The 57671-nt window shown below is 52.9% G+C and carries 55 protein-coding genes and 1 pseudogene (2 of these 56 running past the window's edge); 36 read left to right on the forward strand and 20 right to left on the reverse strand.

The window, feature by feature from the left end; genetic code table 11:
* Nucleotides 1-12: the 5' end (the start) of a MocR-like pyridoxine biosynthesis transcription factor PdxR gene (gene pdxR, locus BLP53_RS11130; protein WP_091472235.1), read on the reverse strand. The gene continues 1452 nt to the left of window position 1, outside the view; 12 of the gene's 1464 nt are visible here — the first part of the coding sequence; the start codon lies at nt 10-12; its stop codon lies beyond the left edge, outside the window.
* 192 nt (nt 13-204) lie between these two features.
* Between pdxR and BLP53_RS11135 the strand changes: the two genes are divergently transcribed.
* From BLP53_RS11135 to BLP53_RS11160, 6 genes are read left to right on the forward strand one after another with little or no spacing between them, the layout of a single operon-like run.
* Nucleotides 205-1254 (forward strand): AAA family ATPase, encoded by a 1050-nt coding sequence (locus BLP53_RS11135; RefSeq protein ID WP_091472236.1) that lies wholly within the window; start codon nt 205-207, stop codon nt 1252-1254.
* Nucleotides 1255-1266: 12 nt separating this feature from the next.
* Nucleotides 1267-2193, forward strand: coding sequence for a DUF58 domain-containing protein (locus tag BLP53_RS11140; protein WP_091472373.1), 927 nt, complete (start codon nt 1267-1269; stop codon nt 2191-2193).
* Nucleotides 2194-2224: 31 nt separating this feature from the next.
* The gene (locus tag BLP53_RS11145; RefSeq protein ID WP_091472237.1) at nt 2225-3202 is read left to right on the forward strand and encodes a hypothetical protein; all 978 of its coding nucleotides are present in this window, start codon (nt 2225-2227) and stop codon (nt 3200-3202) included.
* Nucleotides 3199-4164: a vWA domain-containing protein gene (locus BLP53_RS11150; RefSeq protein ID WP_091472238.1), complete on the forward strand. Its 966-nt coding sequence runs from the start codon at nt 3199-3201 to the stop codon at nt 4162-4164. The genes BLP53_RS11145 and BLP53_RS11150 overlap by 4 nt, the downstream gene beginning before the upstream one ends.
* A complete protein-coding gene (locus tag BLP53_RS11155; RefSeq protein WP_091472239.1) occupies nt 4161-4724 on the forward strand; it encodes a hypothetical protein in 564 nt (187 codons plus the stop codon). Before BLP53_RS11150 ends, BLP53_RS11155 begins: the two co-directional genes overlap by 4 nt.
* Nucleotides 4721-5686 (forward strand): vWA domain-containing protein, encoded by a 966-nt coding sequence (locus BLP53_RS11160; RefSeq protein ID WP_091472240.1) that lies wholly within the window; start codon nt 4721-4723, stop codon nt 5684-5686. The genes BLP53_RS11155 and BLP53_RS11160 overlap by 4 nt, the downstream gene beginning before the upstream one ends.
* Before the next feature lie 30 nt (nt 5687-5716).
* Here BLP53_RS11160 and BLP53_RS11165 read toward each other — a convergent pair whose 3' ends face one another.
* The 5 genes from BLP53_RS11165 to BLP53_RS11170 all read right to left on the reverse strand — a co-directional run bounded on the left by BLP53_RS11165 (nt 5717) and on the right by BLP53_RS11170 (nt 8562).
* Nucleotides 5717-6841, reverse strand: a complete 1125-nt coding sequence (locus tag BLP53_RS11165) for a catalase family protein (RefSeq protein ID WP_091472374.1) — start codon at nt 6839-6841, stop codon at nt 5717-5719.
* Nucleotides 6842-6925: 84 nt separating this feature from the next.
* A complete protein-coding gene (locus BLP53_RS13690) occupies nt 6926-7081 on the reverse strand; it encodes a hypothetical protein (RefSeq protein ID WP_176755277.1) in 156 nt (51 codons plus the stop codon).
* Between the two features lie 211 nt (nt 7082-7292).
* The gene (locus BLP53_RS13695) at nt 7293-7451 is read right to left on the reverse strand and encodes a hypothetical protein (protein WP_176755278.1); all 159 of its coding nucleotides are present in this window, start codon (nt 7449-7451) and stop codon (nt 7293-7295) included.
* Between the two features lie 17 nt (nt 7452-7468).
* Entirely contained in the window at nt 7469-7666 is a 198-nt protein-coding gene (locus BLP53_RS13945; RefSeq protein WP_143001371.1) for a DUF2218 domain-containing protein, read from the reverse strand.
* A 35-nt stretch (nt 7667-7701) separates the two neighbouring features.
* Nucleotides 7702-8562: a pirin family protein gene (locus tag BLP53_RS11170; protein WP_091472375.1), complete on the reverse strand. Its 861-nt coding sequence runs from the start codon at nt 8560-8562 to the stop codon at nt 7702-7704.
* Between the two features lie 109 nt (nt 8563-8671).
* Between BLP53_RS11170 and BLP53_RS11175 the strand changes: the two genes are divergently transcribed.
* Nucleotides 8672-9571 carry a LysR family transcriptional regulator gene (locus tag BLP53_RS11175; RefSeq protein WP_091472241.1) on the forward strand — a complete coding sequence of 300 codons (900 nt, stop codon included), beginning with the start codon at nt 8672-8674 and terminating at the stop codon, nt 9569-9571.
* 233 nt (nt 9572-9804) lie between these two features.
* Complete coding sequence (locus BLP53_RS11180) at nt 9805-11835, forward strand: putative bifunctional diguanylate cyclase/phosphodiesterase (RefSeq protein ID WP_245652813.1); 2031 nt, start codon at nt 9805-9807, stop codon at nt 11833-11835.
* 1 nt (nt 11836) lies between these two features.
* On the opposite strand, the gene recG is transcribed toward BLP53_RS11180, so the two are convergent.
* The 6 genes from recG to BLP53_RS11210 form a co-directional block, all read right to left on the reverse strand.
* Nucleotides 11837-13888 (reverse strand): ATP-dependent DNA helicase RecG, encoded by a 2052-nt coding sequence (gene recG, locus BLP53_RS11185; RefSeq protein ID WP_091472242.1) that lies wholly within the window; start codon nt 13886-13888, stop codon nt 11837-11839.
* A gap of 21 nt (nt 13889-13909) precedes the next feature.
* Nucleotides 13910-16120, reverse strand: a complete 2211-nt coding sequence (locus tag BLP53_RS11190; protein ID WP_091472243.1) for a RelA/SpoT family protein — start codon at nt 16118-16120, stop codon at nt 13910-13912.
* A 6-nt stretch (nt 16121-16126) separates the two neighbouring features.
* Nucleotides 16127-16342 carry a DNA-directed RNA polymerase subunit omega gene (rpoZ, locus tag BLP53_RS11195; RefSeq protein WP_091472244.1) on the reverse strand — a complete coding sequence of 72 codons (216 nt, stop codon included), beginning with the start codon at nt 16340-16342 and terminating at the stop codon, nt 16127-16129.
* Nucleotides 16343-16389: 47 nt separating this feature from the next.
* Nucleotides 16390-17001: a guanylate kinase gene (gmk, locus tag BLP53_RS11200; protein WP_091472245.1), complete on the reverse strand. Its 612-nt coding sequence runs from the start codon at nt 16999-17001 to the stop codon at nt 16390-16392.
* A 210-nt stretch (nt 17002-17211) separates the two neighbouring features.
* Nucleotides 17212-17682, reverse strand: coding sequence for a hypothetical protein (locus tag BLP53_RS11205; protein WP_143001372.1), 471 nt, complete (start codon nt 17680-17682; stop codon nt 17212-17214).
* A gap of 152 nt (nt 17683-17834) precedes the next feature.
* On the reverse strand, nt 17835-18725 hold the full coding sequence (locus BLP53_RS11210) for a YicC/YloC family endoribonuclease (protein WP_091472247.1): 891 nt from the start codon (nt 18723-18725) through the stop codon (nt 17835-17837).
* Nucleotides 18726-18878: 153 nt separating this feature from the next.
* Between BLP53_RS11210 and BLP53_RS11215 the strand changes: the two genes are divergently transcribed.
* The 9 genes from BLP53_RS11215 to BLP53_RS11255 all read left to right on the forward strand — a co-directional run bounded on the left by BLP53_RS11215 (nt 18879) and on the right by BLP53_RS11255 (nt 26211).
* Nucleotides 18879-19814: a serine/threonine protein kinase gene (locus tag BLP53_RS11215; protein ID WP_091472248.1), complete on the forward strand. Its 936-nt coding sequence runs from the start codon at nt 18879-18881 to the stop codon at nt 19812-19814.
* Nucleotides 19815-19844: 30 nt separating this feature from the next.
* A complete protein-coding gene (locus BLP53_RS11220) occupies nt 19845-20753 on the forward strand; it encodes a PP2C family protein-serine/threonine phosphatase (protein ID WP_091472249.1) in 909 nt (302 codons plus the stop codon).
* Between the two features lie 5 nt (nt 20754-20758).
* A complete protein-coding gene (gene rph / locus BLP53_RS11225; RefSeq protein ID WP_091472250.1) occupies nt 20759-21478 on the forward strand; it encodes a ribonuclease PH in 720 nt (239 codons plus the stop codon).
* A gap of 2 nt (nt 21479-21480) precedes the next feature.
* Nucleotides 21481-22098: an RdgB/HAM1 family non-canonical purine NTP pyrophosphatase gene (gene rdgB / locus BLP53_RS11230; protein WP_091472251.1), complete on the forward strand. Its 618-nt coding sequence runs from the start codon at nt 21481-21483 to the stop codon at nt 22096-22098.
* 33 nt (nt 22099-22131) lie between these two features.
* Nucleotides 22132-22347: a hypothetical protein gene (locus BLP53_RS11235; RefSeq protein WP_091472252.1), complete on the forward strand. Its 216-nt coding sequence runs from the start codon at nt 22132-22134 to the stop codon at nt 22345-22347.
* A 39-nt stretch (nt 22348-22386) separates the two neighbouring features.
* Nucleotides 22387-24213: a DNA helicase RecQ gene (gene recQ, locus BLP53_RS11240; RefSeq protein WP_091472253.1), complete on the forward strand. Its 1827-nt coding sequence runs from the start codon at nt 22387-22389 to the stop codon at nt 24211-24213.
* 86 nt (nt 24214-24299) lie between these two features.
* Entirely contained in the window at nt 24300-24548 is a 249-nt protein-coding gene (locus BLP53_RS11245) for an AbrB/MazE/SpoVT family DNA-binding domain-containing protein (RefSeq protein ID WP_176755279.1), read from the forward strand.
* 2 nt (nt 24549-24550) lie between these two features.
* Nucleotides 24551-24970: a type II toxin-antitoxin system VapC family toxin gene (locus tag BLP53_RS11250; RefSeq protein ID WP_091472255.1), complete on the forward strand. Its 420-nt coding sequence runs from the start codon at nt 24551-24553 to the stop codon at nt 24968-24970.
* A 56-nt stretch (nt 24971-25026) separates the two neighbouring features.
* Nucleotides 25027-26211: a hypothetical protein gene (locus tag BLP53_RS11255; RefSeq protein ID WP_091472256.1), complete on the forward strand. Its 1185-nt coding sequence runs from the start codon at nt 25027-25029 to the stop codon at nt 26209-26211.
* A gap of 26 nt (nt 26212-26237) precedes the next feature.
* Here BLP53_RS11255 and BLP53_RS11260 read toward each other — a convergent pair whose 3' ends face one another.
* Nucleotides 26238-26834: an arylesterase gene (locus BLP53_RS11260; protein WP_245652814.1), complete on the reverse strand. Its 597-nt coding sequence runs from the start codon at nt 26832-26834 to the stop codon at nt 26238-26240.
* Between the two features lie 32 nt (nt 26835-26866).
* Here BLP53_RS11260 and BLP53_RS11265 point away from each other — a divergent pair, with 32 nt between their 5' ends.
* From BLP53_RS11265 to hemW, 3 genes are read left to right on the forward strand one after another with little or no spacing between them, the layout of a single operon-like run.
* Complete coding sequence (locus BLP53_RS11265; RefSeq protein ID WP_091472257.1) at nt 26867-27586, forward strand: ABC transporter ATP-binding protein; 720 nt, start codon at nt 26867-26869, stop codon at nt 27584-27586.
* Nucleotides 27586-30099: an ABC transporter permease gene (locus BLP53_RS11270; RefSeq protein WP_091472258.1), complete on the forward strand. Its 2514-nt coding sequence runs from the start codon at nt 27586-27588 to the stop codon at nt 30097-30099. The genes BLP53_RS11265 and BLP53_RS11270 overlap by 1 nt, the downstream gene beginning before the upstream one ends.
* A gap of 37 nt (nt 30100-30136) precedes the next feature.
* Nucleotides 30137-31348, forward strand: a complete 1212-nt coding sequence (gene hemW, locus BLP53_RS11275) for a radical SAM family heme chaperone HemW (RefSeq protein WP_091472259.1) — start codon at nt 30137-30139, stop codon at nt 31346-31348.
* Nucleotides 31349-31458: 110 nt separating this feature from the next.
* Here the strand turns inward: hemW and BLP53_RS11280 are convergent, their stop codons facing one another.
* Together BLP53_RS11280 and argH are read right to left on the reverse strand one after the other, a co-directional pair.
* Complete coding sequence (locus tag BLP53_RS11280) at nt 31459-32112, reverse strand: hypothetical protein (RefSeq protein ID WP_091472260.1); 654 nt, start codon at nt 32110-32112, stop codon at nt 31459-31461.
* Between the two features lie 80 nt (nt 32113-32192).
* Nucleotides 32193-33611, reverse strand: coding sequence for an argininosuccinate lyase (gene argH / locus BLP53_RS11285; protein ID WP_091472261.1), 1419 nt, complete (start codon nt 33609-33611; stop codon nt 32193-32195).
* Nucleotides 33612-33713: 102 nt separating this feature from the next.
* Between argH and BLP53_RS11290 the strand changes: the two genes are divergently transcribed.
* A complete protein-coding gene (locus BLP53_RS11290) occupies nt 33714-34733 on the forward strand; it encodes a sensor histidine kinase (protein ID WP_091472262.1) in 1020 nt (339 codons plus the stop codon).
* Nucleotides 34726-35469 carry a LytR/AlgR family response regulator transcription factor gene (locus BLP53_RS11295; RefSeq protein ID WP_091472263.1) on the forward strand — a complete coding sequence of 248 codons (744 nt, stop codon included), beginning with the start codon at nt 34726-34728 and terminating at the stop codon, nt 35467-35469. Before BLP53_RS11290 ends, BLP53_RS11295 begins: the two co-directional genes overlap by 8 nt.
* A gap of 33 nt (nt 35470-35502) precedes the next feature.
* Here BLP53_RS11295 and BLP53_RS11300 read toward each other — a convergent pair whose 3' ends face one another.
* On the reverse strand, nt 35503-36177 hold the full coding sequence (locus BLP53_RS11300; RefSeq protein WP_091472264.1) for a mechanosensitive ion channel family protein: 675 nt from the start codon (nt 36175-36177) through the stop codon (nt 35503-35505).
* Nucleotides 36178-36346: 169 nt separating this feature from the next.
* On the opposite strand from BLP53_RS11300, the gene hemC reads away from it, so the two are divergent.
* From hemC to BLP53_RS11365, 13 genes and pseudogenes are all read left to right on the forward strand, one after another.
* On the forward strand, nt 36347-37291 hold the full coding sequence (gene hemC / locus BLP53_RS11305; protein WP_091472265.1) for a hydroxymethylbilane synthase: 945 nt from the start codon (nt 36347-36349) through the stop codon (nt 37289-37291).
* Entirely contained in the window at nt 37288-38052 is a 765-nt protein-coding gene (locus BLP53_RS11310) for a uroporphyrinogen-III synthase (protein WP_091472266.1), read from the forward strand. The genes hemC and BLP53_RS11310 overlap by 4 nt, the downstream gene beginning before the upstream one ends.
* Nucleotides 38053-38120: 68 nt before the next feature.
* A pseudogene (aas, locus tag BLP53_RS11315) lies at nt 38121-40249 on the forward strand (bifunctional acyl-ACP--phospholipid O-acyltransferase/long-chain-fatty-acid--ACP ligase).
* Nucleotides 40246-41574 carry an MFS transporter gene (locus tag BLP53_RS11320; RefSeq protein WP_091472267.1) on the forward strand — a complete coding sequence of 443 codons (1329 nt, stop codon included), beginning with the start codon at nt 40246-40248 and terminating at the stop codon, nt 41572-41574. The pseudogene aas and the gene BLP53_RS11320 overlap by 4 nt, the downstream one beginning before the upstream one ends.
* Nucleotides 41537-43195 (forward strand): hypothetical protein, encoded by a 1659-nt coding sequence (locus tag BLP53_RS11325; RefSeq protein WP_143001373.1) that lies wholly within the window; start codon nt 41537-41539, stop codon nt 43193-43195. The genes BLP53_RS11320 and BLP53_RS11325 overlap by 38 nt, the downstream gene beginning before the upstream one ends.
* A gap of 170 nt (nt 43196-43365) precedes the next feature.
* Nucleotides 43366-43743 (forward strand): hypothetical protein, encoded by a 378-nt coding sequence (locus tag BLP53_RS11330; RefSeq protein WP_091472269.1) that lies wholly within the window; start codon nt 43366-43368, stop codon nt 43741-43743.
* A gap of 201 nt (nt 43744-43944) precedes the next feature.
* Nucleotides 43945-44313 carry a hypothetical protein gene (locus BLP53_RS11335; protein ID WP_091472270.1) on the forward strand — a complete coding sequence of 123 codons (369 nt, stop codon included), beginning with the start codon at nt 43945-43947 and terminating at the stop codon, nt 44311-44313.
* A gap of 95 nt (nt 44314-44408) precedes the next feature.
* Complete coding sequence (locus tag BLP53_RS11340; protein ID WP_091472271.1) at nt 44409-46397, forward strand: LTA synthase family protein; 1989 nt, start codon at nt 44409-44411, stop codon at nt 46395-46397.
* A 9-nt stretch (nt 46398-46406) separates the two neighbouring features.
* Nucleotides 46407-48647 carry a lipopolysaccharide kinase InaA family protein gene (locus BLP53_RS11345; RefSeq protein ID WP_342670216.1) on the forward strand — a complete coding sequence of 747 codons (2241 nt, stop codon included), beginning with the start codon at nt 46407-46409 and terminating at the stop codon, nt 48645-48647.
* Nucleotides 48648-48787: 140 nt separating this feature from the next.
* Nucleotides 48788-48859: a pyrroloquinoline quinone precursor peptide PqqA gene (gene pqqA, locus BLP53_RS11350; RefSeq protein WP_081624291.1), complete on the forward strand. Its 72-nt coding sequence runs from the start codon at nt 48788-48790 to the stop codon at nt 48857-48859.
* A gap of 303 nt (nt 48860-49162) precedes the next feature.
* A complete protein-coding gene (locus BLP53_RS11355) occupies nt 49163-51571 on the forward strand; it encodes a bifunctional diguanylate cyclase/phosphodiesterase (protein WP_091472273.1) in 2409 nt (802 codons plus the stop codon).
* Nucleotides 51572-51831: 260 nt separating this feature from the next.
* Entirely contained in the window at nt 51832-52284 is a 453-nt protein-coding gene (locus tag BLP53_RS11360; protein WP_091472274.1) for a MarR family winged helix-turn-helix transcriptional regulator, read from the forward strand.
* 109 nt (nt 52285-52393) lie between these two features.
* Nucleotides 52394-53386 (forward strand): catalase family peroxidase, encoded by a 993-nt coding sequence (locus BLP53_RS11365; RefSeq protein ID WP_091472275.1) that lies wholly within the window; start codon nt 52394-52396, stop codon nt 53384-53386.
* Nucleotides 53387-53441: 55 nt separating this feature from the next.
* Here the strand turns inward: BLP53_RS11365 and msrB are convergent, their stop codons facing one another.
* Nucleotides 53442-53891, reverse strand: coding sequence for a peptide-methionine (R)-S-oxide reductase MsrB (gene msrB / locus BLP53_RS11370; protein ID WP_245652815.1), 450 nt, complete (start codon nt 53889-53891; stop codon nt 53442-53444).
* Nucleotides 53892-54038: 147 nt separating this feature from the next.
* Here msrB and BLP53_RS11375 point away from each other — a divergent pair, with 147 nt between their 5' ends.
* Nucleotides 54039-54962: a bestrophin family protein gene (locus tag BLP53_RS11375; protein ID WP_176755280.1), complete on the forward strand. Its 924-nt coding sequence runs from the start codon at nt 54039-54041 to the stop codon at nt 54960-54962.
* A gap of 17 nt (nt 54963-54979) precedes the next feature.
* Here BLP53_RS11375 and BLP53_RS11380 read toward each other — a convergent pair whose 3' ends face one another.
* The 3 genes in view from BLP53_RS11380 to BLP53_RS11390 are tightly spaced (at most 14 nt apart) and all read right to left on the reverse strand, a layout consistent with a single transcriptional unit that may run on beyond the window.
* The gene (locus BLP53_RS11380; protein ID WP_091472277.1) at nt 54980-56317 is read right to left on the reverse strand and encodes a di-heme oxidoreductase family protein; all 1338 of its coding nucleotides are present in this window, start codon (nt 56315-56317) and stop codon (nt 54980-54982) included.
* 10 nt (nt 56318-56327) lie between these two features.
* Nucleotides 56328-57620, reverse strand: coding sequence for an ABC transporter substrate-binding protein (locus tag BLP53_RS11385; RefSeq protein WP_091472278.1), 1293 nt, complete (start codon nt 57618-57620; stop codon nt 56328-56330).
* 14 nt (nt 57621-57634) lie between these two features.
* Nucleotides 57635-57671, reverse strand: partial view of a TonB-dependent receptor plug domain-containing protein gene (locus tag BLP53_RS11390; protein WP_091472279.1) — the final stretch only. Its footprint extends 2129 nt past the window's final position; 37 of the gene's 2166 nt are visible here — the last part of the coding sequence; the start codon falls outside the window, past its right edge — the gene reads right to left on this strand; the stop codon is at nt 57635-57637.

A 57671-nucleotide genomic window follows, 5' to 3' on the forward strand; every position in this document is an offset into this window, starting at 1 on the left:
CGAACGTAGCATTTTTCAACTTTCCTCATTCAAAGCCAGTCACTCACAGCGGGAAAAATTCCCTTTTCTTTTCGATAATTCTGGACTACCAATATCTCACTATAACGCATTATTAACTGGACCAGCAATGTTCTCAAAACTGGAGGATTGTGGACTAGTTACATTCTGTTACATTTTTGAAACATCTTGATAAAGGAATCTTTCATGTCACCTCCATTAGATATTCAACTGACAGATTGGCGTCAGCATGCACTGGAACTTGAAAAACAAGTGAACCAGGTAATTGTGGGCCAGAGCAAAGCCATTCGCCTGATGAACATTGCGATTTTTGCCCGTGGTCATGTGTTACTGGATGGGGGTGTGGGCGTGGGTAAAACCACGTTGTTGCAATCGATCGCACGGGGTATCGGCGGTGCGTATGAGCGTATCGAAGGCACGGTGGATTTGATGCCGAACGACCTGATTTACCACACGTTCCTGGGCCCGGATGGCAGGCCGCAAATTGATGAAGGCCCGTTGCTGCGTGCCGGTGAAGAGTTGTCCGTATTTTTCTTTAACGAAATCAACCGTGCCCGGCCACAGGTGCACGCCTTGATGTTGCGCGTGATGGCCGAGCGCCATATCAGCGCGTTCAAAAAAGAATACCGCATGCCGCACATGATTGTGTTTGCTGACCGTAACCAGGTGGAAAAGAACGAGACGTTTGAAATCCCCTCGGCAGCGCGTGACCGTTTCATGATGGAGATCCCGATTGAGATTCCTTCAGACCGTGAGCTGAAAAAGTCGCTGGTGTTCAATACCAAATTCCAGCATGCGGAGAAGCTCACGCAACAGGTGGATAGCAGCATCCTGAAATTTGACCAGTTGAACGCGTTTTCTGACCAGCTGCAAAACCATATCCAGTCCAGCGATGTGCTGGAGGAGTACACCATGGATTTGTGGGATGCGACGCAGCACCCTGAAAAATTTGGCGTGACCATGGAGAGTGTGGATATCAGCCGCCTGATACAGACCGGTGCCAGCCCGCGCGGCATGGGCATGCTGATGAAAGCGGCGCGTGTGAATGCCTGGCTGAATGGCCGTGACAGCCTATATCCGGAAGATATCCATGCCGTGTTCCACGAGGTGATTTCACACCGCCTGGTATTTAATTCTGCTTATGAAAACCGCAGGACAGCACTGGCACGTGAACTGACCGATAACATTATCCGTACCGTGGCTGTGCCCAGTTTGTCATTCAGCAAAGTCGCTTAGTGATTCATCATGCTGCTTTCAATGACTAAGAGGTTTGGGCAAAAAACGGGCAATAAAGCCGTCAAACATGCGCGCGAACAGGATGAGTCCAGCTATGCATTGCCCTTTGAGTATGTGATTGGCTGGAAATCCGACAGTATCCAGTTGGGCGATCACCCAGGTACGCAACGCGGTATCGGCTTTGATTACCGTGGCAACGTCAACCTGGCGGATTACCCGGATGCCAGGCGCATGGATTTACGGCAGACCATACGCGACCCGTTCGAACAGGTGCAGGTGCGGCAGTTCAACCAGGACAGCACCACGCCTATCTATGCCGTGTGTGATCTATCCAGCTCCATGCAGTTCAGGGGTCGCCAGCGCAAGCTGGATAAAGCGATTGAAATTGCCATCGCGGTCGCCAATTCGGCCCACCGTGCCGGTGATTTGTTCGGCTTTATTGGTTACAACCAGCAGGTGCTCGAAGACTACACCTTGCCGTTGAGCCGTAATCTGCATCAAAGCAAAGAAGCGATTGGCTTGCTGCATGATTACCAGCAAATGCAGGTGGGTGCCGATGGCATGCCCGATGTGCCCAATTTTCTCGGGCAGACGCGTGGGCTGGTGTTCTGGATTTCCGACTTCCACATACCACTGAATGTGATCGAAAAAACGCTGATGGCGATGTCGGCCCATCAAGTTGTACCGATTGTGCTATGGGACGATGAGGAATACAAAAAACTGCCCAAGTTCGGATTTGGCACCATGATAGACCTGGAAAACGGCCGTAACCGTACGCTGTTTTTCCGTGCTGAAGTCAAAGCCAAATTCGTGGCGGCCTTTAATGAACGCCGCCATGCGCTGGAGGCCTTATTCTGGCGCTTTGATAGCCCGGCGCTGTTTATGCACGGCGACTACAAGCCAGACATCATGACGCATTATTTTGAACAGACGATGTGACCATCCATTTAAATACGCGAAATAGACCATCATGTTAAAACGAATTTCAAATATAGCAGCCCCCAGGGCGTTGCAAAGCCTGTTGCTGGCTACCTGTCTGCTGTTGGCGGTGGCTACTGCAACGGCTGAGGAAGCCGCACCAATCGCTGAAAAGGCCGTTGTTCAACCAGCATTAAAAGTGAGCAATCCAGCGTCACCTATTGGTGTGCATATTGGGGATGTCCTGACCAGAACGGTCATTGTCGATGCACCAGAATCCTACAAGCTTGCGGAAAATGCCTTGCCTAAAAAAGGCAGCAAGCATGAAGGCATTGAGCTGGTGGATGTGAGTTTGCAAAGTGAAACACATGCCAAACAGGCCCATTATATTTTGCAATTACGCTACCAGGTATTTGCGAACAGCACATATCCTGCCGTGCTGCATTTGCCGGCAGAAACACTGGCGTTGAGCGATGCTGCCGGCAATGCCACGCTGGAGATACCGGCCTGGGGCTTCTGGTTTTCACCGCTGGTGACTGGCGGCACACTCACGGCCAAAAAGAATCTCCTGCCTGAAGCCAGGACGCCATTGATTGATAGCCGTCATGACCAGCAATTACTGGCTGCGTTTCTGGCCATTGCGGTCGCCAGCCTGCTGGCCCTGTTATATATCAATGCCGATGGTCACTGGTTACCGTTTATGGGCGGCGCATTTGCGCGGGCGCATCGGCAACTGAAGCGCCTGGCCAAGTCCTCCAGGCCCAAAACCGCTGCTGAAGAGAAAAAGGCATTGGTGTATTTGCACCAGGCATTTAACCAGCATTACGGCGCGAATATTTTTGCGCGGGATGTGCAGGACTTTGTGACCTTGCGTCCTGGCTTTAAAGGGTTACAGCAGGAAATCACGCAATTCTTTGAGGCATCCAACCAATCGCTGTATGACGTTAAAGGCCGCGATAGCAGCCAGGTGATTGCACAACTGGTGCAGTTCAGCAAGCAATTGCGCGATTGTGAGCGGGGCGTTGCATGATGATCCTGAATCCATGGGCATTTGCCTTATTGCCCATCACGCTGCTGCCATTCTGGCTGAAAGGGCACCAGGGCAAGTTCTATAGCTGGCTGGAGATCATGCCGGAAGATGCCTTGTCTGACCGGCTGAATCTAGCTGTGAAAATCATTACCGCATTACTTTTGCTGAGTATCGTCATTGCACTCGCCGCCCCCAGGGGCTCGGATGAGCAAGTGCAAAGGGCAGGCAAGGGTGCGCAGACGGTGATGGTGATAGACCGCAGTGTCAGCATGGACCACCCGTTTGCCGGTGATAGTTCCGGGCATGTAGCCGAGATTAAGTCCGCGGCGGCGCGGCGCATTATTACCAGGTTTATTGATTCACGCCCGAATGACATGATGGGCGTGGTCGGGTTCACCAACTCGGCGCTATATGGCATCAAAATTACCACCAACCGCGATGCGATTCATGCCGCGATTGTGGCAGCGACCAGCCCCTCACTCAACCAGACCAATATCGGGGCAGGGCTCACTGAAGCCGTTGGCCTGTTCGACAATATCCAGAGTTCGGGCTCAAGAGCGGTGATTTTGCTATCGGATGGCGCAGGCAAATTAAGTCCACGCGTGAAATACCTGCTGAGCGAACGCCTCAAGAGCCGCAAGCTGGGCATCTACTGGATCATGTTGCGTGAACCGGGCGAAGCAAGCATTTTCTCCAAAGAGGAATACGAAGAAGGCCGCACGCCCAATTCAATTGTGCTGCATAAGTATTTCCAGTCACTGGGGCTGAAATACAAGGCCTATGAAGCGGATGATTCAGAAAGCCTGCAGTCGGCCATTAACGACATTGATTCACGCGAGAAAAAAGCCATTAAATATTACGAGACCATTGCCGGCTATGACTATTCCAGGGTGTTTATGATCATTGCACTGGTATTGGCGCTGTTACTGCTGGGCATTAAAAATTTGAGGGTGTATGAATGAAAAACCATTTAACGCGCAAAAACCAGGTGCTGGGAGCGCTGCTTATCGTCGGCGTACTGGGCAGCGGTTATGAAGGCTACCAGGTAAACAAAATCGCTACGGCCAATGCTACATTGCAACGCGGTGAAGTGCTGGAAGGTGATGCATTCCCATTTCACCAGAAGTTTGCCGATGCCTACCAGCAAGGCAAAACCGATAACTACAAGCATGCCGTACAAAATTTCAGCCAGTTGCTGGAAGCGCCTAAAAAGCATGATGAACAGGTGTTTGAACCTGACCAGCATCTGAAATCGCAGATTCATTTCAATATTGGTAACCACCTGTTCCACGCCGGGTTGCAACGGATGGTTGAACCCGATGGTGCACTGCAGGAGCAGGCCAAATTTGATTATCTGCAGGCAAGGACGGCTTACGAGCAGGCGCTTAAACTTGACCCTGCTAACCAGGCTGCCAAATTCAATTTGAGTCTGTTGCATGGCGTCATCCCCAAACATATTAAAACCGTGCCGCAGGACCCTTCCGGCATGGAAATCAGCAATTTGCCACAGGGATTGCCATGAACGCGATAGTGAATGTATTAAAAAATAACTACGAGACCGTTTTGCTGACGGGCGCGGCGATATTCCTGCTGCTGGCGCTGGTAAAACCGGATATTCAACTCAAGCAGAATGTGCATAATTATTTGCTGCTGGCCGATGTGTCGCAAAGCATGAATGCGGAAGACATGAAAATCGACAACAAGCCGGCCAGCCGGCTGGCGTATACCCAGCATCTGATGCAGCAGGTCGTGAAAACTTCGCCGTGCGGCACGTATGTCAGCGTCGGCGTGTTTGCTGCGGAAAACGTGGCTCTGCTGTTTATGCCGCTGGAAGTGTGCGCTAACTTCGACATTATCAATGACAGTATCAACCACCTGGAATGGCGGATGGCCTGGAGTGGCAACAGCCGCATGACGTTTGGCGTGAAGGCGGCTGAGGCGACATTTGATTACCTGAATATTCCGGCGCAAATGCTGTTCTTCACCGATGGCGATGAAGCGCCGAAAGCCAACGGTATTAACAAGCTTGATATCACTGATGTGCGCATAGGCAAACATGTGATCTTTGTCGGCGTGGGTGGCACCGAGCCTTCGCCGATCAAACGCTTTAACGCCAATAACCAGTTTGTCGGTTATTGGGGGACGGATGCGGCCGCGGAAAGTGCGGGGGGCGGTGTGAATTATAACGATGCCAGTAAGGATGACCCGGACCCACCAGTCGCGTATGCCGAATTTGACCGTTATTTATCCAGTCAGGATGTCGAGCATCTGAAAGAACTGGCGACCGAAATCAAAGGCCAGTATATCGCAGGTAAAGATGAGCCGGCATTTTACGAGTTTGTACAATCGCAGGCACCGGTGGCCAGATTTGTCACCCGCTATTCAGTCAAATGGATATTCCTGACACTGGCCGCACTGATGGTGATTGCCACTTACCTGCCGGATATCTGGTCAAGACGGTGGCGTATGCGTCAGGCTGCCTGACCGCAGCGGGCAGGATGTGTGCTCACCGGTTTATTCACATAAATCATCCAGATTGGTAGGTTCGCACGCCTTCGGTTCTTCGGGGGCGCTGCGCTGCTTTCTGGACAATTCATAGGTCATTTTCCGCAGGCGCATGACTGAGCCCAGCGGGCGGTGGGACTGGATGCCGTGCCAGGGGGAGAACATCATGCCTTCATCCACGATGTGCGAGCGGTAAGGACTCCAGGCGATTTGCGGTTTGGCCGTGATTCTGGCCACGGGAATATAGGGCGACAGGTCAGGTGACCAGATCACGGAAGCATCTTCAATCGGCATTTGGTCAATATCGGTGCAGAGCTGTACCCGTAACTCCCATTCGGCGGTATGCGAGATAAAAAAATCCACCACCGATTTCCGCAAACTGTCCGCTGCGAACGTCAGGTCTATCGGTTTGTTGGTGAGCGCGATCAGTGCCGGTGCAACCGGTACTAGCGCAAACTTGGCCATGAAATCACCATAGAGGGCCGGGTCCTGGCTGAAATAGGTTTCCCCCAGGAGATGCGTTTCTGTTGACCCTTGTGCGGGGTGGTCAGGCGTCTTGATGATGGCCTGGTAACCGCTAAGCGACTCAATCAGCTTTGAAGTGGCCTGCAGGATTCTGGACAGGAATTGCCTGAACTCGGAGGTGCTGTCCGCGGTGGAGGAGAGGGATTTCAGGTTGGATAAGAATTGCTGTACGCTGCAAGACAGGAAACTGGAGCCATTCACAAACAGGAAATCCTGGGTGGTGGCTTCTTCACTGCCGCTGAGCCGTTCCCCTTCCACACCTATGATTTTGATCGCCAGGCTGCGGGGCGTGCAGGCTTTGTCTTTGAGGATATCTCCCGGCACGGTGGAAAAGCGCATGACCAGGGGCAGTTTCCTGGCCTGTTTGAAGATGCCCTGTGCCAGGTTTTCTGGCAGGTCGGCGTAGATATCCATCTCGGCATAAATCAACCCGTGGCTTTTGCCATGTACGCTGCGCGTGGTAAAGGTGGATTGGCGGTAAGTGGTCTCGGAGATTTTCCGCAAGGTCTCCTGCAGGTTTTCGTCGCGTTTGACCCTGTTCTCATCCAGCACCTCATAGGCGGGATGGTATTTGAGTGGCGAGGTTCCACTATGTGCAGGTTGTTGCATAGATATCCTCACTTTCATCGGGCTTGTGGCAAGCCCGGGTTGCTCATGATCCAGGATCAGCTAAACGCCAGACGCAGGGGGTGTTTAGTGGTTTTTGGTTTCTCCGGCCTGCTTTCTTTGCTTGTTGACAATACGGGCCGCTACTTCTTCTTCCCTCCCCGGGTAGCGGTGTTCCTGCTGGAATTTGTCCTTGAGGTGTTCGTATTCATGTTCGCGTTTTGGACTGGCACCACGTGGCATGTGAGACCTCCTTTGAAAGGGTTATAAAAGCGTTGAGCAGAAACGGCAGCGCTCGGCTGCCGTAGTTGTCTGTGATGGAATGAATTCAGCACTCAGTTCCAAACAAGACAATGCCAGATTACGCCTTAATAAAAATTTACTTTATAGGATTTTTCCTTATTGCCCTGTAGGAATTGCTTTATCGCTTCGATGTCAGGCTGAATCCCTGAATTCACCAGGCCAAAGTAACTAGGCCCAAGGTAGCACTCGGTGCCTGCCAGATCACAGTCATGGCCGCCCGCCGGGGAAACAGGGCAATATGTTCATTGAGCACATATTGCAATTGCTTTAGGTTTTCATCCGACATGGCATGCAGGGCATTCAAATCCAAGTGCACCTGCTTGTGCCTTAAGTACGCAATCCCCCCAGGGGGAAGTGAGTCAGGCCCTGCAAGTCATTGTACTCCACATTAATTTTACGACGGAAATGATTACATAGACCCCCTAAATAGCGACTTGGTTCCTGGGTGGCAACTGCCTGGTGTCGATGGGGCGTTTCAGAAGAGTGGCAGGCCGGCAGCGTACGCATATAGAAAAAAGAGGCCATGAAATGGCCTCTTGATAGCGTTTGCTGAATATTCCTTATGGTGTCGCAAACCGTCCCAGGTTGTAGTCATTAATCGCCTGGTCAATTTCTTGCCAGGTATTCATGACAAATGGACCGTGACCTACCACCGGCTCGTTCAGCGGCTCACCATTCAGTAACAGCAACACGGTGTCCTGCTGCGCCTGTAATACCAGCTCAGACCCTTCGCGCTGCATCACCGCCAGTTCGGATGGCCGGATAGTGTGCACGCTGCCGGTTTTCACCGCGCCATGCAGCACAAAAATGGCGGTGGTGTGACCTTCTGGCAAATGGAAGGTGGTGCGTGTCCCGGCGTTCAGGCGCACATCCCACACATTCATCGGGCTGAATGTCTTGGCGGGGCCCGTTTGCCCGGCGTATTCACCGGCAATTACCCGTACTCTCCCTGCTGCATCGGGCAATACCACTTCGGGAATTTCGGCTTTGGTAATGCCCTGGTAACCGGGTTTGGTCATTTTGTCCCTGGCTGGCAGGTTGACCCACAACTGGATCATTTCGAACGGGCCACCGGTGCGGGCATAGTCATCGCCATGATATTCCTCATGGATAATGCCTGCCCCTGCCGTCATCCACTGCACGTCACCCGGGCCAATCGTGCCGCCGGTATTGGTGGAGTCGTGGTGGGATACCTGGCCGTCATAGACAATGGTCACGGTTTCAAAGCCACGGTGCGGGTGCTGCCCCACGCCACGGCGCTGTGTGGTCGGCTCGAAACGGGCAGGGCCGGCATAATCCATCAGCAGGAAGGGCGACATTTCTTCTGCAATATCACGATAGGAAAAAATGCTCTGCACCGGAAAGCCGTCACCTACCCAGTGGTTGCCGTTGCTGCGTTTGATAAAAGCCAGTTTTTTCATGATGCGCTCCTCGTGCATATGATGTTGCGATGGCTCCCACTATATCCGGGTGACTTTCATGACACTAGATGGTTAAATGTGAAATCACTTTTTATTTAATTGAACAATAATGGATTTCAACGAAACAGCAGTGTTCGTCAAAGTGGTGCAAGCGGGTAGCTTCAGTGCGGCGGCCCGGCAATTGGGAGTACCTACTTCTACCATCAGTACGCGTGTGGCAAGGCTGGAACAGCGGCTGGGTGTCACCTTGTTGCAGCGCACCACACGCCGCCTGCATTTAACCGAGGCCGGTACCTTGTATTACGAACAGGCGGCACCGGGGCTGGACTATTTGCTGCAGGCGGAAGCCGCACTGGATGAGGCCAGGCAATTGCCTGCCGGTAAACTGAAAGTGACAGCGCCGGCGGATATGGGTGATCTTTTGCTGGCGGGCTTGGTCAGGCGTGTGCAGGCCACGTTTCCGGCGCTGGCAGTTGAAATGGTATTGACCGACCGTTACGTTGACCTGGTGGCAGAAGGGGTGGATGTGGCGATCCGCATGGGGGAACTGCGCGATTCCAGCCTGGTGGCAAAATCACTGGGCACCATTCACTGGGCATTATTTGCCAGTGCGGCCTATCTGCAACATGCGCCCTCATTGGCGACGCCTGCTGATTTGCATGTGCATCCCTGTGTGCAATTCAGCCCCATGGGCCGGGAGCAATGGGTGTTGCGGCAGGGGCAGACTGAGATGCGGGTTCCGCTGAGCGGCCATACACTGGTGAATAGTATCGGTGTAGTCAGGGCCATGGCGGAAAACGGACAGGGCATTGCCTTGTTGCCCACGTTTATTTGCCAGTCGCCGCAGGTACGTGACCGATTGGTCAAGGTGTTACCTGCCTGGCAGGGGCATGCAGATGCCGTCCACCTGGTATACCCGCAGCAGCGGTTTATGCCGCCCAAGTTACGTGCCTTTATTGACCTAGCACTGGATGAATTAAAACCACAACTGAGGGAAACGGTGGCCTGAACGGGGAATGGCATGACAGCGTAAAGCCCTGCCTGTTCGGCATGAAGCGCGGGATGGCATCAGCGGATGGTACAAAACGATGACATTGCTGAAAAAATACATTTATTTGGTCAAGCATGCGTAAAATGGCGTTAAGCCATGTGCTTTTCTGCTTTTTTGGTGCAAGATATTCCTTAAAGGGTTAACCCCGAATCACCATTGAATATTGTATAAACAATATAAGGGCATACGCGTTGAGTACTGCATCGGAATCCGTGGCATTGAACGCAGAAATTGTGGAAATGCTCTATGCCAATAACCGCAGGTCATTGATGGCTGCCATCGTGACCATGTTTGCGTTATTGCTGGCGCAATATGCGTTTATCGACCGCGTCATTCTCGTGCTCTGGACCGTGGTTTTTCTGCTGGCTTACGGCAGCCGTTATTACCTTACCTACCTCTATTCCCAGGATCCGCAACCCGAATTGCATAGCCGGCAGTGGCTGCAATGGTTTCGTGCCAGTGCCGCGTTTTGCGGCTTCACCTGGGGCCTGGCCGGGGCCTTGCTGTTCCCGGCCGCGGAACCTGCCAACCAGGCGTTCCTGATTTTTGCGCTGGCCGGCGTGTCAGGTGCCGGTATCATTATTTATTCTGTGGATAGCCTGACCACCAATCTGTTCACCGGCGGCATCATGCTGTTTATCGTTCCGCGTTTCCTCACGCAGGGTACTTCGGTGTCCGTCGCACTAGCGGTGCTGTTTATAGTCTATGTCGCGTATGTCAGTGTGACCGGTCATGGGTTAGCCCGGAGTTTGCGCGAAAATATCCGCTTGCGGATTGCGGCCAATCTCGACAATCAGAAAGTCCACCAGCTGGCCTATTATGACTTTTTAACCAAGCTGCCCAATCGCCGCTTGCTGACTGACCGGTTACAACAGGCGTTCGCACGCTGCGCACGCCACCAGGGATATGGCGCGGTACTGTCGCTGGACCTGAATAATTTTAAAGGCCTGAATGACAGCAAAGGCCATCAGGCTGGCGATGAGCTGTTGCAGCAGGTGGCCGAACGCCTGCTGCAATGTTTGCGCAAAAACGACACCATAGCCCGTACCGGTGGCGATGAATTTATTGCAGTACTGGATGAACTGGGCAGCGACAAGGCGGAAGCCGTCAGGGCTGCCCAGGTGGCGGCTGAAAAAATGATGGCAGTGTTTACCGAACCGTTCCAGCTGAGCAACACCCGTTACTGCACCACGACCAGTATCGGGATCTGCCTGTTTCACGGCGATCGGTACACAGAAGCCGAAGTATTGCGGCGGGCGGATATCGCCATGTACGAAGCCAAAAAGTCGGATAGCCTGAACGGCATACAGTTATACGATGAAGTGCTGCATCCGGCGATTGAGAGGCGGGCGACGCTGGAGAACGACCTGGCCTTTGCCTTGCAGGGTAACCAGTTGCTGCTGCATTTCCAGGTACAGGTGGACGAGGCCCACCAGCCCATAGGGGCGGAAGTGCTGCTGCGCTGGCAACACCCGCTACTGGGCATGATTCCGCCAGACCAGTTTATCCCGATTGCCGAAGAAAGTGGCCAGATTGTCCCCATCGGGCAATGGGTGCTGATGCAGGCCTGCCAGCAACTCAAGACATGGGCCGCCACGCCAATGACCAGTACGCTGAAACTGTCGGTCAATGTCAGTGCCGTGCAGTTCAATCAACCGGACTTTGTGCAGATGGTCACGGAAACCGTTTTGCAAAGTGGCTGTGATCCGCGCTTGTTGCGGCTGGAACTGACCGAAAGCCTGATCGTAAAAAATGTGGAAGAAATTATCGGCAAAATCCAGGCCCTGAAGTCGCTGGGCATGACGTTCTCCCTCGATGATTTTGGGACCGGCCAGTCTTCATTATCGGTATTGAAGCGTTTACCGCTGGATGAACTGAAAATTGATAAAAGCTTTATCAAGGATATCTTGCACAATACCTATGACAGTTTCATCGTGGAAACCATCATCAATATGGCAAAAAACCTGGGACACAGCGTGATTGCCGAAGGGGTTGAAATGCAGCAGCAGAAAACCCTGTTACAGCGCATGGGCTGTTATCGTTTCCAGGGGTATTTGTTCAGCAAACCATTGCCCTTGCATGCGCTTGAAGCCGGATTGCAAACCCGGCAACTGGTGCCGTCAGCAGCAGGTGAGCCGGTGGCCAGCCCAGGGCAGCCTAAAGCCAAATCCCGGCCCAGCAGGTCTAGATCCAGGCCCAGACCAAAACCAGCTGCGACCTGAGTTAAACTTTCATCCATTCTTCACCCTGGCTGAGCCAGCGCTGCAAATGTGCTTTTATGGCGGCTGGTTCCCGCCGCAATAACTGGTCGGCGACCTGTTTGGCTTGCAGCAATAATGCACTATCACGTTCCAGGTCGGCGATTTTGAGCATGGGCACGCCGCTCTGGCGTGTGCCGAGCAATTCACCCGGCCCACGGATATGCAGGTCAGCCTGCGCAATCTGGAAGCCATCGCTGCTCTCGTAAATCACCTTCAGGCGCGCGCGGCCCAGCTGTGAGCATTGCTGTTTGCTATAGAGCAGGATGCAGGTACTTTTGGCCGCGCCGCGCCCCACGCGTCCGCGCAACTGGTGCAGCTGGCTCAGGCCCATGCGTTCGGCATGCTCAATCACCATTAAACTGGCATTCGGCACATCGACACCCACCTCAATGACTGTGGTTGCGACCAGTAACTGGATGTCATTGGCGGCAAACGCCTGCATCACGGCCTGTTTCTCTGCCGCTTTCATGCGGCCATGCACCAGCCCGACCTGCAATTCCGGGAAAGCCGCTTGCATGTAGGCATAAGTGTCGTTGGCCGTTTGCAATTGCAGGGTTTCCGATTCCTCGATCAGCGGGCATACCCAGTAAGCCTGGTGGCCCTGGGCGCAGGCGTCACGTACCCGCTCCAGGATTTCTTCACGCCTGTCATCCGCGACCAGTTTGGTGGCCACGGGGGTGCGGCCAGGCGGTAATTCATCAATGACCGACACATCCAGGTCGGCGTAATAACTCATGGACAGGGTACGTGGAATGGGCGTGGCCGACATCATGAGTTGGTGCGGTTCCAGGCTGGTCAACTGGCCTTTTTTACGCAAGGCCAGCCGTTGTTCGACCCCGAAACGATGCTGTTCGTCCACAACCGCCAGGCCCAGTTTGTGAAATACTACCTCCTCCTGAAACAAGGCATGCGTCCCTACTGCCAGCATGGCTTCACCACTGGCAATACGTGATAGTGATTGCCTACGTTCCTTTTTGTTCTGGCCGCCGGTCAGCCAGGCGATATCTATGCCCAGCGGTTGCAGCCAGCCGCTGAGTTTTTTGTAATGCTGTTCGGCCAGGATTTCAGTCGGCGCCATCATGGCAACCTGCCAGCCGTGTTCTATCATCTGCAGGGCTGCCAGGCAGGCCACAATGGTTTTTCCACTGCCGACATCGCCGAGTAACAAGCGCTGCATGGGGTGAGGCTGCTGCAGGTCGTGGCTGATTTCAGCCACGACTTTCTGCTGCGCGGCTGTTAATGCAAACGGCAGATTGCCCAGCAGCCTGGCGGCCAGTGCTTGCGAGGGTGGCGTGGCGGGCGCGCGTGCCTGTTTGCGTCGCGCATAGTGCTGGCGCATGGATAATTGCTGTGCCAGTAACTCGTCATACGCCAGGCGTTGCCAGGCGGGATGGCTGCGGTCTTCCAGGGCAGGCAAGGCTACGTCCGGGTCAGGCTGGTGCAACAGGCGCAGGCTGCTGGCGAAGTCGGGTAGCTGTAACGAGGCATAAACCCAGCCAGGCAAGGTTTCCTGCAAATGGTCAGGCGTCAGCACCAGGTTCACGGCTTTGCGGATGTTATTCTGGCTTAAGCCCGCGGTGGTTGGGTAAACAGGTGTGAGTGCGGTATTGACTGGCGTGTCTTCAGTGACTTTGCGCTGTTGCGGGTGCACCATTTCGTAGCCGAAAAATCCGGGGCGCACTTCCCCAAACACGCGCAGGCGGGTGCCGGTTTGCATGGCCGCAATCTGGCTGGGGTAAAAATGCAGGAAGCGCAGGTTGATGATGCCGGAGGCATCCTGCACCCGCACATTCAGCATTTTGCGCGGTTTGTAACTGACTTCATGGTGGACAACCACGCCTTCAATCTGGGCTTGTTCACCCAGCCGTAAATCGCGGATGGGCGTGATCTGGGTTTCATCCAGGTAGCGCAGTGGCAAATGCAGTAATAAAGCCTGTGGCGAGTGTATGCCCAGCTTTGCCAACTGGCTGCACAGGGCCGGGGTGAATCCGCGAAGTTCGCTCAAAGGGCGCATGTCGGCGACTCACCTGGCTGCTTACTGGATGCGTTGTTCCAGCTGGTTGCCTTTGACCCGGTTGATGCGCACAATCTGCTGGATTTTGCGCAGGTTGCGGATCAGGGTGGCCAGGTGGACGCGGTGATGCACTTGCACGGTAAAGTCCACGTTGGAATACTGGCTACCGTCACTGGCTTCAACGCTGACGTTATCAATATTGGCATCGGCATTGGAAATGGTGGCTGCAATCTTGGCCAGCATGCCACGCTCGTCCACCACGGTGATGCGCAGGTTGACGCTGAACAGCTTCTTGGGATCGGCATCCCATTCCACATCCAGCCATTTTTCCGGGTCCAGCTTGAATTTGCGGATGGCCGGGCAATCGTGGGTATGGATGACCAGGCCTTTGTCTTTATTGATAAAGCCCAGGATAGGATCGCCTGGAATCGGCCGGCAGCATTGCGCAAACTGTACCGCCATGCCTTCCGAACCGCGGATGGTAATGGTGTCCAGCGTTTTGGCGGTTTTGTCTTCCGGTTCGGCCGGATGCGCCAGCAACTGGTGCGCCACCATCAGGCTGTTGCGTTTGCCCAGGCCGATATCGGTCAGGATAGTCTGGCGGGTTTTGGCGCCGTAATCATTCATGACTTTCTGCCATTGCTTATCGGTAATTTCTACCGGATCAATGTGCATGGCGCGCAATGCCACATTCAGCATGCGTTCGCCGAGCTGGGCCGATTCTTCCACCTTGACCGTTTTCAGGTAATGGCGGATATGCGAACGGGCCTTACCGGTCACCACATAGTTAAGCCAGGCCGGATTGGGTTTGGCCAGGGGCGCAGTGATGATTTCCACATGGTCGCCGTTATGCATTTCGGTCCGCAGAGGGGCCAGTTCGCTGTTGATTTTCACAGCCACGCAACTGTTGCCTACGTCTGAGTGCACGGCATACGCGAAGTCCACGGCGGTAGAACCGCGCGGCAGGGCCATGATATTGCCTTTGGGCGTGAAGACGTACACTTCGTCGGGGAACAAATCGACCTTGAAGTTTTCGAGGAACTCGTGGCTGTCGTCGCTCTCGGTCTGGATTTCAACCAGGCGTTGCAGCCACTGGTGGGTTTGCTGTTGCAGTGAAGTCAGGTGCGCATCGGTGGTTTTGTACAACCAGTGCGCGGCAACGCCGGCATCGGCAATATTATGCATTTCCTGGCTGCGGATCTGCACTTCAATCGGTGTCCCAAACGGGCCAAACAAGGTGGTGTGCAAAGACTGGTAGCCATTGGCCTTGGGAATGGCAATATAGTCCTTGAAGCGGCCGGGAATGGGTTTGTATAGGGCGTGTAACGCGCCTAAGGCCAGGTAACAGGCCGCGGTATCCTTAACGATGACACGAAAACCGTAAATATCGCCAATTTGCGATAGCTTCATCGATTTTTCGGTCATTTTCCTGTAAATACTGTACAAGTGTTTTTCGCGGCCCTGTACATCAAACTCAATCTGGTACTGGGTCAGCTGGTTCTGGATGGCTTCCAGGATCTTGCTGATCACTTCTTTACGGTTGCCGCGCGCGGTACGGATGGCTTTATCGATTACGTGGTAGCGATTGGGGTAAAGGTACTTGAAGCTCAGGTCTTCCAGTTCGCGGTAGATGGGATTCAAGCCGAGCCGGTTGGCGATAGGGGCGTAAATTTCCACCGTTTCGCGCGCGATGCGTTTCTGCTTTTCCGGACGCATGGCATCCATGGTCTGCATGTTGTGCAGGCGGTCGGCCAGTTTGACCAGGATGACACGTACATCCTGGCTCATGGCCAGCAGCATTTTGCGGAAATTTTCCGCCTGGGCCTGGGCGGCTGTTTGCAGTTCGACCTTGTCCAGCTTGGTCAGGCCATCGACCAGGTCGGCCACCTGTTTGCCAAAACGTTCGGCAATGGCGGCGCTGTCGATTTCGGTATCTTCCACCACGTCATGCAGCAATGCAGCCAGCAGGGTGGGTAAATCCAGGTGTAGCCTGGCCAGGATGCAGGCGACAGAGACAGGATGGGTAATATAGGGTTCACCGGTCTTGCGGGTCTGACCGGCATGGGCCTGGTCGGCATAACGATATGCCTCCCAGACCATGATGATTTCTTCTTCGGTGAGATACTTGCGAATCAGCTGCGTGAGGCGGGAATCCTCACGGTCTGCCGGCAGCAAGTCGGCTTCGTCTAACCTGGACTTGCGATGGGCATGTTCACCTTGGGCATGCGGCATAACTGCTTATGCCTGCCCTTTCTTTTCCAGTAATTCCACACCTATTTTGCCGGCGGCAATTTCACGCAATGCCAGTACAGTAGCCTTGTCCTTGCTGGAGTAGCCATTGACCAGCGGATCGGAACCATTGGCCAGTTGCCTTGCGCGATACGCCGCGACCAGGGTGAGTTGAAAACGGTTAGGGATGTTGTCCAAGCAATCATCGACAGTAATACGAGCCATAAAAACCTCTTCAGTATTGAGTAACAGAGCAGCGCGGTTGCGCCGGTTCAGGTGAGTGATTGAATCAATGACGCGTGGCAGGCCACCTGGCGATCAAGCTGCAAACGCTTGGAACGCACAATGGCGATTAAATCCTGCAATGCCACGTCAAAGTTATCGTTAATTGTAACATAATCAAACTCATGCACGTGGCGCATCTCCTCGCGGGCAGCGGCCAGCCGGCGCGCGATGACGGCTTCGCTGTCCTGGCCGCGGTTATTCAGGCGGTGCGCCAGTGCATCAATCGAAGGTGGCAGAATAAAAATCGAAGTGGAGTGCGGATACAGCCGGCGGATCTGTTGCGCGCCTTGCCAGTCAATTTCCAGAATCACATCACAGCCTGCGGCGAGCGCACCGTCGACTTCCTGCTTGGAGGTGCCATAACGGGCACCATGCACATGCGCGCTTTCCAGGAATCCGGCCTGCCCCAGTACTTCCAGGAAAGTGGCTTCGGACACAAAGTGGTAGTGAATGCCATCTTCTTCACCCGGCCTGGGCGCACGCGTGGTGTGTGATACGGATAATTTAAGCTGCTGGTCTTGCGCCAGCATGGCGCGTACCAGGCTGGTTTTACCGGCACCGGAGGCGGCAGAAATCACAAATAAATGCCCGCGGCTCATGCGTCGCTCCAGTCAGGGCGCGGCAGAGCAGGCAGCACGTTTTTAAAGCCTAATGCGACCTGTCGCGGGCGACAAGTGCTGTTCAAGATACCTACATATGTCATAACACGTTTGGAAAAAAGGGCAGAATCGTTAAAGCAACATGATACCACGCACCGTTTGTGCTTAAGCTGTCGCCAATGTGTAGTCAGCGGGCGCTGGGAAAGAGGGTTACTGATAATGGAAAGATTGCTCGAATTTTTCCAGCGTACCCAGGTCCTGGGCAGAAGGATTGGCCACGAAGACGTGCAGGTTGGCCCATTTGTTACGGTAGGCAAACAGGAAATGCCAGTGCTTTTGCGTGATGCTTTTACCCTGAAAACTGTTTTCAAGGTCGTAGCTGAGTTTGCAATATTGGCTGTTGCAGCTTTTTTGCACGCTGGCCTGGTTAATCAGCGGCTCTTTGCCAGTTTTGGACCAGAAGCAGGTCAGCACATTTTCGTGCGTATCCGCGCCATCACAGGCCGGCGTGTCCACATACAGCGCGACTGTAAACAGATTGGCGTTGCCATAATACATGTAATGATCGTTGGAATCGGCTTCCCGCACCGGCCGGAGTGGCGGCGCATCAAACGTCACGCCCCAGCCCTGGTCGGGAATCGTCAGCGTGGTCATTTCCGCCATGGATGGCACAGGCAGCACGCACCCCACCAGCAGGAGGCAGCGTATAAGAACATGACGGGGAAGATGCATAGTCTTGACCCTATGATGAGATGACCTGACTATACCACTATGCCCGCAATCAGCCGCCGTTTCCTGGCGCTGAAGTCCTGAAATTATACAAATTGTTGTATTTATTCAATATTCTGGATTTGCTCGCGCATTTGTTCAATCAGCACCTTGAGCTGCATGGAGACACGGGTGGTTTCTATGGCCACTGATTTTGAGCCTAGTGTATTGGCTTCGCGGTTCATTTCCTGCATCAGGAAATCCAGCTTCTTGCCGACGGCACCGCCTGCGGCCAGGATACGGTCCATCTCGGTGATATGTGAATTCAGGCGCGCCAGTTCTTCGTCCACATCAATGCGCTGGGCATACAGCACCATTTCCTGGCGTACGCGGTCGTCCTCTGCTTGCAGGGCTTCACGCAGTTTGGCCGTGAGTTTGTCCTGGTACTGCTGTATCAATTGCGGTAACAGCGGTTTCACGATGCTGATTTGCTCGCGCACGCCTTGCAGGCGGTCGAGTAACACTTGCTTGAGTTTTTCGCCTTCGCGCTGACGGGCGGCAATCAGTTCGTCAATCGCGTGTACCAAACCGCTTTGCACGCTTTGCGCCAGGGCATCGCCATCCACCGCTTCGGTTTGCAGGACGCCAGGCAGCTTGAAAATATCGACCAGGTTGACCGGTTGCGCCTGCGGAAAATGCTGTTGCAGGTCTTTCAGGGTTTGCGCAATCTGCGTCACCATGGCCGGGTTAAGCGCCAGCGTAGAGGTGATGGTATCGCTTTTCAGGCTCAGCCTGCACTCCACCTTGCCGCGGCCCAGCCGGCGTTGCAGCAGTTCACGCACCTGCGGTTCGAACTGGCGTAGGCTGTCCTCGATTTTAACGTTCAACTCCAGGTAGCGATGGTTGACCGCGCGCAGCTCTATCAGTAGCAGGCCTGCCGGAAAACGGCTTTCACTGGCGGCAAAGCCGGTCATGCTGAAGATAGGGTGGTGGTCTGTGTTTGGTTTGGCAGTCATGGGTATCGTCACTTTGTGGGAGTTACTTGGGCTTCAAGTCGTGCGGGGATTGTATCAAATGCAGTATTGATATGCGAAAATGCGGTCACAAATAAACACGGCCCAGCTTGTGTTGCCCTTAATAAAGCCATGATCCAGTACGTTATAGGTTAAGTGAAACTCGCCCATAAAATCGATATTGCCTTACCGGTAGGCACCGTGTTGCAGGATTACACCATCACCCGCGTGTTAAGCCTGGGCGGCTTCAGCTTCGTCTACCTGGCGCAGGATAAACAGAAAAATACCGTTGCCATCAAGGAATACATGCCGGTATCGCTGGCCGAGCGCGATGGACAGACACATATCCGCTCCAACGGCAAAAACGAAGCCGCCTACAAACATGGCATGAAATGCTTTTTTGAAGAAGGGCTGGCGCTGGCCAATATCGAGCACAAGAATATCGTGCGCGTCAAAAACTTCTTCCGTGCCAATAACACCGTGTACATGGTGATGAAGTATGAGCGTGGGAAATCGCTGCAGGATTACATCATGGCCTTGTCGCAACCGGTGCCGGAAAATTTCCTGATCCGCATGTTTGTCGAACTGCTCAACGGCTTGCGCGAAGTGCATACGCGCAAGTTGCTGCACCTGGATATCAAGCCGGCCAATATCTATATCCGCCTGGATGGCTCACCGGTATTGCTGGATTTCGGTTCTGCGCGCGAAGCGCTTTCCGAAGTGACACTGGCGCCGACCTATACGCCGGGATTTGCGCCACCAGAGCAATATATAGACCGCCAGCACCTGGGGCCCTGGAGTGATATCTACAGCATAGGTGCCAGTATGTACGCCTGCCTGCAACGGTCATCGCCGCTCGCTGCCAATCTGCGCCTGAAGGACGATACGCTGGTATCGGCGGTGACGCTGGGTAAACAGGTATATTCAGACAAGCTGCTGGCGATTATCGACGAATGCATGCAACTGGATTACCTGTCGCGTCCGCAAAGCGTGTTTTCCCTGCAGAAAAAAATGATAGAAGTACGTATCAGCGATGATCCACGCAGTTCACTGGTCGATAAAATCATTAAAGTGCTGACCAAACCCTTATGAGTGTTTCACTACCATTAGATTTTCCATACCATGAAATTTTCCATTGCGCAGGGTAGCCGCCAGGGGCCGCGTCCCTATAACCAGGACCGGCTGGCGTATTCCTATCACCGGCATGCGATCCTGATGGTGCTGGCCGATGGTATGGGCGGCCACCAGCATGGCGATATCGCTGCGGAAGTTGCAGTAAAAACCATGGTGGAAGCTTTTCAGCGCGAGTCCCAACCCTCGATTCTCCATCCACTGGAGTTTTTGCGTGAACAGATTGTCCAGGTGCACACAGTGATTGAACACGTGCGCGCCCGCAAGAAACTGGTGGAATCGCCACGCACCACCATTGTCGTGGCCTTGATCCAGGGCAATAAACTGTTCTGCGCCCATGTCGGGGATTCGCGCCTGTACCTTTACCGTAACGGCCTGAAAGAATTCCAGACCCAGGATCATTCGGTGGTGCAGTCACTGTTGCGCGAGGGTAGAATTACCGAAACGCAAATGGAACACCACCCGCACCGCAACAAAATTTATAATTGCCTGGGTGGCGACAAGCCGCCCAAAGTGGACCTGGCAGACCCTATCCTGCTGAAAGAAGGCGATGTGATGCTGCTATGCTCGGATGGGGTCTGGAACAAGGTACCGGAGATCGCCATGGCGCAACATATGCTGGCGGCCAATATCCAGGATAGCATCACGCGTGTACTCGACGATGCCGATGCTGCCAGTGCGACCGTCGGCGATAATATGAGTGCAATTGCCATGCAGTGGGGCGAGCGTGTCACGGCACCATTGACCGTATCAACGCTGGATTTACCCACCGAGATGACCACCACCATCATGAACCAGCCACATGGGCTGGACTTGACCGATGATGAAATTGAAAAAGCGATTGCCGAAATACAGGAAGCCCTGCGCAGAAGCAAAGAACATGTTAAAAAACAGGAATGACAAGTATGAATAGACCTAGCCAGCGCGCCAACGACCAGTTGCGCAAGATTGAAATGATCCGCCACTACACCAAGCATGCCGAAGGCTCGGTGCTAGTGAAATTTGGTGACACGCATGTGATCTGCACTGCCAGTGTGGAAGAAAAAGTACCAGGTTTTCTCAAAGGCAAAGGCCAGGGCTGGGTCACGGCGGAATATGGCATGTTGCCGCGCTCCACTGGTTCACGCATGGACCGTGAAGCCGCCAGAGGCAAGCAAACCGGACGTACACAGGAAATTCAAAGACTGATTGGCCGCAGCCTGCGTGCCGTGATCGACCTGCAAAAACTGGGTGAACGCACCATCCATTTTGACTGTGACGTGATCCAGGCCGATGGCGGCACCCGTACGGCCAGCATCACCGGTGCCTATGTGGCCATGGTCGATGCCGTCGCGACTTTGCTGCAAAAAGGCTTGCTGGCCGAAACGCCGATCAAGGATTCAGTCGGCGCCATTTCGGTGGGTGTTTACCAGGGTGTGCCGGTGCTGGATCTGGATTACATCGAAGACTCCGATTGCGATACCGACATGAACGTCGTGATGACCGGCAACGGCGGATTTGTGGAGATTCAGGGCACCGCTGAAGGCGAGCCATTTGCACGTGAGACCATGAACCAGATGCTGGACCTGGCAGCCAAAGGCATCAGTGAAATTTCCATTATCCAACAACAGGCATTGGCAGCTTAACCATGGCATTGCCATTCAATAAACTGGTCATTGCCTCCGGCAATAAAGGCAAAATACGCGAAATCGCACATGTGCTGGCACCCTTGAATATCGAGATCGTGTCGCAATCTGAGTTCAATGTGCCGGAATGCCCGGAGCCTTACGGTACCTTTATTGAAAACGCGTTAGCCAAGGCGCGGCATGCCAGTGAGCACACCGGTTTGCCGGCACTGGCGGATGATTCCGGTTTATGCGTCAATGCCTTGCAAGGTGCACCGGGTGTGATTTCTGCGCGCTATGCCGGGCCGCAACCATCTGGTAGTTTGCTGACGCAGGATGAACGCAACAACGATAAATTACTCACAGTCATGTCACGCGAAAGTGACCGTCGTGCGTATTTTTACAGTGTGCTGGTGCTGGTGCGGTCACCAAACGACCCGCAACCGATTATTGCCGATGGCCTATGGCACGGTGAAATTTTGCGCGAGTTCCGCGGGTCTGAAGGGTTTGGCTATGATCCATTATTTATGGACCTGGAAACCCGCAAAACAGTCGCTGAATTACCGCTGGAAACCAAAAGCAAAATGAGCCATCGCGGCCAGGCGCTGGTAAAATTGCTGCAGGCTTTGGAAAAGAGCTAGTGAAAACTGAGCAAGTAAGTGAAAGACTAAGTAATGACAAATGAGTGGCCAAAATGGGTGCGTGACGATGGTTCGGTGGTTTCCTGCACCGAAAAGGTCAAAGTCATGTCCGAAAATTTTGATGAGCTCAAACAAATCGCGCAGGATGCACTGGAAGATGGCCTGCTGATGGAAGTCAGCGAAGAGCAAATGCGCAAAGCCTTGTATGCGCTAGTCGATAGCCTGGTGAATCCCTACCAAAAACCCTAGATTATTGTGCAATTTGGTTAAATTATGTTAATTTAAGGCATGGCCATCCTTTCACCCCAGCACATTCTGCAAGATGTATTTGGGTATTCCCAGTTCCGCCACCAGCAACAAGCGATTGTTGAGCATGTGATTGCGGGGCACGATGCGCTGGTGCTGATGCCCACGGGCGGCGGAAAATCGCTGTGTTACCAGGTCCCGGCGCTGGCGCGTGAGGGGTTGGCGATTGTTGTCTCGCCTTTGATCGCCCTCATGCAAAATCAGGTTGAAGCCCTGCAACAACTGGGTATCAACGCCGCTTTCTTGAATTCCAGCCTCAGCACAGAAGACAGTCATCGCATTACCCGCCAAGTCGTTACCGGTGAAATCAAACTGCTTTATGTCGCCCCCGAGCGTCTCATGGCCAGCAGCTTTTTAAGCCTGCTTGATGAAGTCCACCAGCATGTCGGCCTCGCCCTGTTTGCCATCGACGAAGCGCATTGCGTGTCGCAATGGGGCCACGATTTCCGACCAGAATACCGCCAGCTCACCGTATTGCACGAGCGCTTTCCACAAGTACCGCGCATTGCACTGACGGCCACCGCTGATGCACCTACGCGCGCCGAGATCATCAGCCAACTCAAGCTCGAAAATGCTGCCCAGTTTGTCTCCAGCTTTGACCGCCCGAATATCCGCTACCACGTCGGCATTAAAAATAATGCCCGCCAACAATTGCAGGCATTTCTGGAGCGTGAACACCCAGACGATGCCGGTATTATTTATTGCCTGTCACGCAGAAAAGTTGAAGAGACCGCTGCCTGGCTGGTTGAAAAAGGCTGGCCGGCCTTGCCTTACCATGCCGGTTTATCCGCCCAGTTGCGCGAGCATCACCAGCGGCGCTTTTTGCGCGAAGAAGGCATCATCATGGTGGCGACCATCGCGTTCGGCATGGGCATCGATAAACCCAACGTCCGCTTTGTCGCGCATCTGGACCTGCCAAAAAGCATGGAAGGCTACTATCAGGAAACCGGCCGTGCAGGTCGCGATGGCCTGCCAGCCAACGCGTGGATGGTCTACGGCATGGGCGATGTCGTCTCCATGCGGCAAATGCTCGATAGCGGTGAAGCCTCCGAAGAACGCAAACGGCTGGAGCGTTTAAAACTGGATGCCTTGCTTGGTTACTGCGAATCCACCGCCTGCCGCCACCAGAGTATTCTGCGCTACTTTGGCGAAAGCCATCCCGGCGCCTGCGAACAATGCGATAACTGCCTGCACCCGGTCGAAACCTGGCAAGCCACCCAAGTCGCACAAATGGCACTTTCCTGTGTTTACCGCACCGGGCAAAGATTTGGTGTCGGCCATTTAATTGATGTGCTGATGGGTAAAGTCACGCCACAAGTCGAGCGTTTTGGTCATGAAAAAGTCAGCACCTTCGGCATAGGTAAAACCCTCAATCAAACCCAATGGAGCGGTGTCTATCGCCAGTTGATCGCAGCAGGACTACTGGAAGCAGATATGGCTGCTTACGGCGGTTTGAAATTGACTGAAGCTGCCAGGCCAGTGCTTAAAGGCGAGCAGGAGGTCTGGTTACGCCGCGATGCTGAACCCGAAAAACGCATGAGCAAGGCTGAACGTAGCGCACGTGCCAAAGAAGCGTTTGCAGGAGCGAATGATGATCCGCTGTGGCAAGCACTTAAAGCGAAGCGGCTTGAACTGGCAAGGGAGCAGGGCGTGCCTCCGTATGTGATTTTCCATGATAGTACATTGCTGGAAATCCATAATCGCAAACCACAAAGCCTAACTGAAATGGGGCAGATTAGCGGGATAGGGCAGGCAAAATTGCAAAAATATGGAGATGCCTTTTTGCAAGTGATTGAAGAAATGACTTAAAACAATTTTGTATTTCGGATTGCTTGACACACAGAAGGGATCGTCTTAATGTATATACATGGATAAACATGTATCGGAGGCAAGTCATGGAATTACAAATCGCAAAATGGGGTAACAGTCTTGCAGTCCGCTTACCTTCCAGTATCGCCAAACAAATGCAAATTCAGGATGGCGACAGTGTAGAAGTCAGCTTAAACCCACAAGGTGAACTGGTGCTTGCCCCCAAAAAACCTTTTGATAAAGCCGAGTTTATGCAGGATTTACTGGCTTTACAAAAAACGCTGCCAGAGACAAGTTCAGTGATTGATATCATGCGTAATCAAGAACGTTATTAACCATGTGCTATGTAGATACCAGCGTTATCGTTGCCATGCTCACGCACGAGCCAAAGTCCTTAGCTTGTATTGATTGGTTTAAAAATCAAAAGCAGCCACCGCAAAGCAGTGATTGGTTAATCACAGAATTTAATAGCGCCATTTCCCTCAAGCTGCGCACTGGGCAGTTACAGACAGATCAAGCCTTGGCCATTTTGCAAACATTCGAAACCCTGATTAATGGCGGCATCAAACTTTTACCGATCAATCGGGAAATTTACAGCCAGGCCGGGGCATTGATTTGTAGCAATCCTAATCTGCGCGCAGGTGATGCATTGCACATCAGTGTGGCATTAGGTGCTGGAATAAAAGAGTTTGTGACTTTGGATAATAATCAGGCAAAAGCCGCTCAAGCAATAGGCTTTAATTGTGAGGTAATTTGATTTTGTAATGCTCACCCATTAGCTTCTCGTATGAGGCCGAATCAAAAGGTTTCTAAGTGACAACGAAAAATATTCTTCAAGGAGTTAGAGCTTTCAGTCCGCTTTTACATGCTTATGAAGCAGGACACTCTATTGAGGAAATAAAAGCAAGCATCATCGGCATTCTGGAACCAGAGTTCCAGAATGTGACTATGCTTGATAGATATGGAATTGACTTATTAGCTGTTGAGGCTGTAAACGTAGCAAAGATTCGTAATTCTGATTGGGCATCAAGATTGTTTGATGAGTGTCTACAAATTCGTCGGAAATACTTCACTATTGATGAAGATGGGTGTGCGAGAGTTTATGCTGCCTGGGAAGAATCTATTGGTACAGCTCTTTCTCTTTATTGGAACAATGCTCGATTTGAACACCACAAAGCTGACTTGCCACTTGATGAGTTTGCATTCGAAATTTTCCGCAATATGGGTGCTTTAATTGAAGGAACACTTCAGGTGTATCTCAAAGAGCTTCTCCATTTTATTCATAAATTACAGAATGATATTCAGACGTTCTCAGATATTAATTCATTAAGCCTCGGCACAATTGTTAGTCGAATAGGAGAAAAGTCAGGCCTGGCTCCCTATCTAACATTGCCGCCTTGGAATGTACCCATTAATCAATGGAGAAATATAGCTCAACACTATTCAATGAGTACTAATAAGGACTTGATCAACTGTAGATACGGAACAAAAAATCAATACAGTATTTCTCTAACGCGATCTGAGTTACTTGAAGTAGCACGATCTCTTTTTCTGATATTTTCCTCTATTAGAACTGCACACACGGTCTTTGCATTAGACTATGCTGATAGGTTGGTGTCCCACTGTAAAGGATTTGAGCGGAAGAAATCCGACTTACAATTTCAGTTTGTAGTTGGTGTTGCTTCTCAAGGTTTTGAAGTAATCGATTTAGAAGTTTCTGATGAATGTGCTAAAGCAGTGCTCGCGGATGTGACCACTCAAGATCCTCATGCAAGATCAATTCATGCATCACAGTTTGTTTACTCACTGTGGGATGCCACATATTCAAAAAAATTGATTATTGATTACAAGGCAAAATCTGGAGGCATCGCATTGCGTACAACTGCAAAAGCGGAAGACTGTGAGAAAATATCCAATGGTGAAGAGGAATTTTCTTATCTAGCAAAAGTAGTTTCGTTTGAATTGGATCCCCCGATAGAAAAAGTTGTTAAAGAGTAACAATTTGAGTTTTGATTAACTTCTTCCTATAGGAGAGGCTTCAAAGTCGGCCAAACATTCTCCAATATCTTCTTCTGTGCGTTCACATTCGGGTGCAGCCCATCCTCCAGCACCAGATCACTGTGACCACTGACACCATCCAGAAAAAACGGGATAAATGGCGTTTTGTATTTCTCTGACAAATCCAAGTAAACCGCTTTAAATCCATTGGTGTATTTCGGGCCATAATTCGGTGGAATAAACATGCCTAGCAAAACCACCTGTGCATTGATTTGCTTGCTGGCCTGAATCATTTTTTCGAGGTTGTTTTTCATCGCATCCAGCGGTAAGCCGCGCAGGCCGTCATTGGCGCCTAGTTCTATCACGACGATACTGGGTTTAAACTGCTTGAGTGCCGCAGGTAATCTGCTGAATCCGCCGGCGGTGGTTTCACCGCTGACGCTGGCGTTGGCAACTTCGTAGGGCAATTGGTTGTCTTTCACACGTTGCGCGACGAGATTCACCCAGCCTTGCTCTTTAGGGATGCCATAGGCGGCGGATAAGCTATCTCCAAATACCAGTATCGTTGGTTTGGATGTGGCTTCTGCTGCGACTAAGTTGCTAAATAATAAACCAGGTAACACGATCAATATCTTTAGAAATCGGAACATCATTAATGCAAAGCCCTTATGCTGTTGAAGCGCTGTCTCTAAGTAAATCCGTTGTCAGTAATCATACAACAATCCCCATTTTGGCCGATTTGAATCTTGCCGTACCCAATGGCGAGCGGCTGGCGATTATCGGTAGCTCGGGTTCCGGTAAATCGACCTTGCTGGGGTTGCTGGCAGGTTTGGACACTGTCAGTAGCGGAAAAGTCCTGATCGCCGGTAAAGATATTGGCCAGATGGATGAAGACGGCCGTGCAGCGGTGCGTGCCCAGCATATGGGCTTTGTGTTTCAATCATTTCAGTTGCTGGGCTCGCTGACTGCTTTGGAGAATGTAATGCTGCCTATGCAGCTGGCAGGCCAGCGTAATGCGCAGGCGATTGCAATCGCGGCATTGGAAAGTGTAGGCCTGGCGTCGCGTGCCACGCACTATCCAAAACATTTGTCTGGCGGCGAGCAGCAGCGGGTCGCGATCGCCAGGGCATTTGCCGCCAAGCCTTCGATTTTGTTTGCCGATGAGCCGACCGGTAACCTGGATGTCGCGACTGGCGAAGCGATCATTAAGTTGCTGTTTGATTTAAACACACAGAGCGGGACTACGCTGGTGCTGGTCACGCATGATATGAACCTGGCGCGGCGTTGCCAGCGGGTGCTTAATTTGCAGAACGGCCAGTTGAAGGAAATTGTGCTCAACGAACGCACCGTGACCGATAGCTCGGGAGTGCATTAATGCTGGCGTTATCCATTGCCTGGCGTCAGTGCCGCAGCCTGTGGTCATCGGGTGAAATACGTGTATTGCTGTTTGCCTTGATTTTGGCGGTTACGGCGACCACCTCAGTCAGTTTTTTCACTGACCGTATCAAATCCAGTATGCAAACCCAGGGCAATGTGCTGCTGGGGGCGGATCTGGTGGTGAACTCGGACCATGCCATACCGGCAGCCTACAAGGCAGAAGCACAACAACGCCAATACCAGACCTCGCAGGCGCTGGAGTTTTCCAGCATGGTGCTGAAAGGCGACAGTAGCGAGCTGGCTGAAATCAAAGCGGTGGAAGCAGGTTTTCCGCTGCGTGGCCATTTAACCATTAGCAAGCGGGCAGCCACCGCGAAAGGTGAATTAACTTCAGCAGAAATTCCCGCCAGTGGAACAGTTTGGATAGAGCCGCGACTGGCGCAAAAACTCGCATTGAAGATAGGCGATGAAGTCAGCGTAGGTGAAAGCCAGTTCAAGATAGCGGCATTTTTGCTGCAAGAGCCTTCCCGGGGCGGCGATATGTTCAGTATCGCGCCGCGTCTGCTGATGAATGGTGCTGATGTCGAAGCCACCGGTTTGGTGCAGTTTGGCAGCCGGGTGAAATACCAGTTACTGGTTGCTGCCAATAGTGAAGGTACAGAGGTTAACCAGGCGATGGAAGACTACGCCGAATGGCTGAAGCCGCAACTAGCGCGAGGTGAACGCGTAGATGATATCCGCAGCGCCCGCCCGGAAATGCGCAATGCGCTGAACAAAGCGCAACAATTCCTCGGCATTGCCTCTATGGTCGGCGTGATCCTGGCGATGGTGGCGATGTTGCTGGCGAGTATCCCCTATGTGCAGAAAAGCCTGGATGCGTATGCCTTGATGCGCTGTTTTGGCGCGACCAAAAAGCTGATCACGCAGATTCTGCTTTATCAGACTTTGCTGCTGGCGTTGGTGGGTAGCGTGATTGGTTGTGTACTGGGCTTTGCCGCGCAATATGGCTTGGCGATTCTAGCTGGGCGTCTGTTTCTGGAAACCCTGCCTGCCCCTGGCTGGATGCCGGTTTTATTGGGCTTAGTCACCGGATTTTCTACCCTGCTCACGGTTGTCTGGCCGCAATTGATGCGCTTACGCGCAGTGCCAGCATTACGCATATTGCGCCAGGACCTGGAAGGCAATGTGCACACCAATGGCATCGTGTTTCTGCCAGCATTACTGGTGTTGGCCGGGCTGGTGTTCTGGCATGCGGGTGATATCAAACTGGCCGGGATTGTATTCGCGGCGCTGGTGGCCTTGGTCGTAGTCGCGGGGTTTCTGGCATACGCCGGCATGCGTCTTGTACAGTCTTTCAGTGTGCAAAATTTTGGTGTGATCAAGCTGGGTTTGATGGGCTTAAGACGCCGCCCGATATTGACCATCGCGCAGGTGGTTGGCTTAAGCATGGGCCTGATGGCAATATTACTGCTGGCGTTTGTGCGTAATGACCTGCTGAAAAACTGGCAAACCTCGTTACCGGCGGATGCGCCTAACCGCTTTGTCATCAATATCCAGGCTGACCAGATACCCGGCATCAATGCATTGTTAACTTCCCATGCTATCCAGCATGCCGATATTTTCCCCATGGTGCGAGCAAGACTGATCTCGGTGAACGGCAAGCCCCTGAATGTTGAGCAGTACAAAGATGACCGCGCCAAGCGGCTGGCCGAGCGGGAATTTAATTTATCGTGGGCAGCGCAAATGCAGGCCGATAATGAATTGGTCGCAGGGCAGTGGTGGAAGGCTGAAGATGCAGGCAAACCGCAATTGTCTTTAGAGCAGGGCCTGGCGGAGACGCTTAATCTAAAACTGGGCGATAAACTGACGTATGACGTGGCCGGCACCCAGCTTGACCTGACCATCACCAGTTTGCGCAAGGTGGAGTGGAACAGCATGCACGTTAACTTCTTCGCGGTGACGCCGCCGAAAGTGCTGGATAACTACGCTGCCAATTACCTCACCAGCTTCCACCTGCCCGCAGGCAAGGAAGAAGCGCTGAACCAGCTGGTCAGGAAATTTCCCAACCTGACCATCATCAATGTTTCCGCGGTGATGGAACAATTACAAAGCCTGCTTAGTAAAATGAGTTATGCGATCGAGTTCGTGTTCGGATTCAGTTTGTTAGCTGGCCTTGCCGTGTTGTATGCCGCACTGATGGCGACCCGCGAAGAGCGTGTGCGGGAGAGCACCTTGATGCGGGTGCTTGGCGCTTCAAGAAAACAGGTCGTTCTCGCCATGCTGGTGGAGTTTTTATGCATAGGCATATTGGCCAGTATCGTCGCGAATATTTTCACCAATGTCGCCGCTTATTATTTGGCAACGCTGGTGCTGGATATGGAATACCAATTCAATGCATGGTTAAGTATGCAGGCCTTGCTGGCAGCGATTGTGCTAGTGCCATTCTCTGCCTGGCTGGTGGCACGCAACCAGTTTAACCAGCCGCCCAGGGCCTTGTTACAAAGCGTTTAAGTCCAGTATCTTGATGGATACAGGTTAAAATGCACGCATGATTCCGATTTACCCTGCCAACAGTTTAAGTGACGCGCCCTTGCAAGGCGACGTCACATTGAGCGGCCTCACCAACCCGCCGCCGCTTTCGCTGTATATTCATATCCCCTGGTGTGTGCGCAAATGCCCGTATTGCGACTTCAACTCCCACGAAGCGCGGCAGGAAATCCCCGAAGCCGCTTATGTCGATGCGCTGATTGCTGACCTTGAACAGGTCACGCCGCTGGTGTGGGGCCGCAAAATCCGCAGCGTGTTTTTTGGTGGCGGCACGCCCAGTATTTTTTCTGCCGAAGCGATTGATAAGATATTGAGTCATGTGCGCATGCTGACGCCGCTGGAATACGGCGCGGAAGTCACTTTGGAAGCCAACCCGGGCACAGTGGATATCGCCAACTTCAAAGGTTACCGTGATGCAGGCGTAAACCGAGTTTCGCTGGGGATCCAGAGTTTTCAGCCGCAATATTTAAAAGCCCTGGGCCGTATCCATGACCGTGAACAGGCGCTGGCCGCCGCCGAGCTGGCGTTGAATACCTTTGATAAGGTGAATCTGGATGTGATGTATGCGTTGCCGGAGCAAAGCCTGGAGGATGCATTGCAGGACGCCGAAACCGCCTGCCAGATCAAACCTGCACATCTGTCGTTCTACCACCTGACGCTGGAACCCAACACGCCGTTCCACCGCACGCCACCCAGTTTGCCGGATGACGATACCAGCGCCACCATGCAGGAAGAAATCGAGAAAATACTTGCTGCGAATGGTTACCAACATTATGAAACGTCAGGCTTTGCGCAGCTTGGCCAGCAATGTCAGCACAACCTGAATTACTGGACGTTTGGCGATTACCTCGGCATTGGGGCCGGTGCGCATTCCAAACTAAGTTTTCACGACAAGATTATCCGCCAGAGCAGGCACAAGCATCCGAAGAGATATCTTGAAGCTGTACCGCAAGGGCAGGTGGTAGATAGCGAATGGCAGATCGGGCGGGAGGATCTGGCGTTTGAATTTATGATGAATGCGTTGCGGTTGGTGGATGGTGTGGAGGCCGGACTGTTTCAGCAAAGGACAGGATTGCCGCTGCGGGCTATTCAGTCGCAGTTGCTCGAAGCGCAGCAAAAAGGATTGTTGAAGCAAGAGGGTGGAGTGATTGCACCGACATTGCAAGGGCAGAGATTTTTGAATACTTTGTTGGAAATGTTTTTACCGGAATAGATTAGCTTGATTGGTATTTAGTTAGGATTCTAATCAGTTCATTTCGCCTTTAGGCGACCATTCTTTCTTATGCTTGTCCATAAGAAAGAATGCAACGAGTGTCTACGACGTTATTGCGTAGAGCGTCGCGCTTCCAAAACACCCCAACCCAAACTCAATACCAGCAACAATACTGCACTCCCCACAATCACCGCCAGCTGCGGTTGTTGGTAGAGCCGTTTCACTGGTGTCCGCGCAATCGCCCGCGCATTGGTCTGATAAGTTTCCACAATATGTGTTTTGACCGCTGTAACCCGCCCCGCCAAATTAGCTACAGAAAAAGAATATCCTTTTAATGATACGGCTTCCGGTAAGTGCAGTGCAGGCAACGTTAATGCTGGGATATGCCAGCCTGAATTTTGCGAGGCTTGTGTGAGTTGCACGCTCATGACCAGCCCTGCCGGTGCGGTAAAAGCCTCGGTGTCGACTTCATCGGCTTTCTTGATTCTGTGTGTGATGGTATGCAGGGTTTGTGCATTGGGCACCGCGATCAGTTGCGCAGATTTTGCCCGCTGGTCTGCGGTCAGCAGGATGCCGCGACTGCGGCTGAGAGTGATGGATTGCTGCACAAAACGTTGTTGTAACACCGGGCTTTGCGGATAGAGTTTGACCGCCAGGCTGTTGACGCTTTCACCAGGTAATAGTGGCCACAGCATGGCTTGTTCGTGCTTGGGATTGGCAATGCCAAACGCGGCATGCACCGGTTGATGAACCAGGCCGGTCATCAAGCTAAGGCAAAGGATTAATCCCGCCATCATCAGCCAATGTGATCTGTGATTCCACTGGAGACGATGCAAGTGTGTCATCAGCGCCCTAACTGTTCCCTGGCTTGGGTGATTGCGCGGCGGACTTGTTCGGGGGCGGTGCCGCCGGTGTGGCTACGGCTGGCGACTGAGCCTTCTAGCGTGAGGACTTCAAATACGTCATCGTTAATCGTTGCGCTAAAAGCCTGCAACTCTGCCAGGCTGAATTCTGCTAGGTCACGGCCGGATTCCACACCCGCTTTCACAGCATGGGCAACGACTTCGTGAGCATCGCGGAACGGCATGCCTTTTTTCACCAGGTAATCGGCCAGGTCAGTCGCGGTAGCAAATCCTTCCAGGGCAGCCTGGCGCATATTGTCAGCTTTCACTGTAATACCGCGCAGCATGTCGGCGTAAATCTGCAAGGTCACCAGTAAGGTATCCGCCACATCAAACAGCGGCTCCTTGTCTTCCTGGTTATCCTTGTTATAGGCAAGAGGCTGGCCTTTCATCAGGGTCAGCAAGCCAATCAGGTGACCATACACGCGGCCGGTTTTGCCGCGCACCAGCTCCGGCACATCCGGGTTTTTCTTTTGCGGCATGATGGAAGAGCCAGTACAAAAACGGTCGGCGATATCAATAAAGCCGAAACGTGGACTCATCCATAAAATCAGCTCTTCTGAGAAACGGGACAAATGCATCATGAGTAATGACGCAGCTGCATTAAATTCAATCGCAAAATCACGGTCTGATACGGCATCAAGTGAGTTCTGGCAGACGCTGTCAAAGCCTAATAATTCGGCCACCAGTTCACGCTTGATCGGGTAGCTGGTGCCAGCTAATGCAGCCGCGCCCAAAGGCAAGCGGTTGATACGTTTGCGTGCATCGGCAAAGCGTTCGGCATCGCGATTCAGCATTTCAAAATAGGCCATCAGGTGATGGCCAAATGTCACTGGCTGTGCAACTTGCAAGTGAGTAAAGCCAGGCATGATGGTGGCCGCATTTGCTTCGGCTAAATCCAGCAATGAGGTTTGCAGGGCGCGGATGCCAGCAATGGTGTCATCGACTACGCTACGCAGCCATAAACGCACATCAGTCGCGACCTGGTCATTACGTGAGCGGCCGGTGTGCAAACGTTTGCCTGCATCGCCGATTTTCTCGGTCAGGCGTCTTTCGATGTTCAGATGCACATCTTCCAGATCCAGTAACCACTCAAACTGCCCGGCTTCAATCTCCGCCAGGATCTCGCCCAGGCCACGTTTGATATCTTCAACATCCTGCGCAGAAATAATGTTTTGCGCACCCAGCATGGTGGCGTGAGCAACTGAGCCTTGAATATCAAATCTGGCCAGGCGCTTGTCAAAATCGACCGAAGCAGTATAGCGTTTGACCAGTTCGGCCACCGGCTCGTTAAAACGGCCAGACCAGGCCTGGTCTTTCTGGTGCAAAGATGACTGTGTATTAGGGTTGGATGTTGTCAAAACAAAATTCTTTCTGCCGGAAATGGCCGCCTGACGCGTGCTTGCGCCTGTGGCACTTAATACTTATGATGCTGGCACGATATTATAAACGAACAACACATTGTGCGTAAAAGCAACCGCATTCCCAATTTCCGCAATCTGGGCATACACTTGCGTGTATTGTTGTGGCATGTTTGCTTGCTGGCCTTGCTGACGATCGTTAACGCGCAACCAGGCTGGAATGCCTGGCAGTGGGGCAGCGACCTGGCGCAACTGGGCGCGCAGTGGTTGCCGCCATTGTTGCTGGTACTGGGGGCACTCACGCTGGTTTATCCCTGGCTGGCACGCTTGCCTTATCGGGCAGGAGGCGCTGCGATTATTTTGCTGGCCCTTGTGATTATGCTAGTGAGTGCTTACGGTTATGATGTGTGGATTGCCCCATTGACCGTCGCACAATACTGGCAGGGAATGTTGTTGTGTCTGGGCGATGTGGTGTTGTGCCTGTATTACCTGGATTTATTACAGCGTGCCTATTCGCCCGCCATTGCCGAAGCACGTTTGCAGGCCTTGCAGGCGCGTATCCGCCCCCACTTTTTATTTAATAGCCTGAACGCGGTGCTGTCACTGATTCGCAGCCAGCCGCAACGCGCCGAAGCAGCGCTGGAGGATATGGCCGAATTGTTCCGGGTGCTGATGGCAGATAACCGCGACCTGGTGCCGTTGTCGCAGGAGCTTGCCTTGTGTCGGCAATACCTGAATATCGAAAAACTGCGGTTGGATGAACGTTTGCACTGTGAGTGGCAACTGGCTGACATCGCTACTGACATCATGATTCCCCCGCTGATTTTGCAGCCTTTGTTGGAGAACGCGGTCTATCACGGCATTGAGCCGCAAGCGCAGGGTGGGGTGATCCATATCGAGATAAAGCCCAGCGGTAACAGTTTGCTGTTGCGCCTCAGCAACCCTTTGCCGCTGCGCAGTGACAAAGCGGGTGGCAATAAAATGGCGTTGAACAATATCCGTGAACGCCTGCGCCTGCATTACGACCTGGAAGCGCAGTTGCGGCAATATGAGGCAGGCCAGCGCTATATTGTCGAAATTACTATCCCGACACGTCCCATGGCCGAGGTGGTGCATGGCTGACCGGCAATTACTGATTGTGGATGATGAACCGTTAGCCCGGCAGCGTTTGCGTGACCTGGTCAGCGATATTGGTGGTTATGCGGTCATGGAAGCGGGTAATGGCATAGAAGCCATAGCTGTATTGCAAAACGTGTCCATTGATATTGCACTGGTGGATATCCGCATGCCCGGCATGGATGGCATTGAATTGGCGCAGCATCTCCGCCGGTTACCGACACCGCCCAGCCTGATTTTCACTACCGCGTATGACCATCACGCCTTGCAGGCGTTTGAGCTTAATGCCATTGATTACCTGTTAAAACCGATACGTGCGGAAAGGTTGTCGGCGGCGCTGGCCAAGGCGCGGCCCTTGCAATGGGTGCAATCGCAAGCCTTGCAACCATTGCAGGCAACGCACCAGCATCTGAGCATACACGAGCGCGGCAAAGTGCTATTGATTCCGCTGGCAGACGTGCTGTATTTCCGCGCCGAACTTAAATATGTGACCGTGCGTATCCGCGAGCAAAGTTACTTGCTGGAAACCTCATTGAACCAGCTGGAGCAGACGTATGCTGACCAGTTTGTACGTGTGCATAGAAATGCACTGGTGGCAAGAAATGCAATTGCAGGCTATGAAAAACAGCGACTGCAAAATCCTGACGAAGCAGGAGAACAGGGTTGGGTGGTGCTGATTAAAGGGATTCCCGATACGCTGGTAGTCAGCCGGCGACATCAACATGTGATCAGGGCCGTATAAAACGGCCCTGAGTGATACGTCACTGCACGCTGTTTAAGGTTTTTTCTTTTGTTCTGCCTGCGCAATGATTTTGGCCGCCCACTCTTTGCCGCCCAGGCCAAAGGCAATCGCCAGGGCCAGGAACACGGCGCCAAAGACAATCACGAACAAGGAATGGATCAGCTGCATGCCAATGCCCAGTTGTTCCAGGCCAATGAAAATCGCCAGAATCTGGATGCAGTATTCCGCAGATGTGCTGATAATCAATGCCTGCTCAAACTTGATACTATGTAACCAGGCAAACACCAGGCGGTTGATGAAGCGTGCGAACAAGGTACCGAAAATCACCACCAGGATGGCGACGATAATATGTGGCAGGTAGCTGGCCAGCTCACGCAGCAACAGGGCAACTTCGGTCATGCCTAGCGAGTTGGCGCAGGTAATCACAAACAGCAGGATCACCAGCCAGTAGATGACCTGGCTGATAATGCCACTGAGCGTGACATTGAAACTGGCGCTGTTCATAAACGCTTCCAGGCCGGAGCGTTTGGCAAATGCATCAAACTGGGTGATTTCCAGCAGGCGCTTGACACCGATACGGACTAATTTTGCCACCATCCAGCCAAAAAATAAAATCACGATCACGGCCAGTAATTTGGGTACAAAATTGACCAGTTCTACCCAGAACTGGTTGAGAGATGAAAGAAAAATATCAATTTGATACTGCATGGGCAGCCCTCCTTTTTAATCATGGATTCCCTTGTTTTTAGCAGTATTCCTGCCGGGATACTTTATTAGGATAACTCAATCCGGCTGATCTGTGGCGTAAAAGGTTGGCGCATGACCAAGCGCAAAACGGGCAGGGGCTGCGGCTAATCCCCTATGTTAAAATGGCGGCATGACTACAGTGACCCCTCCAAAATCCCTGGTGATTGCTTCGCGTGAAAGCGCATTGGCCATGTGGCAAGCCAGGCATATCCAGGCCCGTTTGCAAGCGCTTTACCCGCAATGTGATGTCAGTATTCTAGGCATGACTACGACCGGTGACCAGATCCTCGATTCGCCGCTGTCACGTATAGGCGGCAAGGGCCTGTTTGTGAAGGAACTGGAAAACGCACTGGCAGATGGCCGTGCCGATTTGGCCGTACACAGCATGAAAGATGTACCCATGCATTTGCCGGAGGGGTTTGCACTCGCGGCCACCGGCGAGCGTGAAGACCCGCGTGATGCCTTTGTTTCCAACCACTATACCTGCCTGGAAGAATTGCCGGCGGGCAGCGTCGTGGGCACCTCCAGCCTGCGTCGGCAGAGCCAGATTCAGGCGCGTTTTCCGCAGCTGAAAATTGAATCCCTGCGTGGCAATGTGCAAACCCGGTTGCGCAAACTGGATGAAGGCCAGTATGCGGCCATTATTCTGGCGGCGGCTGGCCTGATCCGGCTGGAACTGGGTGATCGTATCAAAGGCCTGATTGATCCGGCTGACAGTATTCCCGCCGTCGGCCAGGGCGCACTGGGCATAGAAATCAATGCCAATCGCAGCGATTTAATCGCTATCCTGGCGCCGCTGAACCATGTGGATACCCAGTTGTGCGTAGAGGCCGAACGTGGCTTCAGCCGTGCCCTGGCGGGCAGTTGTACCGTGCCATTGGGCGCTTATGCCACCAAACAGGGGAACACCATCAGCATGCAGGGCTTTGTGGCCAGTGTGGATGGCCGGCAGATGCTGAAAGAGTCCGTAACGGGCGATGCCGCCCAGGCTGAAAAACTTGGACAACAGCTGGCGCAGCAACTGGTCGCGCGTGGTGCAGATAAAATCCTGGCCGCGCTGGATGGCGTGAAATGACCTTGCCCCTGGCCGGTGTGCATATTGCGGTCACCCGGCCACCAGCACAAGCGACCAGGCTGAATGCGGCTATCACCGAGGCGGGTGGCTCGGTGATTTCCTTTCCCTTGCTGGAGATTTCGGGTTTGCCTGACCTGGATGCCTTCCACGCCGCCGTCACGCCGCTGGCGCAATTCCAGTGGGTGATTTTTATCAGCAGCAACGCCGTGCAATACGGGATGCCTTTATTGCAGCAGGCTACCATTCCTCCCGCTTTAAAATTTGCGGCCATCGGCCCGACGACTGCCAGTGCATTGCAGGCATATGGCGTGGCTGACGTTTTGACGCCAGAAGACAGATTCGACAGTGAGTCCTTGCTCTCGCTACCGGCGTTCCAGCACATGCAAGGCCAGCGTGTACTGATTGTGCGTGGTGTCGGCGGGCGCGAGCTGATGGCTGAGACGCTGACACAGCGCGGTGCCGAAGTGGTATTTGGCGAGTGCTATCGCCGCATCAACCCGCAGACTACGATTGCGTCACTGGCGCATGAGCATGCACAAAATCGCTTGCAGGGCATTGTGATTACCAGCACGGAAGCCTTGCGCTTTCTGCTTGACCTGGCAGGAAACACTCCTTGGCTCCGCACTGTCCCTTTATTTGTGAACCATGACCGCATTGCCGAACAGGCAGCCGTACATGGCCTGATGGCGTTCAGTGCCGGGCAAGCGGGAGATGGCGCCATGGTGCAATTAATCACCGATTATTTTCAAACCCGCGTATAGTGCAGCAGGCATTGCAGAATGTCATGGTCTATAAGAGAAGAGAGATAAATATTAAGGGATAGCCGCGCATGGTGGTCAGCGTATTAAGAGGATTATGTCGTTTGCTGTTTGGTGTGCGGGTGACGGGCTTGCAGCATATACCGAAAGAAGACCGCTTATTGATTGTCGCCAATCACGAATCCTTTCTTGACGGTTTGTTGCTGGGATTATTCCTGCCCAAACGGGCCACGTTTGTGGTCCATAGCGAGGTGTTGACGCGGCCACTGTTTCGCTGGTTTCTGCGACTGACGCCTTATGTGGCAGTCAATCCGACCAGTCCGCTGGCCATGAAGAAAGTCCTGCAGCGCCTGAATGCGGGTGAAAATGTGGTGATTTTTCCCGAAGGGCGCATTACGTCCACCGGTGCATTGATGAAAGTGTATGACGGGCCGGGTTTTGTGGCGGCCAAAACCGGCGTCAAGATTGTGCCGGTCCGGGTGGAAGGGGCTGCCCAGTCCTATTTCGGGCGGCTATCGGATGCGCGCCCGCGCAAGTTGCTGCCTAATGTTTCACTGACAGTGTTACCGGCCACTGAAATCCGGATAGCCCCTCCTGAGCATACGTCCCTGACCAATAAGCAGCGTCGCCGGATGGCCGGTGAGGCCATGCGCAACATCATGCAGGACATGCTGTTCCAGACGCAGCAAAGCAAGACCCTATTTGAAGCGTTGCTGGATAGCATAGCCAAGTTTGACAGCAGCGCGCCGATCATTGAAGACCTGCACCAGGTAGAAGAAAGCTATCACGACTTGTTGAAGAAAAGCCTGGCACTGGGGCGGCTGGCCTGCAAAATCAGTCAGTCCGGGGAAGCCATCGGCCTGCTGCTGCCAAATATGACGACTACGGTGGCGCTGGTGTTGGGCATGAACGCATTCCAGCGTATTCCTGCCATGCTGAATTACACCGCAGGCACCACGGGTATCCAGAATGCCTGTGTTGCAGCCAATCTGCGCACCGTAATCACGTCGCGCCAGTTCCTGGAAACCGCCAGGCTGCAGGAGGTGGTGGCGCAGTTAAAAAACCTCAACATTCTTTATCTGGAAGACCTGCGTGCCCAGTTCGGCTGGCTGGATCGCGCATGGCTGATGGGATTCGCCTTGCATTATCCACGGGCGGCAATGATGCCTGTACGGGCGGAAGAGACTGCAGTGATCCTGTTCACTTCCGGCTCCGAGGGCAAACCCAAAGGCGTGGTGCATAGCCATAAAAGCATCCTGGCCAATATCCACCAGATCATGGCGATGCTGGATTTTAATCCCACCGATAAATTCATGACCTCGTTGCCGATTTTCCACGCGTTTGGATTTACCGGCACCTTGCTGCCTTTGCTGAACGGTATCCGCGTCATGCTGTTTCCATCCCCCCTGCAATACAAGCTGCTGCCGGAAGCGATTTATGAGAAAACTGCACCGTGTTTTTCTCCACCAATACCTTCCTGGCGAATTATGCGCGTTTTGCCCATCCCTATGATTTTTACAAACTGCGCCTGGTGGTGGCCGGTGCGGAAAAACTGAGTGAGGAGGTGCGCAAGGTCTACCATGAGAAATTTGGCATCCGTATCCTGGAAGGGTATGGCACGACCGAATGTGCGCCGGTGATTTCTGCCAATACGCCTATGGCGAACAAACATGGCACGGTCGGCCAGTTTTTCCCTGGTATTGCCCATAAACTGGAACCGGTGCCTGGCATTGAAAACGGCGGCGTGCTGCATGTCAAAGGGGACAACATCATGCAGGGGTATTATTTGCATGACCAGCCTGGCCAGTTGATTCCGCCGCCTGGCGGCTGGTATGACACCGGCGACGTGGTGGAGGTCGACGAGGAAGGGTTCATTCATATCAAGGGCCGCGTCAAGCGGTTTGCCAAAGTCGCAGGGGAAATGGTGTCGCTGGAAACCGTCGAAGCCATTGCCAATACCGCGGCGCCCGACTATCAGCACGCCGCAACCACGCAGGCCGATGCCAACCGCGGCGAGAGCATCATCCTGTTTACCACCGATGCCGCACTTAAACGCGAGGATTTGCAGATCGTGGCCAGGAACCTGGGTGCGCCAGAGCTGGCGATTGCCAGGAAAATTATTGCAGTGGAAAAGATTCCGCTGCTGGGCACTGGCAAGACAGACTATGTGACACTGAAACAAATGGCGGAGGCAGCATGAATCAATTATTCAAATTACTCAAACAGCCGCGTTTCAGTCCTTTTTTCTGGACGCAGGCCCTGGGCGCGTTTAATGACAATGTATTCAAGACCGCATTGATTACACAGGTGGCATTTAACACCGCCAGCCTGACGACGCTGGATGGCGGCATGCTGGTGACCTTGCTGCCTGGTGTGTTTATCCTGCCGTTTTTCCTGTTTTCAGCCTCTGCCGGGCAACTGGCCGACAAATATGACAAGGCCACGATTATCCGCCTGGTCAAACTGCTGGAAATCGCCATCATGCTGCTGGCCAGTGCCGGCTTTATACTGCATAACCTGGCAATGCTGGCGCTGGCACTGTTCCTGATGGGCATGCATTCCACCCTGTTTGGCCCGGTCAAATACTCTTATCTGCCACAGCATCTGCAGGCCAGCGAACTCACTGCCGGTAACGGGCTGGTGGAAATGGGTACCTTTGTGTCCATTTTGCTGGGGCAGGTGCTGGGCGCGTGGCTGGGCAGCTTGTCGCAACATGCCCTGTTTACCAGCCTGAGTGTGTTGCTGATTGCAGTGTCCGGTTTTCATCTCAGCCGCCGTATTCCGCGCTCGCCTGCGCCCGTACCGGCGCTGACAATTAACTGGAATCCGGTCAGCGAAACGGCCAATAACGTGCGTATTTTCTGGGCACAACCCGTGTTATGGCTGGGCATCGTCGCGATTTCATGGTTCTGGTTTTTCGGGGCGACTTTACTGGCACAGTTTCCCAGCCTGGCCAAAGGCGTGTTGCAAGGCAGCGAGCGTGATTTCATTGCCTTGCTGACTATTTTCTCCATAGGGGTGGGCCTGGGCTCCCTATTGTGCGAGAAACTCTCGCAAGGCCGGCATGAATTGGGGCTGGTGTTGCTGGGCGCTGTCGGCATGTCGTTGTTTACCTTTGATTTTGCCAGCACCAGCGCGGCTATTCATGCGCAATTACAGGCGGATCCTGGCCTAACCTTACGCACATTGGCTGGCTGGGAATACTGGCACATGCTGGCCGATGTGGCATTGCTGGGCATCTGCGGCGGTTTGTATATTGTACCGCTGTATGTGTTGCTGCAAAGCCGTACTGAAACCAATTACCAGTCGCGCGTGATTGCGGCAAATAACATCCTCAACGCCTTGTTTATGGTGTTGTCCGCCGGCTTTTCCTTGCTGTTGTTCAGCGTTGGGTTGAGTATTCCCCAGCTATTCAGCGCCACTGCCGCTGTCAACCTGCTGGTGGCTGGCTATCTCTGTATTCGCCAGCCGGAATACTGGTTCAGCAGTGTGGCGTATCTCAAACGCTGTTTCGGGGCTGCCTAGCGTGCGCTGGGCGGGCTGGTTATTGCTGGCTTGCTCGCCGGTGGTGCTGGCGGCGCAACCCGCTGAGCCGGCAAACACCTCACTGGGCTTATATGACGCCGGCCAGTTCCGGCCGGTAACCGCTGATTGCCAGGCCTGCCTGCTGTTGCCGCAGGCGCGCTGGTATTTTAAAGGCGAAACCTTTGCCATCCCCGACGCTGGCCAGCCTGTCACGCTGTATGCCGCAGACAAGCGTGGCGCGGACGATGTTGCGGCTTTGGACCCGCAGGCCTTACCCGGCCTGGTCTGGACCGGCACTACCCGGCAATGGGAAAATGTACGCTTGCTTGCTGACGGCAAGCAGCTGCAATGGCCGGATGGCACAACAACACCGTTTGCCATTGTGCCGAAAATCCCCACCAATTTGTCGTACTGGAACCAGGATACGCAAGCTTTTTACAGCCAGCGCCCGTTGAGCATCCGTGGGGAGCAGGTGGGGCAACAGATCGTTGCACGCAGCCTCTGGCCGCAAGATTTCAAGTTAAATCTGCAAGCGCCCCTTGAACCTTTGCAGGCGCATGAATCATTGCAACAGTTGGTGCAGTTTGAACATGGCGGCGCGCGCAGCGCTTATGCCAGCCGCCTGTTGTGGCAAAAAACGCCGGCTGTCGCGTCACAACTGGCAGGCAAAGCCGTGCTGGGCATATTGCTTAACGGCGCGCAAGGTGACGATGATGAAGCGCACGGCGGTCATTTTGCGCTGGTGACCGGGGTGATGAATGCAGCGGGCGACTACGGCAACTGGCTGGTGAATAATTATTACAACCTGGCCACACACAGCGAAAAAGGCATTATTTCCGCCGTGACGCCCATGGATAAATATATGGCGGATCTCAACAGCGGACAGGCATTTTACCGGCCTTCCTACCTGCTGGTGGCAGTGTTTTCCCAGCCTGCGATCCCGGCGCATGTCCAGGCGCTCAGCAACCGCGTGCAGCAGCATTTCTACCGCAATGACCTGGTGTACGACCTGGCGCGTAATAACTGCACCGGCATCAGCATGGATGTCTTGCGCCACCTTGGCTGGCAAGTCCCGGCGCGCGGGGCAGAAAGCCTGCTCAAAGCCAGCGCCTTTTACTGGTATGCGGCTATCAGTGAGCATAGCCTGCAGCAGGGCCGCGCCATGTATGATTACCTCAGTACCGAAATGACCCGCCTGTTTCCTGCCGTAGCGTTTGATGCCATCGGTAACGACTTGCTGCATATTGCCCGTACCGCTGACCGCAAAACCTTAACTTCAACCGCCATGCAGGCAATGCCGCAACAACTGGAAGCCATTTATTTTGTGCGTATCCCGCAGATTCCTTCCAGCCGTGCTAACGGGCTGGCACCGGTCTACAGTTTCGCGCAATACCTGCAACAGGCACCGGCGGACAGAAGCCAGTGGAAAATCATTCCGGTCACTCCCAATCCTTTACCTGCACACCTGAAAGATGGCCTGGCGCTCACACCGGAAAAACCTGCCTTGGTGCCTGTGCCCGCCATGCTGCTTTTAATCGGTGCCATGGGGATGGCGGGTTTCTTGCCGTGTGTTGTTTACCGGCGCTGGTGTGCATGGCGTAAAACCAGAATAAAACCCTGACCGCGGTTCGCGGCGATGCATGACAGCATGCGACAGCTGCTTCCTACAGCAAAATAAGCGTGTTCCTGATAGGGCAGCGCGCCTGGCCGTTGTTAAATGAATGCATGCGGTACGCTTGAAAAAGCATTTATTCAGTCAACTGTAATCCATTATTAGTAAAGGAAAAGAACATGAATAAACTACTGATTGCATTATTACTTTCTGCCATTTCCATGTCGTCTTCTTACGCTGCCGAAAGCAAGGATGACGGCGCAACACTGGGGACTTCCAAAAGTCCGCAAGTGGAAAGGCAACAACGGTATACGGACAAAGGTGTCACGCAAAGCCATCAGAACGGTGTGCCTGATGCTGCTGGCAACCTGGGCAATGCGGAAAGTCCGCAGGTAAAAGACCAGCGGGACCGTACAGAACGCGATTCTGCCGACCGGCCGATGCAAAGGTATAAAAACAAGGTGCTGCGGAACAAGGATGAAAAAGCCGGCAGTACCAAAGGCAATCCGGCTCAACCAACCGAGTATGAAAGCGCGCCACCTGCTACCACGCATTAGCCGGCTGGATTGACGGGATTGTGTTGTGCAATCCCGTTTTACGGCACCTCAGTCTCACGCAACTGTGCTATTCCAGCTTCCCATCCCACGCGTTCCCGTGTTATCACGTATTGCATCGCATGCGATGTGGCTTTATATTTAAACCATTGACCTGCAGATGCGGTCTGACCCATTTTAATCCCTATAAAATTACATTTTCCTATGTCAGTGGCAACCCATCGCAAACTAATCCTGGCCGCCATTATTTGCCTGTTGTTATATCAGGTGGGCATCTGGATTACGCTAGTGGCCGGGGCGGTATGGGGCGCAGGTTCGGCAGTCGTGGTGGCGGTGGTTTCGTATCTCTGTGCCCGGCTTGCCAGGCGTGGGGTCTCCAGCAGTGTCTGGTTTTTAATGCCTACCTTGTTATTTACCGTGATCCCGCTGGCGGCAAAATTGTGGGGTGCATTGTCCAGCCAGGCCGGCATGGTGGATATGCTGATTGACTTACTGCCATTGCTGGTCGGGTTTGTCGTTCCCATTGTGTTGTTGTCTATCGTGTATTTGCAGCTACGCAAGCAAGCTTTTTAATCAAAATCAGCGCGGCACTCTGCGTCCGCGAGGCAATAACAATCCGTAATAACCCGTTATAATCACAGGCTCAAGTCAATCCTGGTTAAGCGAACATGCAATCACGTCACTTCGGTCAATCGTGTTTTACCTCCAAATTATGGGCAATTGGTCATCGTTTCGGCCCCTATGCACCCCTGATTGTGCTATTCCTCACCGGGCTGGTATTTCTTTCCCTGACCCGCATCGGGCTGGTGCTATGGAAGTGGGAACGGGTACAGGCCACCGGCGAATTTTGCCAGATCCTGCTGCAAGGGGTGCGGGTAGACCTGATCCAGTTGGGTTTGCTGGCTATTATTCCGGTGCTGTTATCCCCGCTGCTGGCGACCCGTCAGTTATTTAGATTCTGGCGCACATTCACTTTCTGGTGGGTATTGCTTTCATTAGTGCTGTTAGTGTTTCTGGAAGCGGCAACGCCGGGGTTTATCCTCGAATACGATGTGCGGCCCAACCGTATTTTTGTGGAATACCTCAAATATCCGCATGAAGTGTTTGGCATGCTGTGGCAGGGCTTCAAGGTCGAGCTGTTTTTTGGCCTGCTGATGACCGCGATTGCATTTGTGCTGGTGCGTAAACTGCTGAAACCCTGGTGCAAGGCACAACCAGCCTGGTCCAATACAAAACTCTGGCTGATCTGGCCACTGGTATTGGTATTGACTGCCTTTGCTGTGCGTTCCACCCTGACGCACCGGCCTGCCAACCCGGCCTTGTTTGCCATTACGCAGGACAGCATGGTCAACAGCCTGATTCTGAATTCTACCTACTCGGTGTTCTACGCTGCTTACAGCTTGCAGCATGAGGCAAAATCCAGTGAAATTTACGGCAAGCTGCCACGTGAAAAGGTATTGGCGTTAACCGGGGCACAGGACACGGATATCCCGACATTGACCACGCTGGTGCCTTCGGTCAAACGTGACAAGCCGTTGAATCTGGTGATCCTGTTACAGGAAAGCCTGGGAGCGGGCTTTGTCGAATCACTGGGTGGCAAACCGGTCACGCCCAACCTGGAAAAACTCAAATCCGAAGGCATCTGGTTTACTCATTTGTATGCCACCGGTACACGTTCCGTGCGCGGCATTGAGGCGGTGGTGACCGGTTTCCAGCCAACGCCATCTGACAGCACCGTCAAGCTGGGTTTAAGCCAGAAAAACTTTTTTACCCTGGCAGCTCTGTTAAGCAAACAAGGCTACCTGACCGAATTTATCTATGGTGGCGAATCGCATTTTGACAATATGCGCAGCTTTTTCATGGGCAACGGTTTCCAGCAGATTACCGACCAGCCAGATTTCAAGAATCCGGTATTTGTGGCGAGCTGGGGCGCGTCCGATGAGGATTTACTCAATAAAACCCACGAACAGTTGCTGGCGCATCATGCCAGCGGCAAGCCGTTTTTCACGCTGGCGTTCAGTTCCTCCAACCACGCGCCATTTGAGTTCCCGGATGGCCGTATCGAGTTGTATGAACAACCCAAGGCTACCGATAACAACGCGGTGAAATATGCCGATTACACCATAGGCGAGTTTATCAAAAAGGCCAAAGCCAGTCCTTACTGGCAGGATACGGTGTTCCTGATTGTGGCGGACCACGATATCCGTGTGCGTGGTGATTCCCTGGTGCCGATTGAGCATTTCCATATTCCGGCCCTGATTCTGGGGGGCGCAGTACAACCAAAAACCGTGGATGCGATTGCCAGCCAGATTGATTTGCCGGTCACGGTGCTGTCACTCATGGGTATAGAGGCAAAACATCCTATGACCGGCCATGACTTGTCTAATATAGGTCCGGATTACCGTGGCCGTGCCATGATGCAATATGCCTATAACTATGGCTGGATGCAGCAGGTTGGACCGGATGCCGTTGAAAATGAAGTGGTGGTATTGCGCGAAGGCAAGCCGCCGGCATTCGGGCATTACGAGCCGGTCAGCAAGCAATTGCACAACACCGATGCCCCCGCCGATGCGCAGTCGCTGGCAGAGCAGGCATTGGCCAATGCCTTGTTGCCGGCATTGTTATACAAAGAGCAGCGTTATCGCTTGCCAGAGTAAGAGGTTGGTTTGAAGCGTTCCCCGTTACCCAGCATGTTGACCCGCCGTGTCATTCTGGATGGCCTGGCATATCTGCTCAAAGGTGGTTTCTGGCTGAGAAACAGCCACCTGCCGACAGAAAGCCACGCCGTGCCTACGCATTTTGTAGGGATTTGCGTGGCGACCAGCCAGCAGGCAGAAACAGATGATTATGTGCTGGCCCAGTTGGCAGCACTGGGGATAGGGCGCGTCAGGCTGGATATCGGCGATGACGAGATGTATGTACATCAGATCCGCCTGCTGCAACGGTTGCTGGATGCCGGTGTCTGGGTGGATATCCATCTGGTACAACCGTTTGCGATGGCCAGGCAGATGCTGGATATTGCGGTACAGACAAGATGGCAGCAGTTTGTTGAACAGTTTTTGCAGCAGTTTGCGACGCAAATCGCCAGTGTTGAAATCGGCAATACCATTAACCGCAAGCGCTGGGCGGGTTACCACTGGCAGGGATTCCTGCTGGCGTGGCAGATCGCACACCGCCTGGCACGGCAATATGGCGTCAAAATCGTGGGCCCGAATATCCAGGATTTTGAGCCGCTCTACAATATCAGTGCACTGAAACAGCTGCAGGCAGAACGCTTGTTGCCGGATGTGCATAGCAACAACCTGTTTGTTGAGCGCGTGATTGAACCGGAACTGGCCGATCATCGTATTTTCCAGCACCGCTGGACACGCTGCTTCAGGTTCAACCTGATCAAGAAAGCACGCCTGCTGCAAAAAATCGGTGCAGATTTCGGCATCCCTGACCTGGTCTCGCCGGTTGCCTTCTGGGCGATTTACCGCATCCAGCGCCATTTGCCGGATGGTGCCCAGAAACAGGCGGATTACGTCACCCGTTACTTCACTTTACTGGCGGCCTCGGGTGCGTTGCAGCAAGCCAACTGGGGCGCGATGATCTGCCATCGCGAAGGTGTGATTAACGATGGGCTGGATGATGCACGCTATCCGGTGCTGGAACGCGTCGCTTATTACAAGTCAGCCGATGGCGAGTTGCAGGACTACCAGCGCAACCCCAGTTTCCTGGCGCTGAGAACCGTCGCGCGCTGGCTGAATGGTGCCGACTATATCGGGCCGCTGGCGACAGGCAATGGCCTAGAAATCCACCAGTTGCGCAAGTACCAGAAGCTGGTGCATGTGGTATGGGCAATTAATGGCCGTTGTGCCATCCTGGACGATATCTATGCTGATTCCAGTTTACGCAAGGCACAGTTCCTCAGCCGCAATGGCCAGGTGGCCGAGCAGCCGTTGCTGATCACGGAAACCCCTGTCTACCTGATGTGGGACGCGACAGAAGTGGTGGAACTGCATACATCCACGCCGAAGCTGACCGAAACCGTCATTCATGCGCATATCCAGGACCAGCACTACTATCCGGTGCATGAAGGCCAGTGGCGCGGCATGATCCTGGCAGACAGCCCTGACCAGGCGCGGCGCTTGTGGGATGCCTGGCAGCCAAGTACGTTGCAGGCACCTGCCAAGGACCAGGCCTTGCGCCATGCCAGGAACGCCATCTGGCCTTTACCGGACCCGCGTACCGCCGGGAAAAAAGTGACGGTGAAGCAACCCATCCACATGTATTGGCACAAAACATACCTGGACCGGTTTAAACCCAGCAAAGCCAAACGCAGCTGGAATGGTGCGATGGAGTTACTGCGCCGTGGTGTGGGTACGGCCATGCCGCTGGCTTATTTCGAGCGTTTGGGCGATACCAGCCTGAAACAGAATTTCTTTATTTGTGAATATATTGCGCACGATTTCAGCATCGGGCAGGCGTTTTCTGCATTCAGCCAGGGCGCCGAGGCATTTGAGGGGGTGCCTGCGTCAACCATATATCAGGCCTTTGCCCGCTTCTGTTTGCATATGCATGCATCAGGCATTTATTTCCGCGACTTTTCCGGCGGCAATATCCTGGTCAGTCGACAGGATGAGCAATTGGCTTTCTCGCTGATTGATACGGCGCGCCTGCGTGCCTATGCAACGCCGGTGCCTTATGCCGAAAGAATGGCGGACTTAACCCGGGCCACGCACAAATTGCACTGGGAAGGCCGCAGGCAGTTCCTGACCCTGTACCTGGGCATGACCGGCCGCAGCCTGACCTGGCGTACCTTGCTGCCGTTTTATTTATATGATTTCAAAGTCAGCCTGAAACGCACCGTAGGGCGTAAAGGCATGAAGCGTTTATTGCGCTACCTCAAAAGCCTGCGTACTTGATAAATAACGCAGGTGACTCTCATGAAAATCATGACTGCATCTTGCGCAGTTTAATCACGACAAGCCTGCGCGGCGGTTTTAATATGATCACACGTGATAGCGACTGCTAGAACGAATTTTAAGGAAAAGGAGAAACGACTATGTGGACTAAACCAGCTGCTACCGAAATGCGTTTCGGTTTTGAAGTAACTATGTACGTAATGAACAAATAATTGTTCTCTACGACATAAACGGGCGCACTTTGCGCCCGTTGTCATTTGTAGTGCCCTTTATTGTTGGCGCAATATCCATTGATTTAAAGCAGCCTCATTCCCCGTTTTCTTTATCTTCCAACGACAGAATAGTTTTTCCATGCCGGTGGGCCTTGCCTGCCAGCCGCAGGATGCAACATTCGCGATTCTATGTTAGGGTGCAGATACATTGCAGAACCCTGGTTTTTTACCGTCACCCGACAAGCCAGGTAGCGAAAAAACAAAGCGCCTGCAACCGTTTAAAGTGACTATTCCATAAACTGCATGATCAAGTTCAAACATATCCGCTCACGAATAGCCTTTACCTTCATCGCCGTGATGGTGGTTGTACAGCTGGCCGCCCTGGTGCCGTTGAAATATGCGCTGGTCAGGCATGCCAGCCAGCTTGCTGACCACCAGGTCAATGCCGGCGAGCGGGTATTTGTTAACCAGCTGCAACACAATACCCAGAACCTGAAGCAGGCGGCACAACTGCTGGTGACTGAAGATGCCTTCAGGGATGCGGTGAGTAGCCGCGACGCCAACCTCATTCAATCCGTACTGGCAACCTGCCAGGCGCGCATGCGGGCACAAATTGCCTATTACCTCAGCCCTGACGACAGCCTGGTGGCCAGTAGCGGCAATGCGGACAGTGGCCAGGAAGTGCAACAGGCGATCCTGCAAAACCGGAATGGAACGCTCAAATTTGATATTGTCGATGGCAAGCCTTATCAACTGATTACCGTGCCGGTGAAAGTGCCGGAAGCGGCTGGCTGGCTGGTGATGGGGTTCGCGGTGGATGGCCGGCTTGCAGACCAGATGAAGCAGCTGACCCAGCTGGATGTGACTGTGCTACAAAAAATGCCGCAACACGACTGGCAGCTTGTCAGCAGTACCGCCAGCAGTCAGGTGGCGAATATCTTGGTGAAAACCGTTGCTGATGTTTACCGGCAGCCCCTCTCCCTGCATAAAGTGGATTTGGCCGGACAAGCCTATCACCTGAAGATCCGCACATTGCATGAAAGCAAAGACCAGGTATTGCTGGTTGTGTTGCAGGCGTCGGTCACGCCGTTTGTACAGGATTTGAACGCCTGGTTCCAAAACATGCTGATGCTGGCTTTTGCCGGTGTGCTGCTATTTGCGGGGCTGGCCTGGTATGTGTCGCGCCAGACCACCCGGCCGCTGGCTGCATTGGTTAAGAGCGCTGACGATATGGCCATGGGGCACTATGAAAAAGAAATAGCCGTGGAGAGTAGTGATGAAGTCGGTTACCTGGGCAAGGCACTCAACAGCATGCGCGCAGCGGTATTACAGCGTTCGCTCAGCGTGCAGCAACTGGTGTTCAGAGATGAATTAACCGGCCTGGCTAACCGGCAGGCTTTAATGCAGGCACTGCAGCAGGTCATTGCCAGGCATGCGGACGCAAAAGAGAAATTCGGCCTGGTGGTGATCAATATCCAGCGCTTCAAGTCGATAAACAACATGCTGGGCCGCCAGTTTGGCGATGAGTTACTGCGTCATGTCGGCCAGGTATTGCAGGCCAATACCTTATCCCCACAGGATATGGTGGCCCGGCTCGATGCCGACGCGTTTGCGATACTGTTGCCGCAGGCCGATCAGGCCAAAGCGACCCGCTACGCTGAAAATATTCAGCATATGTTTGAGGAACCGGTGCAGGTGCAGGGGCAAGTCATGCATGTCTCCATTGCCATGGGCATTGCGCTGTATCCCGAGCATGATGCGGATGCCGGGGCTTTGCTGCATCATGCCGAAACGGCGCTGCAGGCGGCCAAAGCCAAACAGGCTACCTGGATTGTGTACAACACGGCACTGGAGCTGGATCAGTCAGATACGCTGGTGCTGATTGCCGATTTGAAACAGGCCATACAGCAAAACCAGTTATTGCTGTATATCCAGCCAAAAATTGATGTGACCACGCGTAAAACCCGCGGCGGTGAAGCATTAATCCGCTGGGTGCATCCGGAAAAAGGTATGCTGCTGCCGGATCAGTTTATTCCACTTGCCGAGCAGACCGGTTTAATCAGCGAGATTACCGACTGGATGTTGCGGCGCGCCTGCGAGGTGGTGGCGGATTACCGGCGCCAGGGCTTGCGTATCAACCTGGCTGTCAATTTATCCGCGCGTGATTTGAACAATATGGCCTTGCCTGACCAGATTGTGGCGTTGCTGACAGAATATGCGCTGGACACCACCGCGCTGAGCCTGGAAATGACCGAAGACAGCCTGATGCAGGCACCTGAACGGGCGGCTGCCGTGATCGGCAAGCTGGCCGCGCTGGGGCTGCCACTTGCCATTGATGATTTCGGTACCGGTTATTCGTCGCTGGCTTACTTGAAGCAGCTACCGGTGCAGGCACTCAAGATAGACCGCTCGTTTGTCATGTTCATGGACAAAAATGCCGACCATGCCAGCATTGTGAAAGCGACCATAGACCTGGCGCACCATCTCGGCCTGAATGTGGTAGCAGAAGGCATAGAAAGCGAAGAAGTGCTGGCCCGCCTGGCCAGGTTGGGATGCGATGAAGGCCAGGGTTATTTCATCGGCAAACCGATGCCGGAAAAAGATTTCTCCATCTGGCTGGAGCGCTGGGAAGGCCAGAACGAGATAGATATTGATATTGGTGATGACCTGTCTTTTGCCGTGAATCCTTTAGACACGTTACCAAAGTTCTAGAGACGTATCATTGGCGATTTCATACTGCTACTGTTCATTCCAATGAATAAGTTTTTCTTATGCTTTCCATTAAAACATTCAATTTTATTTAATAGGCCATCGGGTTTATTATGCATTTCATATTCTTAATAAGGAGACTGAAATGAGCCAGATCAGGATGCATAAAAAAGGAAATTTCATGATTCAGTATGTGCTGAGATTTCTGACAAGCAAATAATTAATTTCTTGCTATTAAATAGTGCACTATCTATAATGGCAACATGAATAACGCAACGCGAGGCAAAACACCGCTATTAAATGAACAGTTATGTTTTGCCGTGTACTCCTTATCGCTGGCACTGAATAAAGCCTATCGCCCTTTGCTGAAAAAGTTGGGGCTCACTTACTCACAATACCTTGTGATGCTGGTATTGTGGGAAAGCGATCAACGTACTGTCAGTGATATCGGTGAGCAGTTGTTCCTGGATTCGGCGACATTAACGCCCTTGTTAAAACGCCTGGAAGCCGCCGAGCTGGTGCAGAGAGTGCGCTCCAGTCATGATGAGCGGCAGGTCATTATTTGCCTGACAGAGAGTGGGAGGCAATTACAGGAACAAGCGTCTGCGATTATGGATGAAATGTTGTGCGCGATGGGCTGTCCGGTGGAAGAGCTGATTTCGTTGCGTGACCGCATGAACCTTCTGCGTAACCGTTTAATTCAGCATGCCACATAAAATAGTTAATTGTTGTAGATCTGTTTTTTTATTGTAATAAATATAGTGCACTATTTAATTTTGCGTTATTAATTTTTATACCATTTTGTAAGATGAAAGGAACATCGTGATGAAAATAAAAACATTAATCAGCCTGTTATTTGCCGCCTCTTTGATCACCGCCCTGCCTGTCCTGGCGGATGAGAAGCCAGTGACCGAGCAGTTGGTGGATACATTGACCACACTTGCAGGCGGGCCACATGCCGGCTTCCGTGCCAACCATGCAAAGGGGATCATGCTAGAAGGCTCTTTCACGCCTTCAGCACAAGCGGCCAGCATCAGCAAGGCAGCGCATCTGCAAAAAGCCGATAGCCCGGTGCTGGTGAGATTTTCTGACGCGACTGGCGTACCCAATATCCCGGATGCCAGTGGTAATGCATTTCCCAAAGGCATCGCTATCCGTTTTCAACTGGCAGATGGCACGGCAACCGATATTGTGAGTATTTCCGTGAATGGCTTTCCGGCAGCTACGCCGGAAGATTTTCTGGGCTTGTTGAATGCGGTACGTGATTCACAGGGCAGCACTGCCAAACCAAGCCCGGTAGAGCAGTTTTTAGGTTCACATCCGGCAGCATTAAAATTTGTGACCACACCCAAGCCGGCACCGGTCAGTTTCGCAACCCAGCCATTTTTCGGCGTAAATGCGTTCAAATTTACCAATGCGGCTGGGCAGAGTGAGTATGGGCGTTACCAGATTATCCCGGTTGCAGGCGCACAATACCTGAGCAAGGAAGCTGCTGACGCCGCCGCGCCGGATTACCTGATGAACGAGATTGCCGAACGTGTCAAAACCCAGGGTGTGCAGTATAAGATTTTGCTGCAAATTGCTGATAAGGGCGATGAAGTGAATAATGCAACCGTCGTATGGCCGGATAGCCGTAAAACGGTAGAACTGGGCACACTGACGTTGAAGTCTGTGGTGGCAGATAGCAAAGCCAGGGAAAAAACACTGATGTTTAATCCGCTGCAACTGACCGAAGGCATCGAGCCTAGCCAGGATCCTATCCTGCTGGCACGACCTACTGCTTATGCCGTGAGTTATGGTAGACGGTTAAATCAATAGCTTAATCGGTCACCAAGGAAGCCTCTGCTTCTTATGCAGGCAGAGGTTTTTCAATTTAAACAGCGACAAAGCGAATGGCTTTGCCGTTGACACAGTAACGCAGGCCACTTTCAGTTTTGCCATCGGGAAATACGTGCCCCAGATGTGCATCACAAACATTGCATTTCACTTCGATACGCTGCATGCCATGACTGCCATCTTCAATATAGGCGATAGCCCTTGGATCCAGTGGCTGGTCAAATGAAGGCCAGCCAGAAGCCGATTCAAACTTTTGTGCGGAGTTGAACAGCTCCTGCTCACAGCAGGCACAGGCATAAAGGCCGGGTGTAAATGCTTCACACATTGCGGAAGAAAAAGGGCGTTCTGTGGCACTTAAACGGGTGACGTTAAACACGTCCTCATCCAGAATTTGACGCCACTCATCCGGCGATTTGCGCACTTTATAGTTTGGTTCGTGATTGCCTTCTTTGGCCAGTTTGAGTACATCTTTCCATTTCAACATCATCGTTTACTCACTAATTGATACCTATATAAAACAGGTGGAGTGGTTATTTCACCGATTTGTTTCACAAATAAAATGCAGGTGCTACGGATAGACTGTAGAAAAACAAGTATACCATTACGCATTCGTTCGATTAGCAGGAGTATTCCCTTGATTGTCAGATCCAGACCGCATTTGTTTGAACTGTTTTTCATTATAAAAGGATCGATTGTTTTAAGAATTATTCCGCTGCTGATTTTTGTTGCTACGCTCTCGACCATCGTTGTGTCTATTTATACTTTCAGGCCGGACTGGTTGCCGCGCTTTGATGGTGGCCCGTTTGCGCTACTGGGCATCACCTTATCCATCTTTCTGGCTTTCAGAAATAATGCTTGTTATGAACGCTGGTGGGAGGCCAGAAAAATCTGGGGAGACTTCGTACTCACCGCCAGGAACCTGGCGCGTGTAAGCCAGTTGCTTGATTATGAAGCAGGCGTGATCAGTAAAGAACGGCGTGTATTGCTTGAATGCAATATTGCCTATGCTCAAGCCTTGCTGGTGCAACTCAGGCCGGTAACATCAACCTACAAAATTAAAGCATTGCTGCCAGAGAGCCTGTTCCAGGCATTTTCAAAAAGCAGCAATCCGCCAGAAGTGATTTTGCGTGAAATGCAACGTGTGCTGGTGCAGGCATTACGTGACCAGCGTATTGATACGATCCAGTTCAAAATGCTGGACGAACTGGTTCAGGAACTGGCGCATATACAGGCAGCTTGCGAGCGCATCCAGAATACACCAATTCCGTTTGGCTATACTTTGCTGTTACACCGGACCGCTTATACCTTTTGTTTTTTATTGCCGTTCTGCTTTGCCAATACTCTGGGTTGGGCCACACCTTTTGTCACAGCATTGGCAGCTTATACGCTTTTCGGCCTCGATGCGCTGGGCAATGAATTGGAAGAGCCATTTTCCATGGGAGCGAATGCACTGCCAATTAGCGCTTTGGCAGATGTGATTGAGATTGATATGAGAGAAGCTTTAAATGATGCGCCGATACCACCCATGCCGACGCCAAAAGATTTTGTCTTGATGTGATCAGCAAGGACGGATTTTCAGAGAGATTCCAGGAAGAGCAGCAGCAAGCTACGCTCTTCCCTGGAAAAGTTTTTAAAGCACTCTTTTGCCGTGCTGGCTTCACCGTCATGCCAGAGAATGGCTTCCTGTAACGTTCTGGCGCGTCCATCATGCAAAAAACCGGCCTCTGGATGCACCTTTTTAGCCAGGCCTATACCCCACAATGGCGGGGTGCGCCATTCGCGACCTGTCGCACTAAAGTCTGGCCTGTTATCTGCCAATCCTTCGCCCATATCGTGTAGTAATAAGTCAGTGTAAGGGTGAATCGTGCGTTGATTTAACAACGCGATGCCGGATTGCTGGCCGGTGCGTAGCTGATCTGTATGGCATTCCATGCATTGTGCTTGTTTGAATAAAGCTGCGCCCCGTTGCGTGGCTGGTGTGGGTGCCGCTGGTTGAGGAATAGCCAGCGCAGCCAGATAAAACTGAATTTCATCCAGCTGCTGATCTGTCAGTTCGGGTGATTTAATGGCAGGTGTTGCAAGGCAAGTAGTTTGAGTGACTGTGCAGTTGGGCGCTGCAAAAAGCCTGGAGGTAATACCCAGGTCGCCATGAAATGCACTGGCAATTTGCTGGCGCAAATTCGGTACATTGGCTTTCCAGCCGAATTTGCCTATCACCATTTTCTGCTGTGCAATATCCCACACCATATTGGGTCGGCCACGAATACCTGCCGGTTTTCGGCGCTGAGCCTGCCGCAGGATTTCTTCTTCCGGAATATTATCCAGTAAGCCCAGCCCGAATACCGCAGGCGCGATCCGGGCTGAGGTCAGCACATTGTCTAGCGGGCCGTAAGCCAGTTCGCTGAAACGCAATTGCGGCTGGCGCAAGATGACCTCTTCACCGCCTGCCAGCGTGACAGGCATGGTCTGGTATTCGAGCTGTGCAATACCTTCGCCGATTACACCGGGAATACCGAATTCATTTAACTGGTCGCCGTATACCGGATGCGGCAGGATTCGCTGCTGTGTGTCTTGTACGCTGAGCCTGACCAGCATGGCTTTCATGGACTGCGTTGGCCCATCCGGCGCAAAGCCGCGGCCATTGCCGGGGTGGCAGGCAATACAGGAGAAACGGCTATATAACGGCCCCAGGCCTGAAAAGCGGTCGTCTTCACCGCCATCTATGGTCCATACCTGGCGGAACAAGGTACGGCCAGCCTGGAAGGTTTGTCGCGATGCCGGATCACTTACGCTTGCATAGGGCTGGGTATAGGCTTCGGCAGAACGGTGCGGGGTGGTGAGGGTCGTGTCTGGTTCAGCGATTGCAGCGCATGCCCATGACAGCATCGCAATACAAAAGAATGCAGCGCGCATGGTGGATCACTTACGGTGATGTGAGTATTGTCTGGAGTGTATTTGCGACCGATTGATAGCGCGCTTTTGCCAGTTCTGACCACTGTTGAATCAGTGCTTTCCTGTCATCGGCCAGACCGGACTGGAAGCGGACGGTATTCTCCGCGGTGAATAATTGCTGCTCCGGTAACAATGGTTGCAGCAGTTGCTGCTCAAGCGCATTGATGTTTGCCGTATCACGGTTTAAATGCCTGGCAAATGCCAGATTGACAAACAATGACTGCAACAAAGCCTGATGCTTGACCAGGGTGGCTTCAAAATAGGCGTTCAGTATATTTTGTTCCGTCACATCGCGCACCTTTTCATCGGGCCGGGCAGGCGTGGCATAAGGGTTGAAATAACCTGCCGGGCGCTGGGCATACACCGCGGGATCCACCGGCAATTTTCGAATGTCAGGCGTAAACAAGAGCTCCTGGCCGACTGGGGATAAGGTGAATTGTGCAAAAGCACGGGCAGCTTCCTCATGCGGTGCCTGCTTTAGCAGGGCGACATGCGCGGGTGAGTAGGCGACCACAGGCGGATAGATATATTGCAGGGCGGCACCTTTGGCAATTGCGGAAGCGGCAAAAAAATCCATAGTGATGCCCACCATGGCGCGTCCGGCGGATACTTCATCGGTAATAAACGTGGAACCGTTCTCAATGAAATGCGCATTCAGGGTCATTCTGGTTAGCATTGTCCAGCCTTCAGACCAGGATTTTCCTCGTAACATGGCATCGATCAGGCCACTGGCAAAGCCGATTCTGGCTGGCAGGGGAAAGGCTACCTGGCCTTGCAAGGCTGGCTGGGTGAGATCTTGCCAATCTTCTGGATAGGCAAGTTTTGCGTTGTCAAACGCTACGGGTGCAATCACCATGCCCAGTCCGGCAATTTCCGTGGTCGCGTAATAACCTTGCGGATCATTGAGCAAGGTGCCGTGCAAATTGGTGGGTGATTTAATCCAGGCGGCATCCAGCTTTTGCAGCGCACCCTGCTTGGCCAGTTGTACAAAATTCTGCCGGGAAGGTGTCCAGTACACATCCACTTCGCCGGGATGCTGGTTTAAATAAGTGAGGGCATCACTGGATTGTTTCCACAATACCTCCAGCCGGTATTGTGGAAACTGTGCCTCAAATGCAGTTTCGAACTGCGAAATCATTTCTTGCGGATAGCTGGTCATTACCACCACTTTTTCGGCAGCAGTCGTGGCCAAACTGGCCAGCAAAAGGCCACCGCCCAGAAGTAATTTATTAAATATGCTTGCAAGGATGTGGCGGCTGGTCATGACAATTGATCCGATTAGAACTGGTAACGAGTTGATAGTAGGAAGTTGCGA

Origin of the sequence: Methylophilus rhizosphaerae (genome assembly GCF_900100975.1) — a bacterium.
Classification (GTDB): Bacteria; Pseudomonadota; Gammaproteobacteria; order Burkholderiales; family Methylophilaceae; genus Methylophilus; species Methylophilus rhizosphaerae.

Coding starts and splice junctions, on each gene's coding strand:
- BLP53_RS11135 (WP_091472236.1), top strand. CDS start 205: ATGTCACCTCCATTAGATATTCAACTGACAGATTGGCGTCAGCATGCA.
- BLP53_RS11145 (WP_091472237.1), top strand. CDS start 2,225: ATGTTAAAACGAATTTCAAATATAGCAGCCCCCAGGGCGTTGCAAAGC.
- BLP53_RS11150 (WP_091472238.1), top strand. CDS start 3,199: ATGATGATCCTGAATCCATGGGCATTTGCCTTATTGCCCATCACGCTG.
- BLP53_RS11155 (WP_091472239.1), top strand. CDS start 4,161: ATGAAAAACCATTTAACGCGCAAAAACCAGGTGCTGGGAGCGCTGCTT.
- BLP53_RS11160 (WP_091472240.1), top strand. CDS start 4,721: ATGAACGCGATAGTGAATGTATTAAAAAATAACTACGAGACCGTTTTG.
- BLP53_RS11165 (WP_091472374.1), bottom strand. CDS start 6,841: ATGCAACAACCTGCACATAGTGGAACCTCGCCACTCAAATACCATCCC.
- BLP53_RS13690 (WP_176755277.1), bottom strand. CDS start 7,081: ATGCCACGTGGTGCCAGTCCAAAACGCGAACATGAATACGAACACCTC.
- BLP53_RS13945 (WP_143001371.1), bottom strand. CDS start 7,666: ATGGCCTCTTTTTTCTATATGCGTACGCTGCCGGCCTGCCACTCTTCT.
- BLP53_RS11170 (WP_091472375.1), bottom strand. CDS start 8,562: ATGAAAAAACTGGCTTTTATCAAACGCAGCAACGGCAACCACTGGGTA.
- BLP53_RS11175 (WP_091472241.1), top strand. CDS start 8,672: ATGGATTTCAACGAAACAGCAGTGTTCGTCAAAGTGGTGCAAGCGGGT.
- recG (WP_091472242.1), bottom strand. CDS start 13,888: ATGCGCCCTTTGAGCGAACTTCGCGGATTCACCCCGGCCCTGTGCAGC.
- BLP53_RS11190 (WP_091472243.1), bottom strand. CDS start 16,120: ATGCCGCATGCCCAAGGTGAACATGCCCATCGCAAGTCCAGGTTAGAC.
- rpoZ (WP_091472244.1), bottom strand. CDS start 16,342: ATGGCTCGTATTACTGTCGATGATTGCTTGGACAACATCCCTAACCGT.
- gmk (WP_091472245.1), bottom strand. CDS start 17,001: ATGAGCCGCGGGCATTTATTTGTGATTTCTGCCGCCTCCGGTGCCGGT.
- BLP53_RS11210 (WP_091472247.1), bottom strand. CDS start 18,725: ATGACTGCCAAACCAAACACAGACCACCACCCTATCTTCAGCATGACC.
- BLP53_RS11220 (WP_091472249.1), top strand. CDS start 19,845: ATGAAATTTTCCATTGCGCAGGGTAGCCGCCAGGGGCCGCGTCCCTAT.
- rph (WP_091472250.1), top strand. CDS start 20,759: ATGAATAGACCTAGCCAGCGCGCCAACGACCAGTTGCGCAAGATTGAA.
- rdgB (WP_091472251.1), top strand. CDS start 21,481: ATGGCATTGCCATTCAATAAACTGGTCATTGCCTCCGGCAATAAAGGC.
- BLP53_RS11235 (WP_091472252.1), top strand. CDS start 22,132: ATGACAAATGAGTGGCCAAAATGGGTGCGTGACGATGGTTCGGTGGTT.
- recQ (WP_091472253.1), top strand. CDS start 22,387: ATGGCCATCCTTTCACCCCAGCACATTCTGCAAGATGTATTTGGGTAT.
- BLP53_RS11245 (WP_176755279.1), top strand. CDS start 24,300: ATGGAATTACAAATCGCAAAATGGGGTAACAGTCTTGCAGTCCGCTTA.
- BLP53_RS11250 (WP_091472255.1), top strand. CDS start 24,551: ATGTGCTATGTAGATACCAGCGTTATCGTTGCCATGCTCACGCACGAG.
- BLP53_RS11265 (WP_091472257.1), top strand. CDS start 26,867: ATGCAAAGCCCTTATGCTGTTGAAGCGCTGTCTCTAAGTAAATCCGTT.
- BLP53_RS11270 (WP_091472258.1), top strand. CDS start 27,586: ATGCTGGCGTTATCCATTGCCTGGCGTCAGTGCCGCAGCCTGTGGTCA.
- hemW (WP_091472259.1), top strand. CDS start 30,137: ATGATTCCGATTTACCCTGCCAACAGTTTAAGTGACGCGCCCTTGCAA.
- BLP53_RS11280 (WP_091472260.1), bottom strand. CDS start 32,112: ATGACCGGCCTGGTTCATCAACCGGTGCATGCCGCGTTTGGCATTGCC.
- BLP53_RS11295 (WP_091472263.1), top strand. CDS start 34,726: ATGGCTGACCGGCAATTACTGATTGTGGATGATGAACCGTTAGCCCGG.
- BLP53_RS11300 (WP_091472264.1), bottom strand. CDS start 36,177: ATGCAGTATCAAATTGATATTTTTCTTTCATCTCTCAACCAGTTCTGG.
- hemC (WP_091472265.1), top strand. CDS start 36,347: ATGACTACAGTGACCCCTCCAAAATCCCTGGTGATTGCTTCGCGTGAA.
- BLP53_RS11310 (WP_091472266.1), top strand. CDS start 37,288: ATGACCTTGCCCCTGGCCGGTGTGCATATTGCGGTCACCCGGCCACCA.
- BLP53_RS11320 (WP_091472267.1), top strand. CDS start 40,246: ATGAATCAATTATTCAAATTACTCAAACAGCCGCGTTTCAGTCCTTTT.
- BLP53_RS11330 (WP_091472269.1), top strand. CDS start 43,366: ATGAATAAACTACTGATTGCATTATTACTTTCTGCCATTTCCATGTCG.
- BLP53_RS11335 (WP_091472270.1), top strand. CDS start 43,945: ATGTCAGTGGCAACCCATCGCAAACTAATCCTGGCCGCCATTATTTGC.
- BLP53_RS11340 (WP_091472271.1), top strand. CDS start 44,409: ATGCAATCACGTCACTTCGGTCAATCGTGTTTTACCTCCAAATTATGG.
- BLP53_RS11355 (WP_091472273.1), top strand. CDS start 49,163: ATGATCAAGTTCAAACATATCCGCTCACGAATAGCCTTTACCTTCATC.
- BLP53_RS11360 (WP_091472274.1), top strand. CDS start 51,832: ATGAATAACGCAACGCGAGGCAAAACACCGCTATTAAATGAACAGTTA.
- BLP53_RS11365 (WP_091472275.1), top strand. CDS start 52,394: ATGAAAATAAAAACATTAATCAGCCTGTTATTTGCCGCCTCTTTGATC.
- msrB (WP_245652815.1), bottom strand. CDS start 53,891: ATGATGTTGAAATGGAAAGATGTACTCAAACTGGCCAAAGAAGGCAAT.
- BLP53_RS11380 (WP_091472277.1), bottom strand. CDS start 56,317: ATGCGCGCTGCATTCTTTTGTATTGCGATGCTGTCATGGGCATGCGCT.
- BLP53_RS11385 (WP_091472278.1), bottom strand. CDS start 57,620: ATGACCAGCCGCCACATCCTTGCAAGCATATTTAATAAATTACTTCTG.